The organism is Stenotrophomonas terrae, from assembly GCF_039674165.1.
Taxonomy (GTDB): Bacteria; Pseudomonadota; Gammaproteobacteria; order Xanthomonadales; family Xanthomonadaceae; genus Stenotrophomonas; species Stenotrophomonas terrae_A.
Genome location: NZ_JBDJMY010000002.1, coordinates 115,344 through 173,014 on the forward strand (window position 1 = coordinate 115,344; position 57,671 = coordinate 173,014).

Genomic DNA, 57,671 nt, shown 5'->3' on the forward strand with positions numbered 1-57,671 from the left:
TGCGGGTGTTGCCGGTCTTGAACTGGCTGATCTCGTCGCTGAGGTCGCGCTCCAGCGACTCCGGCGAAATGCCGCAGCGCTGGGCAATCAGCACGAAGTCGCTCTTGGGCTGCTCGAGCAGGGCCAGGAACAGATGCTCCAGGTCCACCTCGTAGTTGCCGCGCGCCATGCACAGATTGGCTGCGCGCTGGGTAGCCTGGCGGCAGGTGTCGTCCAACTTGCTGATAAGTGTTTTGAGGTTGATGCTCATGCGGAACCACGCACTCCCTGCTGAAACCGTTCAATTACCATCGGCGTTGCCGCCAACGGCGCGTTGTCATTGCAATGTATGGATGCCATAGGTGGTGTCATCCCGCGCGCCGGCTTGGCCGCGTGTGCACATATAGCTGTCCCATCCCAGGCGCGCACCATTTCCCAGTGCGCTGCCTTGGACATCCTCTGCGCGCAGTACCAGCCGCACTTCGTACTCCAGCGTCCCGCCGGTCAGCAGCGACAGCCACTTGGCCAACGCCAAGGCCGCGTTGCCGCCGGGCAGGAAATCATCAAACGCCTTCTTTGAAAGCGGGCCGATGCGCAGGCGCAGGCGCAGGTCGCGCTGCCATACACGGTCACCGGCCAGCGCGCTCGCACCCAGAACGGCATTGGCCTGGCCAAGCCGCGTCGCCTGCCCCACCGGCACTCGATACCAGGCGCCTACAAACTGCTCGACATCGAGCGGCACTTGGAAGTAATCGGACAGCACGCGCTGCATCAGCGCCGCCGAAACCGGCCGCTGGCGGATGGCGCCAGCGTAATAGGCCACGGCCTGATCGAAAATATCGCCTTCGCCATCGTGCAGGCGGTCGCGCAGCTCGAGCATGCCCATGCCAAGCAGCGACAACACCAAAGGCAGGAAGCGTTCGCGGCGGTCAAGCTCATACTGCAGCGCCAACCGGTGCTTCTTCCAGGCTGCATAGTGCAAAGCAACCGCACGCGTGGAGAAAATATCCAGGAAGGCACGCGCGGTGCGATCGCGCTCGTACAACTCGCGGATCTGCAAGGTCTCGGTGTAATGCAGCGGCAGCGCACCCGCCGTCCCCAGCAAGCCCATGAATTGCGGCGTCAGGTGAACCTCGCCCAGGGTTTCGCTGGCAAGCGCCTGCTCGATGGCATCGCGCTCCTGCAGGCGGTCACCGGCCAGCGAATACACCTCTCCATCGGCCGACAACTCGGTCGCCGGGAAGCCCAGCGACAGGTTGTTGCGGAAACGCACCCGCATCGGAATGGCCTGGCCAGACTTCACGCCCTGCCGCTCGAAAATCTGCTCAAGCAACCGCACCGCCTGGAAGAACTCGAAGCGGTGTGGCTCGGCCAGCAGCTGCTGGGCTACGCCAGGATCGATTCGCCGCTGCGCGCTTGGCATCGGACGATCTCCTCCCCGCTGTCGCCGGAAATCAGCACCAGTCGGGTGAAACTGTTGGCATGCACATACAGTGCGAAGAAGTGATCCATCACCTGCGCGAATGCAGCCACGCCGGTGCCGACAAAATGAGCCTCATTGATGGTCAAACGAATTTCCAGGCCGCGCACCACCGATGCGAACTGGCGCCCGGACATCCAGGTGGTTGCAGGCACCTGCTCCAGCGCCAGAATCCCGTCCACCTGGCGCGCGGAAACATTGCTGCCGGACATGTCGTACAGCCGCAGCATCTCCTTCAACGCAGCCAAACCGCTACCGCTCAGCGACAGCTGGTTCAGCGACAGATGCGAAATCAGACGCCATTGCGCGCTGCGCCCATGACGGAAGCGCAGCGGCCGCGACGGTTTGCGCAGCAGGGTAATTGCGCGTGCAGGGCTGCCGCCTTCGATGCTCAGATCGCCACCGGCCACGCCGTGGGCAAGCTGATGCGGTAGATCGCGGTTGCTGCAGGTCAGCTCAAGGCTGACCGTATCGGTCTGCGGCAGCACCGGGTTGAACGAGAGGTCGACGAAGCTGATTTCCATCTCGAAACCCGGGCTCTGCCGTGCAATGTCTTCATCGTGACGGGCAACCCAGTACTGCCCGGTCCGATCCGGGTCTTCACCGTGATGCAGCGAATAGAACGGCCGGAACTCGTGGATCGCCTCGCCCTGCGGCGTCTGCCGGATGCGGTGCACCGAATCGATGGAATGCACTTCATAGGCAAACGCGCGGCGGGCATCCGCCAGCACCGGATAGTTCACGGTGCGATGGGTCACCCGGATCGGCTCACCGTTGATCCTGAAAAGATTGACGATGGGCGTGCACCCGAGCCGCACGTTATGCGTTCCGATATCCTCCAGCACCATCGCGTTGCTGCGCTCCTGCTGACCGGCAGGCAGGATCAGGTGCAAGGTGAAACGGCGGCTGGCACCGGCACTGGTTGCGGCCAGGTCAAGATCAACGAAGCCGAACTTCTCCGGGTAGGCAAACAGTTCGGTCAACAGACGATAGGCAGGATGCGAGCGTGCCGGGAAGTCGATCAGCGCCTCATTGTCGGCAAAGCCTACCGGCGTGATCGGTACTGAATCCAGTCGCCGCCAGCGGCCGTCACCATCGGATTCAACATAGGCCGCCTTCACCCCCAGCAGCAGCGCGTCGCGCAGCGCTGCACGAACCGAAGGCTCGCCGTCCAGGAAAAGCCGCAGCTTGTCGGTGCCCAGCTGGCCAAAACCAAGCTGATCGGACAACAGCTGGAAACCCAGGGAAATCTGCGCGCCACTGCCGGCCGGCAGTGCTGTCGCCATCGGCGCATCAGCGACGGCACGATAAGCCACCGATGCAATGCTGATCGGCGCCAACACCACGTCATAGCTGGTACGGAAATCACAGGGAACGCCGCGTACCGCCCGGCTCTGCAGCGAGGTACCGCGCGGCACCCGCACCGGGGCACTCAGCTTGGAGGCCACGCCATCCATGTCGAAATAGGCAATGGCGCACGAAGGAAATGGGCGCAGGTAGTGCGGGTAAAGCACATCCAGCAGTGCATCGGTAAATTCGGGGTAATCATCATCGATGCGTTTTGACACGCGTGCAGTCAGCAGCGCGAATGCCTCGATCAAACGCTCGACATGCGGGTCCTGGCTGCCATCAGCAGACAGCTGCAGGCGGCCGGCAATCTTGGGGTAACGCTCGGCGAACTCGCGGCCGTAACGGCGCAGGTAGGCAAGTTCACGCTCGTAGAAGGGCAGCAGATCCTGCATCAGAGCGCCTGTTGGGTGCGCCGGGCGCGGGTGACCTGGTACTGCAGCGTCGATGGCTGCAACATTGCATCGAAACTCACCGGCTCACGTGCAGGCTCCAGATCCAGCAGCGCGTGGATGGTGAAATGCAGCCCGCCGGCGAACTGATTGCCCGCGTCAAGCTGCACACTGACGTTCTTCAAACGGCGCTCGTGGCGGCCAACAGCCTGCTCCAGCGAGCGGCAAATGGCGGAACGGTCATAGGCATTGGCCAGGCTCATCGCCGAGAAATCGGCAAGCCCATAGGTCAACAGGGACTGGCGGCAGTTCGGGAACTCCGCCATATCGCTTTCCTGGAATGCGGCGCGCGAGTTCAGCAGCCCCTCCAGGTCGCGGGCGATGGATTCCTTGTATTGCTCAAGCGATACGGACTTGAATATCGGCCCGGCACCCGCACTGCGCGGGTTATCGTCAAACAGTTTTTCCAGCAGGCTGGGTTCGAGTCCCTTCATCGTTGTTTCCGGTAGCTAGGCATCCGTGCGTAAAGGCAGCGATGCAACTGCAGGGCCTTTCCTGGCCATGCCGGGATTGAGACTGCGATGGCGCTTAACGCGCCATCGCAGAACACATCATCAAACGGTGTAGTTCGGGATGTTCTTGGTTGCGCTCCACTGCGCCACGGTCTTGCCACCAACGCCGCCTTCCGGCTTCTGCTGCTGGTAAGTCCACTTGATGGCACCGAAGCTCAACTGAACCACTTCCTGCGGCATACCTTCCTTGTCAACCGTGGTGGTGACGCGGTGTACCAGCACGTTCAGCAGCTCGACCAGGTAGTAATTGATCGCGTTGCCGTCCTTGTCAGCGCGCATGAATTCAACGCGTGCCTTCGGGAAGGTGGTGCCGTTTGCGGCGGCCTGGTTAAGGGCCGTGGAAGCGAGGTCGATCGACTTGATGATTTCGATCGGCGACAGATTCACGCGGGCTGCCGTGGTACCACCGGAGGTGGAGGCAGTGGCCGAGCGAGGCTGCAGCAGATCCTGCGAGAAGGACTGGATCTCGATCCAATCCTTGTGCTTGTCGTCGTGCGACTCACCCTTGATGGTGTCAATGGAAAGAAAAGCATGTTGCATATCTGGTCTCCTAAATTCCGTTCTTCCGTGAGATTGTTTGCCGAGCGGGGGCTCGGCGGTTGAGGGGGGCTTCGCCCTCTAGAAATATGCGCCACTGCGGGGTGGGGACCGAGGTCCCCTCCCGACGCTACAGCAACATCAAAACGTTACGACTTCTTCGCGGATGCCGGCAATTCGGCAACCAGACGCAACGAAACAGACAGCTCATCGAGCTGGAAATGCGGCCTGATAAAGGCCACCGCGCGGTAGACACCGGGCTTGCCCGGCACTTCCGAAACCTGCACAGACGCTTCACGCAACGGGAACTGCGCCTTGGCTTCCTGGCTGGCGTTGTCGTCCAACAATACGTATTGGGCGATCCACCGGTTCAGGAATTCCTCGACGTTGCCCGCAGATGCGAAGCTGCCGATCTTTTCGCGCATCATCGCCTTCAAGTAGTGAGCGATGCGCGAAACCGCGAAAATGTACTGCAGCTGCGCAGACAGGATCGCGTTGGCATTGGCCGAATCGGTGTTGTACTTCTTCGGCTTCTGTGCCGACTGCGCACCAAAGAAGGCGGCGTAGTCGGTGTTCTTGCAGTGCACCAGCGGCATGAAGCCGAGGTCACTGAGTTCTTTTTCACGACGGTCGGTGATGGCCACTTCGGTCGGGCACTTCAGTGCCACTTCGCCGTCATCGGTACGGAAGGTATGGGTGGGCAGGTCTTCGACCAGGCCGCCACCTTCAACACCGCGAATGGCCGCACACCAGCCGTAGCTTTCAAATGCCTGGGTCAAACGCGCGCCAGCTGCATAGGCGGTGTTGCACCACAGGAACTTGCTGTGATCGGCCGCTTCGATTTCCTCAACGAAATTGAAGCCTTCAACCGTGGTGCCATCCTTGGGGTTGTACGGCAACCGGCCGAGGAAGCGCGGCAGCGTCAGGCCAACGTAACGGCTGTCCTCGCTCTCGCGGAAGGACTTCCATTTGGCGTATTCGACGGTGTCGAACACCTTGGCCAGATCGCGCGGCTTGCCCATGTCGGTGAAGGTTTCCAGGCCGAACATGCCTTCACTGGCAGCGGACAGGAACGGTGCGTGCGCTGCGGCAGCCACATGCGACATCTGCTCGATGAAGTACATGTCTTCCGGCTGGCGGCCCAGGTAGTAGTCACCGATCAGCGCGCCGAACGGTGCACCACCGAAGGTACCGAATTCTTCTTCGTAGACCTTCTTGAACAATGCGCTCTGATCGAAATCGATAGCGGACTTGAAGTCCTTGACTAGGTCCTTCTTCGGCGAATTGAAGACCTTGATCTTCATGTTCGGGCCGGTAGAGGTCTGCGAGCACAGGTAGTGCAGGCCGCGCCAGCTGCCTTCCAGCTGCTGGAATTCCGGCGCATGCATCACCGCACTGAGCTGCTCGGAAATAATCCGGTCAATCTCGGCGATACGCGCGTCCAGGGTCAGATTGAGGTTGTCGGACACCACCACGGTGCCGTCCATGACCTCCTGCGCCAACGCGGAGATGATGTCCTTGGCACGCTCGTGCTCGGTGCGCGACTTGGCAACCTTGCTCTTCTCGACGATCTGATCAAGCAGATCGACTTCTTCGGTAGCCGCGGCAGGCGCGGACAGTTGTGTGGCTTCAGCTGCCATCGCTTACTCCTCCTTTGCCGCGCCGAGCTTCTTCAGCTGCTCGGTGTTGTTGAGCACATCGGTCAACAGGTCTTCGAGCTTTTCATTGCCCGCCAGCTTGTTGCGAAGATCGGCCAGTTTCGTGCGCGACTCGAGCAGGCGACGCAATGGATCGATCTGCTGGACCACCGACTCCGGGCGGAAGTCTTCGATCGAGTTGAACTTCAACTCGACGCCGAACTCGCCACCACTTTCGCTGACCTTGTTGGGCACGCGGTAGACCGCGCGTGGGCCGGCCGCTTCCATCACTTCGTCGAAATTATCCAGATCGACGTTGACGAACTTGCGGTCCTTGACCTTGGGCAGCGGATTCTCCGGCGTACCGCTGAAGTCACCCATCACACCAACCACAAACGGCAGCTCTTTCTGCTCGATCGCGTCGCCCTTCTCTACGTCATAAGTAAGCTGCACGCGCGGCGGCCGGATCTTCTGTAGCCGCTTTTGAACGCTGTCCTTCTTGGCCATGGGTGTCTCCTGACTGGTCCTGTTGATCCGGCTTAGTTGCCAATGTTCTGGAAGGGATCGGCGCCCGTGGCGCGCGGCTGACGCGCAGCCGGCGGCGTAACCGTTGCCGGTGCTGCGACACGCCGGCCACCTGATGTGGAACGCGACGGCTGACGCACAACACGCGTCGCCTTCGGCTTACCGGTTTCTAGAATTGCGTCACCCATGGTGGAACGCAGCGTGGTCACCAGCGTCTGCGCTTCGCGCTGTGCGGTTTCAGATGCCAGCGCACCGCGCCCATCCAGGCGCTGCAGCGATTCATTGGCAATACGAAAACCGGCGACAGTGAGTACACCATCGGCAACAAGGTCATCAGGATCGCGCTGCAGCACTTCTTCCGCTGCAACGATGGCGCGTGCATAGCGGTTCTGATCGAATTGCAACTGTGCAATGCGCACCCACGGCTCTTTGCGCGTGGGGTCAGCCTTGGCCGCAACCTCGAATGCACTGATCGCTGCATCGGCGCCTGCCGTAGAGACCTGTGCCTCGGCATTTGCCAAGCTTACGTCGAAAGGAATTGCTTCTTTCTTGGCCGTTGTTTCGCATGCGGCCAACCCCGACAACATCGCCAACGCCAACACCGAACGACACGCTGCCGCCCCAAACATCTTCACATCCATAGTGATTCCTTCGTCGAAATAAGTTCCTAAAGGGAGCCGCATTTCCGCCGATACAACTCGCGGGAATCCAGTCCCAGCGGCGGCAGTGTACATTCGGGAATGCGCGCCGGTATAGTCATTTTCGAAATCGCGATTTGTTTGCTCTGAACATTTCCTTCACATCGACGTGCTGCACTTGCATCCCGATGTAGTCATTCGACCGCTGTTTTTATGGCGCCCATCACTAAATGAATGCGTACATGAGCAAACTTCTGCGTGTTGTTTCAATCACAACTTTTTCCCTTATTACTACCTTCGCGTTAGGCGGTTGTGCGTCGGGCAGCAAACTGGGCAAGGCCGTGGACAGTACACTGCAGGCCGTTGGTCTGCGTGAAGCCAAGCCTGAGAAACCTCCTGTAATTCCGTTACAGATCTACGCCGGGACAAATCTCAATGCCGGCAATGACAAGCGTGCGAGCGCTGCGGTATTGAAGATCTACCACCTGCGCAGCGGGCAGCGTTTTGAACAGGCTCCGTTCAATGCCTTCCTTGATCAGGCCGGGGAACAAGCGGCACTGGGCGCGGACCTGCTGTCGGTCAATGAAGTGGTCCTGACACCGGGTGTACGCCAGCAATTGTCCGAACAACTTAGTGACGGCACCGCAGTAATCGGCGTGGTTGCACTGTTCCGTTCACCGGCTGAAGGGCGCTGGCGCGTGGCCTTTGATGCACGCACCAAGAATCTTCCCAATGACGGCATAACCCTCGGCGTGCACGCCTGCGCATTGACTACCGACAGTACCGCGCTGAGCAGCCGCATCTCTGGCGACTCGGGCAGCCTGGCGTCGGTCCGCTGCGCCGGAGCACGTTGAACGTGCGATGGTTTTCGCACGCTCTTCAACATTGCCAGCCAAGCATGCGCTAGTATCTTTCGCGTTGAAACCGCATGAGGCGGTGGCAAACGGGATGTGAATGGAGTTTTCACATCGGCTGCCAGCGCAGCGATTATGTGACTTGAGCGCCATGCTCGATGCAACGCGCCAACGGAATTTCCAAGGATTGAAATGTGGCTTACGTAAGCAGGATGTCGAAGGTTTTATGGGGTGAAGGCTTGTTCCTTCGCCCGCAGCACTTCCAGCGTCAAGACGCCTATCACGAGGCGCGCCTGCAGGATCTGTCGCAGACTTTGCACCCCTATGCGTGGGGCGCACGGCGTGTGCGCTTCGACCCGCATGCACTGGCCGGCGGCACCTTGCGGCCACTCGATCTGTCCGCTGTTTTTCCGGATGGTGAAAGCTACGACGCGCCGGTGCACGACAGCCTTCCCGATGCCGTATCGCTGCAGGACCTTCCTCCGGGGGTACAGGCAACAATCGTGTATCTCGCATTACCGCTATTGCGTGATGACGGTCGCAATTGTGCAGATGCCGAAGGCAGCGTGCTTGCGCGTTATCGCCAGGCCAATCGGGTTTCGGATGATTTGTTCACCGATGCCGCCGAAGCTGAATTGGCATATCTCAGCAAGGCAGTGAAGCTGCTGACCGATGACCAGCCCAAGGATGCCTACGCAATCGTGCCGGTTGCACGCGTGCGCAGAACGTCCAGTGGTGGTTTCGAACTGGACGATGAATTCATTCCGCCCTGCGCGCAGTTGCAGGCATCGCCGTTCCTGCATCGCGAGTTGCGCGCCGTCCTGGATGCGCTGCAGGCCAAGGTAGATGCGCTGTACGGGCTGCACCGGCAAACCTCGCAGAACATCATCGAGTTCCGCTCGGGCGATATCGCATCGTTCTGGCTGCTGCACACCATCAATTCCTCCTTCAGCGCCCTCGCCCACCTGCTGCATCATCCGCAGCTGCATCCCGAGCGCCTGCACCAGGAATTGCTGCGCATGGCCGGCGCCCTGCTCACGTTTTCCAATACCTATCAACTCAACGACCTGCCGGTGTATCGCCACGATCAACCGGAGGCTTCGTTCCGCAAGTTGCTGGAAATCGTGCGTGCATTGCTGGAAACCGTGATCTCCACACGCTACTTCAAGATCGCCTTGAACGAGATCAAACCGTCCTACCATCTGGGTCGGCTGGATTCGCAGCGCATCGATGGCGAAGCGTCGTTCTACCTTTCCGTTTCGGCCTCCATGCCAGCGCAGGACCTGATCCAGACAGTGCCTATCCGCTTCAAGATCGGCGCGCCGGATGACGTTGAGAAGTGCGTACTTTCCGCGCTGCCAGGGGTAAAGCTCACCCACGCGGCACAGGTGCCGGCTGCAATTCCGGTACGCCCCGGCAGCCATTACTTCGAGATAGATGCACGCGGCGCGCTGTATGAACGCATGCTCAAATCGCAGTCGCTGATGATCTATGTACCCTCCGGCATTGCCGACCTCAAGCTCGAACTCGTTGCGGTGACCACCTGATGAACTCCCATCTGCCTCCGACCCCGGGCCCGATGCCGTCACTGACCGGCAATGCCGCCATGGCCAACAATGCACAGATCTCCGCAGCGCCGCAAAGCCTGCAGGATCTGATGTCAGACGGTTTCTACCTGTTGCTGCTGCTCAAGCGCGGGCAACTGCCCAACGATGCCGAAGGTTTCGTGCAGACGGTGCAGAAGTTCCTCGACAGCGTCGAACGCAATGCGATGCGCCTTGGCATTGCCGCTGAAGATGTCTACGCCTCCAAGTACGCCTTCTGCGCAGCCGTTGATGAGGCCATCCTCTCGCAGCCGTCCGCATTGCACGAAGTGTGGGAACGCAATCCGCTGCAGCTGCGCATGTTCGGCGAGCACCTTGCTGGCGAGCACTTCTTCGACAAACTCGAAGAACTTCGCCGTCAGGGCGCACCGCGCTTGCCGTCGCTGGAGGTTTACCACTACTGCCTGCTGATGGGGTTCGAGGGCAAGTACCGCCTCGAAGGCACCGAAAAACTGGGCTATCTCACCGCGCGCCTGGGCGACGAAATCGTCTACCTGAAGGGCAAGCGGCATGGCTTCGCGCCCCACGCGCTGCCGCCGGACAACATCCGCAACCAGCTGCGCCGGGTAATTCCGTTGTGGCTGCCGGCCGCCGTAGTTGGCTGCTTCGGTGTACTGGCCTTCATCGGCCTGCGCACCTATATGGGCCACGATACGCGCCAGCAGCTGGCTGCCTACAACAACGTCGTGCAGATGCCCGAACGCACTGCGCACATCACGATCACCTTGCCATGAGCCTGTCGATATGGACGTCCCGAGCTCCTCGTTGTCTGTCGCACTCGCCGCGCTTTCACATCACGACCGCCTGATCAAACTGCAGGCCCCACATGAGGGCCTGGTGGTTGAGCGCTTCGAGGGCCAGGAAGCCCTGTGCGGCGAGATGCGGCTGCAGATCGACTGCCTCTGCACGGATGCCTACCTGCAGACTGACAGCTGGCTGGAGCAGCCGCTGACGCTGCAACTGCAGCTTGCCGACGGCTCCCATCGTCAATGGCATGGCCTGTGTACCGACGTCGCACAGTTGGGCAGCGATGGCGGCTTGGCGCGCTACCAGCTGGCACTGGAACCCTGGACCGCACTGCTGCGCCTGCGCCGCAATGCGGTGATCTTCCAGGATCTGGATATACGTGCCATCTGCACGCAGGTCTTTGATGACTACCCGCAGGCGGACTACCGCTTCGATGTTGAAGCTGTGCTGCCGCAACGCGAGATCACCACCCAGTACCGCGAGACAGACTGGGAATTCGTCAGTCGGCTGCTGGCCGAAAGCGGCCTTGCCTGGCGCATCGAGCAGGCCCAGGACGGCGACGGCGCGCATACCTTGGTGGTGTTTGAACCGCAGGCCGAGCTTCCCGACATCGGCAACATCCGCTTCCATCGTGTTGCCGCCAGCGAATCCAGCGATGGCATCACCCGCTTCGCTGAGCAGCGCCAGCTGGTCCCCAACAACAGCACGGTCGCCAGCTGGCACAGTGACAAACTCAACGCCATCGCAGCACAGGCCAGTGCGGACGGCGGCGACGTTCCGCCATTGGAAGTTTATGTACAACCCCGCGCGGGCCGCTTCAACGACTCCAGCTGGGCGCAGAGTGAAGCACAGGCGCGACTGGATGCGTTGCAGGTCGCGCAGCTTCTGCACAACGGCAGCAGCAGCGAACGACGCATGTCCGCAGGCACCCGCTTCACGCTGAGCCAACATCCACAACACGAAGGCCCCCAGTTCCAGATCCTGGTGGTCGCCCACGCGGCGGTCAACAACCTCGACAGTGGCATTGCCGAGCTGCTCGGCAACAGCGAGCTGGAACGCGGCAGCTACCGCAACCAGTTTCTGGCTACAGACGCCAGCGTTCCCGTCCGCGCACTACCGCACGACCGCCCTGCCCTGCACGGCCCGCAAACCGCACGGGTAGTCGGCGTGGCCGACGCCGCACTCAGCCCAAACCGCGAGCATCAGGTTCGCGTCCAGTTCGGCTGGCAGCGTGGCAGCACGCCCAATCCCGGCGGCTTGAGCGAAACCGGCTGCGCGCAGGCCGGGCACGCGCCGGGTGATCACACCAGCGGCAGCTGGGTATCGGTTGCCGAATGGGTGGCAGGCCCCAACTGGGGAACCGCCTTCCTGCCGCGCATCGGCAGCGAGGTGCTGGTCGAGTTCCTGCACGGTGATATCGATCAACCGCGCATCACCGGCCAGCTCTACAACGGCAATGTCGCGCCGCCGTTTGGTGGCGGCATCGATGAAGATGCCAAGCACCCCGGTGTGCTCAGCGGCCTGCATACACAGGCCCACGACGGCAGTGGCACCCAGCAATGGGTAATCGACGACACGCCGGGCCAGCTGCGCACGCGCCTGCACAGTTCATTGGCTGACAGCCGCCTCGAGCTCGGCTACCTGATCCAGCACCAGGACACCGCACGCGGCGCGCTACGCGGCGAAGGCTTCGAACTGGCCACCCAGGGCTGGAGCAATGTGCACGCCGCCGAAGGTCTGCTGCTGTCGGCCAGTACACAGGAGCGTGCCGCCTCTACGGTGATGGACAATGCCGAGGTGGTTGCACAGCTCAAGGGCGCCGAGCGCAGCCTGGAGCAGATGCAACAGACCCTGCAGCAACAGCAGGTGCCCGGCCTCAAGGCGTGGCAACAGACCGGTCAATTGCGTCAGCAGATCGACCCGGCCGCCGACGGCCGCTTCCAGGCGGTGGTCAACGGCCAATCCCAGTTCAAGCCCAACGATGGCCGCACACCCGGCGATCAGCCGGTTGAGCGCTTCGCCAAGCCGGTGCTGCTGGCCGAGGCGCCAAACCATATTGCCTGGACCACGCCCGCAAGCGCGATTGCCTTCGCCGGGCAGAACCTGCAACTGACCGTACAACAGGACCTGCACGCCAGCAGCGGCGAAACCATTGCTGCCGTTTCCGGCGGCCAGGTTTCACTGTTCGCGCAGGGCGGCCCGGTGCGGTTGATTGCTGCCAACGGCCCCGTCAGCCTGCAGGCCAACGACGGCGAACTGGAACTGCTGGCCGACCAGGCCATTACCGTCACCGCCACCGATGCACGCATTGATGTGCTGGCCAAGAGCAAGATCGTGCTGCAGGCAGGCAGCAGCGCGATCACACTGGAGGGTGGCGATATCACCTTCAGCTGCCCGGGCGAGTTCAAGGTCAGGGCCGGCGAACATCCGTTCATGGCTGGCAGCAGCGATGCACCGGCCTTGCCGGCACTTCCCGCCGGCCTTTTCTCGTTCAAGGAAAGCCTACGTTTCGCTCTGGAGGGCAGTGATGCGTTGGCCGCGGACCTGGGCTGGAAAGGCAAACCGTTCCGCATCAACGATGCCGATGGCAAAGAAATTACCAGCGGCACCCTTGGCGAGGATGGCCGCCTGCCACGCGTCATGGCCGACGGTCTGGGTCGCCCTTTGACATTGCAGGTTGGCGAGGATACTTGGGACAAAATTGTCCCCAGTGCAGGATTGCCGCCAGAGAATGACGGGGACAACCCTGACTTCGAAGGCGTAGATCCATTCCTTGGCCAGCCAAGCGACCCACCCATCGGCTCGCTCACTTCTGAGCAGATCCTCGAACTCCTCAACGAATCTCCGGCATCCACATGAAGATATCTTCGCTCCTCATGCTTCTGTGCCTGAGCTGGGTACCGGCCGCCCAAGCGCAACAGTACGCCTCCGGCAACACCGACATCAGAACCTCCCAAGGCACCCTGCGCGTCAACTCAGGCTACGTCAGCCATTTCAATTCCCACAGCTTTCACGTCTACACTTTCCAGTATCACCCTGCGTCCGATGGTGCGACGTGGAATCAGCTGCCACTACTACCAAGCTCCGAAGCGCCCCCTACCGAATTCCTTGTCAAAGCCACGGCTACCGCAGACCTTCCGTTGCGCGACGCCCGCGTAGTCGTTGAGTCAAATGACGTTGCCTTGTACGTCGCACAATTGAAGTTCAAGACAACTCCGTACGACGAAGACAGCACTGTTGAAATGTACCGTTATCTCCTGAAGCAGCAAACAGATGAAGAACGCTGGGTGTGGGTGCTCGACACCACCCGGCTGCTTCCAAAGGGCGTGAATGTCACGCAGGCGTTGACAAGAATTTCCAATCGATAGGCGGATACCGGATGACCACCTATATCAGCGCAGCTTTCGACAAGGACACCAGGACCGTGGAGTTCACCGCCGACACGGGCGACAAGCTCATCCGCAGTGGCGGCACGCTTGCTTGGCTACTGAACAATCCAGGCAATCTGCGGCCCGGCGGCAAGTACCAGAAAATGATCGGCGAGGCCGACACCAAAAGTGGGAAATTCGCCATCTTTCCGACTGCTGAAGACGGATGCGAAGAGAAGCGAGCCCTGCTGCGACGCAAGTACAATGAAATGACATTGCACGATGCCATGCATGTCTACGCACCAGAGGAAGAGAACGATACTGCTGCCTACCTCGCGTTTGTCCGGAACCGCTCTGGTGCTACTGACGACACCGTCATCAAAGACATGACACCGGCGCAGTTCAACGGCATGGTCGGCGCCATGGAGCAGTATGAGGGCTTCAATGCCAATGCAGATTCGCGCAAAGAACGCATCGTTCACGCTACTCAAGTCACGTTGTCAGACGGTGCCAGGCCATTGCCTGCCACCCCCGTTATCGTCCGCAGCAGCGCCACGGGTGAGAGGAAGGCTTCTACCAACCAGAATGGTGTACTCCCGACTTTCGTTACCCGCCAACCAGGCGAATTGATCGAACTGTTCCTGGACGAATCCGGCAAGCTCGGCACAAAAATTGGCGAATTTGCTTTGCAAAAAGCCTCTTCCTCGCTGATTTTTGCTCGCCAGCTGATGACCATTGGTGGCAACTCACAACCCCATAACCCTGTCCGTACTGCCGATGGCAAACGTGCTCCCCTGCGCTACGTGGTGCAGCCGGGCGACACGCTCGCTTCAATCGCGGCGCGATTCAAGACATCCGTCGGCGAGCTGACAGCAAACAACCAGATCCGCAATCCCAACCGCATCTATCCAGGCCACGTTGTTTGGATCTACGGCAAGCCGCAGACCACAGCTGCCAATGACCCCGGACCGGCGGCCCCACCCAAGCCACAGCCCATCGTGTACAGCGTCCGGTCTGGCGACACGATGGGCAAGATCGCCGATCAACATGGCACCAGCGTGCAGGCTTTGATGGCAGCCAACCCCTCCATCACCAACGCCAACCGGATCAGTCCCGGACAGAAGCTGACGCTACCGGCAGGCGCGAAGCCCACTTCCAGCGGAACACGTGCTGCGGATAATGCGACTGGCGCCCGAGCCACACCCCGTCCTTCGTTGATCAGAACCAACCCCCGCACACCGCCGTCAGCGATCAGCCGCAGCGCGTCGGCACCTGCCTTGCAAGCGCGCGATACCCGTAGCCGGGAAGGCCAAGGCCATCCCATTGCGATCATTCCTTTTTCGCAAACGCGTGCGCCGTGGATCGAACACGCCTACACCCAGGCGAGCAAGTGGGCGGGAAAGAAAGAAGCCGTGATCAGCCAGACTGTGAACTTCCATTCCGAACTTGGCTACGGTCGGCAATTCACTAGTCTGGCAGGTAGCTCCAACGCTTGGTGCGCCTCGTTCGTGAACTGGTGCCTACGCAGCGCGGGTTATCCCATTTCTTCGCCGCACCCATACCGTGCGCGGTCCTTCGCCGCGGATACTATCAATTTTAGCCAGATCGCCGAACCCGTGTATGGCGCCATAGGTCTGGTAGGAACTTCGCACGTCGGTTTCGTCTATTCGATAGAGCGCGAGCGGCCTGTTCTACTGGGCGGGAACCAGAGCGATCAGATCAACTTCGTCCGATTCAACCCTGCGACCCTGCGCTATTACGTACCGACAAGCTATCTGCCCTTCGCTCAGAAGGAACTAAAGGAATCCAAGCTCGATGAACTGGCTGCTGCTGATCTCAACACCGCCCTCGGCATCGTCGTCGCCAAAAAAACCGGGGGCAATACGCGCTGACACAGTTCTGTTAGCGCCGGCAGTGGCGCTTCTATCGGTATTCGCCACATTAGGCTGTAGTTCACCCACGTCATTTGACACAGCCGAAGTCTCACAAGCAAAGGCAATAGCTGCGGTGGAGCCGGAGCGCATGGTTAGCGTGCAGGTACGCCCCGATCTTCCTCTAGACCAACTGAAAAGCATGTTCAAAGGCACGCTTGTAAAGCAGCTCGCATTCGACGACAAAGATGGTCACGGACTACTTCTGCTTTCACACAGTGAGGAAACACTGCAAGAGGACGCCACTGAAGAGTACGTCGACCGTATTACCTTGATTGCGGAACAGTTCATTCGCATTACCCCTGACGCACCATGGACCTCGCGCTGGCAGGTTGAGCAGCCCACCTCATGCGAAGGCCTTGATCTGGAAGCCGACTATTTCCTGGAGCAGACGCAGGCAACAGACCTGGATGAAGATGGCCGCGCAGAGCTGACTTTCGCCAGCCACAGTTTCTGCGGCGGAGGCATCGACTCCCAGCACCTGCGTATCGATGTACGCCAAGGTGATCAGCAACACTTTGTGGTGAACGGCGACTCACTCGTGGAGATTGAAGGCGACCCACCATTCGGTGGCGAACGCCGTGATGATCCGAACGTAGCCAAAGCATCGACGCCACTTCGGGCACACCTGGACAACGTCTGGACGGCGATCAAACGCGGATCCACTTATTGAACAGAGCTCACCCAGACCAGGCAGTCGTTCACCACCAAAGTTCTTGCCAGGCGCATGCGCATAGTTGCGCCAGCGACCGGCAGCCGGGACAACATCGCACACGTCTACAAAGACATTTTCAGCAAGGACAACAAGGCCAAGTGACACAGCAAGACGTCAGCAGACGCCTACTCACAGCCGCCATGCTTGGTATCGCACTCGTCGGCTGCGATGCGAGATCTTCCCGTTCTCAGCCTCCCGCGGCAGCAACTACCGCCGCAGCTGCCAGCGCAGGACCTGTGATCGAAACCACGCCCACTGGTTTGATCTATCAAGGCAACGCATTGAATCTCGGCGCACCGATGAGCGAATGGATACAAGCGCTGGGCCAAGACTATCGAAGCACCCAGCCTAGCCCCGGCCTTACCGTTCTGGTTTGGGACAAGCTTGGCATCCGTGTCTATCCCGACAACGGCAAAAGCCCCAATGCCAGCATCGTCACCATTGTCCTGAACCATATGGACCGCGAAGCTGCTGGCTTTGAAGTCGCTGCGCCCGGCACCGAGCTGGAACCACTAAGCGTCTTCATTCAGCCGCTGTCCTTGCAAGGGTTGGTAATCACGAACCGAACGACACTGCGCGATCTGCGAACTGCAGGTGGTCAAGCTTGGGATTTCAGTTGCACCAAAGGTGTAGCCACGTGCTTCACTCACCGCACCGATCTTGCGCCGGACCAGCTATCCATCGCCTTCGCCGTCGATGGGCGCATCGAAGACAGCGTGATTTATGCGGTGGAGTTACAGAGGGTTGCGGAGTAGTCCGGCCCATCAGCACGAATCATATGCCACCAGCGGCGTTCTGGGTGGAAACAGCCTGGCCTGCCGCTGCGGCAAATTGGGATTGTCTTCGGCTCCGAAGAATCAACCGCGTAGACGCAGGTAGCCCCTGATGAGCCAGCATCCAATTCATGATCTGACCAAACGGCTAATCTAGATTGGTAAACAATCAACCCCAGAAGTCACTCTTCTTATAGCTCGTGATGTCTTCGAACTGGATGCCCGCAAGCCCCGCCTGTTCGCAAGCCTCGCGGAACGCGTCATTGCAGACTAGTACGTGACCAAGGTCCAAACACTTGAACGCGGCACTGTCAGGAATTTTGCCTTCATCTACAACGAAATTTTCAACGGTTTCGATTACGGGCACATCCGGAAAGTACTTGTAGTGCACAACCTCTCCGGTCTCCAAGTCCTTCTCAAGTTCGTAGTCGGAGCGCTCCCAATCAATCACCGACGCCCACGCGGACCAACGCAGATAGAAGTATTTCTTTTTCGACTTTTTCCTATCTGACAGCAGCACATCCACCGCAACAAATTCAACTCCGATGCCGAAATTACGACATATTTCCATAAATCGTTCGGACGCCATCCCGCACGTACCCCAGTAATCGAAATCCAAGAAATCATGCTTGGCTTGGTAAACGTAGCCGGTTCCTGGATCAACCGCGGAAGTATGCGGATTGAACGCATTCCATGACCAGCCCTTGTTCAACCTCCCCTTCAGAACAATGGGGCATCCCGGCGCACCCGATACATAATTCAAAATATATAGAGACATTGCTCATCCCATCCAAAAAATCACGTTGTCTGCGTTGCGCTTGAATACTTGCGCCGACTTGTAATGACCCGCTGAGAACCAGCTCAGGCGTTAGTTTCCCCCAAATGACGGCCTCCAAAATCTTGAACCGGTCTAAGGTAGAAAAATCGGCGCGCGGCACCACCTGGTGGACGCGGCCCGCTCATATGAATTTCTTCCGGATAGTGCTTCGTGAAAACGCCTAGTCTTCGTCGCATATCTATGCACAAATCCAACGAAAAATTCGTCCAGGCGTCAGTCCTCAGAATCTTCCGCAGCTTCATCAAACCAGCTCAAATACCCTGAAGAATGAACATCATTAAGCATTTCAACAAAGCTTATATTGTCTGAAATCGGCGGCATGATCTCCACAGCTAGCAATAACTGTTCCCTAGACTGGTTTTTTGAAAAAAATCCTTCTTGATCCAATCGCTGCAAAGCAGTCTCGAACACACCTAGGCGAAAGCTCAGCTCAGCTTGCCATTTCGCGAGCCCAAGCTGCTGAATTGATGGCCGTAAATTAAAAATATCACGAAGCGGAGAGAATAATTCACCGTGATAATCACAATAAGGTGAATCAGCATAAGACCACTTGACTGCACGCGCAAAACCGATATCTCGCGACCGAAGTTCTGCCTCTCTTTGCAAAGCCTCCCGCGACCACGCCGACAACGTTGGGCCGAAGCCTTCTTCGGTAAAAAAAATAGTTACATAATAAAAGGATTCATTACTGGAGAACAGGTCATTACACACACCTCGAACTGCCCAATGAGCAAGATCATACAGATCGCTGTCATTCATGAGATCACTAAATATTTAGCCTCTACACCCGGCGATAATTCGACTCCCGTAGCTCGAAGCTCACGCCTTTCAGCGGTTGCATCAAGCTCGACAAGGCAGATAAGGCAACCACTCTGAGTCCATACCGTCGAGACAACAAACTGGAAGGCCCTAAACGCCTCTATCGTAGACACCCCCAACGGCTGGCGTCGGTGTTGAAGGCCATCTTTTGGCCGAGCGGATCAACCGTGGTGGTCAAGCGCTCGGCCGCGTCATAGCTACAACGCCTTGCCTGGTCCAATAGTCGACTTCCTCGACGACGCAATCAAGAGGGTCGCGGAGTAGCTAATAGGTCTCACCACACTGGTTGATAACACCGATCAGCTGCTCTTCGCTGTCATAGCGGTGCTCCACCGCGTAGCCAGATTGGCCTGCTGGCGGCGACCAATCTGGCCTATGCTCACGTATTCCAGCCTGGCCCGCGCGCCAGCTTCGTCGGTGTAGCGTACAAGCTAATCTTCCGCACTGTATGTGAAGCGCACACCGGCGCCGTCGAGCGTCGAGGTAGCCAGCAAGCATCCATCGCGCCCTTGCCCTCGTAGCTATGAACGGCTGCGACCGCAGAACCTTGGTAACATCCAGGAAACCAAAAAAATCATTTCGTCGCAGCGTTTAGCGCGCCGACAACAAGCTTCAAATCAAGATTTGCGACACTTTTAGGAAAGGCCGATAACTCGAGACCCCTAATCAGCCACCCAAAAATCGTCTCTTCTGCCGAAGCCTCACCAACCGATTCCATATCCTTTTGTGGGACGCATATCTTAACCCAAAGCACTTCGCCCTTCTTCGTATACCTTATCGTCGCCTCAAACGCCTCTGGACAGTAGTCTGTAACCGCACCGCCAATATACAATTCAAAATCCAACTCAGCCACAGCGTCTAGCATAATTTCCGACAATGTGGCTTTTACAATGGGGCGAAGCTTCACAACTACAGCATGGAACTTGGCGGCCGCATCAGGCCCGCCCATCCGAGCCCCCAATGTCACATTCATAACGTCTCCAAAAAACTAGCTCCTTGACAGCGGCCCTGCGTCGGCGCGATTGCTTTGAGCGCAGATTCGGCCCCGCCAGTTTGTACAGCCTATGCACGCGCTTGCGATTGATCAGCCAGCCTTCACGACGCAGCAGGATGTGGATGCATTGGTAGCCGTAACGCACCCGCGTCCGGGCAATTTCCGCGATGCGCCGCGCCAATGGCGCACCCAGAATTTTACGCACCTGCTTGTACGCCAGCCCAAAGCGGGCCTGGCGCATCACGCCACAGCCCCGCCACTGGCTGACCGCGTAAGCACGCTGCAGAAAGTCGATGAGCGTATGTCGCTGCACCGGCCTCAGGGCTTTTTTGAATGACGTCCTGCAGCATCACTTTGCCCAAGCCAAAATCCGCAACCAGCTGCTTGAGCTTGCGATTCTTTCCCTCCAGTTTGCCGCAGCCGGCACAGCTCGGACAAGCTCAAACCGCCGCACTTCTTCTTCCAGTTGTAGAACGTGGCCCCGGAAATGCCCAATCACCTTTCTGCGCGGGGTAAGTTTCGCCGAATTCCTCTACTTTTGAATGGCTCAAAAAGCTGGGAGGTGGTCAGCGTCAACATCAAGTTGAACAACAGACGCTGGCAGCTTCCCGGTTACCGTGCGAATCGTAAATATTATCGAAATATCTTCAGTTTTTTTAGGCTATAGCCGCTTTTTTCGCTACCCGCACAACCTTTTTCTTGGAGATAGTCAGCAAGCCGGCCAATCACCATCTTCTTGTATGACTACTTATCCACCAGCTCTCCTACGGCAGCTCCTGGCCGAAACAAGCAATCAAATCAAACCGGAACATAATTCGCACTCACCCTAAAAACACCACGATCACGACATAATGTGCAAAATAAACTCCTTGATATTCTTATACTTATTTTCACGCTGCCCCTGATACGTCCAAACCTCAGGCTCATCACCCTTATTCCAAACCAGCCAGGCAACATCACCGTCATCCAAATTAGTATATGCAAATAACGAGATACTGGATTCATCGAAAGCATCCGGGGCAGAACCATCCCAATTCTTTCGCTGAGCTGCTGCGATCGCCTTGAGCTTCTTTGAAGCCAATAATTTAGCCAGTTCTTTCATCGATGGGAATCGCCAAGCGACGTCCACGATAGAAGAAGCAAAGCTATATCGCGCCCGCAACATTGGAGTGGCAGGACGAAAGCTAGCATCCAACATGGGATACTCGCGCGGCAGTGCATTGTCAGGCCGACCAACTTTCATTTTCAGAGAAGCGTCGATTTCTTTCTCCGTCATTCCCGCGTTCCGCAGAATTACTTTCACCTCCTCTGCCCTGTCTGGGTAAGACTTCCGCAACGCTTCAAAAGTCAAAACCACCTCATTGTCAACCGACTCTATTTTCTGCATTTCAATGTCACCTTGTGATAAACCGTTCCGGCAGGAACTCCCTTTGCTATTCCGCCAAGATAAGAGTTTACAGATCTGAGAAGCGCCATAGCTCTCCCGCCTGCTATCCGCCCACCCATGATCGCATCTGGAGTATGCCCGACAACCTTGTTAAGAAAACGGCGCGGATACTTCCTCCTTAAGTTTCGTTTCCACGTGGCAGACGCCGCCTCCTCAACTGCAGATATCGAACTCCGCTTGGTCAATGATCCTCCAGCCTTCTGAATCTCACTATTCCAAGCTCGGACGAACCGCTGAAGCTGCCGGTGCTCGGGCGTTCCAGCAGCGTACTTGCTACTGTCTATTTCGAGAATAGTCTGTCCATTCGGGTCCTGAATGATCTTTATCCGCTTAAGACCCAGAGGGTCGATATCCATCAGCGGAGAATCCCCATATAGGTAAAGATTATCCCCACCATCCAAGCCCAACGGGTCCTGGCTGATGAACGAACCTATATCGGAATCAAAAAAACGATTGCGATTGTATGCAAATCCAGTTTCACCATCAAAGTACTGCCCCTGATAACGCAGAGCGCAATCAAGAACATTATTGAATCCCGAAATGCCGTTTTGGCCGCGCCATAGCGGCGAGTCCAGACACCAGATAACGGAGCCTTCGGCATCCGTCACCCGCAAAGGGCAGCCATTAGGATCCACCTCATAAAAATAAGAAACTTGCTTACCAGCATCCACGCACTCGACCAAGGCTCTTTCGCCGAAGTTTGACTCAGGCAACCCCTCCACCTTGTGCTTCCGGGTGTACAGGCTGTTGCCGGCACTTTCCCCGCCGAGAACCGCACTTCCAAGCACCCCTAATCCAGTCACACTTAAGTGCGATGGCGCGTAGTTTCGCTCCAATACGCGAGAGCTGAGTGCTGTATTTCCATTTGACCCAATCTTTCCACCAGATGGATCTCGACTTCTCTCTCGTTCCAAAAAGAGTAAAGGCACAAAGGTTTCCGGGTAATACACATGCTCCCGCAGCCGCCCATACAGCGCCGCCAACTTTTTTTGCCGCGCCTTGACCTCAACCAAGTTCGCAACATTCCCCACCCAAACCGGCGCCGCTTCATCAGCGTCATTCGCCTGCTGCACTTCACCCAGCAACGCATCGCCGTCCCAGAAGAACCACGTCGTCTGCGTCGGGTTGCGCTTGAACACTCTTCGGCCTAGCGGGTCGTAGCCGTAGTGCGTGGTTTGCCCATTTCGCCGGCTTTCCGCCAAGCGATGATTAGCATCCCAGATCAGGGTCAGATCATCAGGAGCGTCGCCGTGCGGTGCGCCTTTGCGTATCAGGTCGCCTGCCCGGTCAAAGACGTAGTGCACGCCTTGATAGGTACCTTCGCGCGTCCAGGTGACCAGCTCATCGTTGTCGCCGCCCACCACCTTGCGTGCCTGCACCTGCTTGATCTCGGTGCGTAGGCGGTCGCCCGCAGGGTCATTGAAGAATCGCTCTATCTTGCCCTTCGGGTCGGTGTGCTGCAGCAGGCGGCCAATGGCGTCGTAGCGGTACTCGTCCACGCCCTGGCCGCTGTCACTGCGCCGGGTCAGGTTGCCGCTACGGTCGTAGTCATAGCGTGTTTCAAACAGCGGTGCCGCGTCCTTCAGGATGGACTGCGAGGTCAGCAAGTTGCGGCTGTCATAGCTGAAATTACGCTGCAGATGCGGGCTCAGGGTTTCCTGCGTGGTCCGCCCCAGCGCATCGCGCTGCATCAGGATGGGCGACTCATCGTTGATCGCTATCGACACTGCCTGATCACGCAGGTCGTAACCGATGGCCAGATGATTGCCGGCAGAAGTTTCGCGGGACACCCGGTTGCCCACCTCGTCGTAGCCGTAGCCGACGCGGAAGCCGTCCTGCAGCTCTTCCAACAGCTGTCCAACCGGGTCGTAGCGGCGCTTTACCGTACGCGAGGGATTGCGCAGCTCGACCAACTGGCCGAGCTTGTCGTAGACAAAATGCTCCTGCAGCTGCTGCCCGGCATGGCGCACGTCCGGCAAGGTCTTGCGGGTGATCCGCCCCATCTTGTCGGTGTTGAAAGCCACCTTCTGGCCGAGCGGATCGACTGTGGCGGTCAAGCGCCCGGCTGCGTCATAGCTATAGCGTCTTGCCTGGCCCCAATAGTCGACTTCCTTGATGATCCGACCAAGTGGGTCACGCAGCAGCTGATAGGTCTCACCGCGCTGATTGATGACGGCGATCAGCTGCTCTTCGCTGTCATAGCGGTATTCCACCGCATGGCCATCGGCCTGAAGCCGGCGGCCGATCTGGCCAATGCCGACATACTCCAGCCGGGTCTGCGCGCCGGCCTCGTCGGTGTAGCGGACAAGCTGATCTTCCGCGTCGTACTCGCAGCGCACGCCTGCACCATCGGGCGTCACCGTTGCCAGCAAGCGGCCCTTGGCGTCGTATTCATAGCGACTGACCTGCCCCAGCGGATCTACCTGCCGCAGCAGATTGCCCAGCGCATCCTGCTCGTAGCGACTCTCATGCCCCAGCGCATCAATCACTGCTGCGACAAGACCGTGACGGTCGTAGCGCAGCTGCGTGACTGCCTGCCGCGCATTGGTCTGCGCAAGCAACTGCCCGCTGGCGTCATAGTCATAACGCGTTCTTGCTGCCAATGGGTCGGTCTGCACGACCATCAATCCGCGCCCGTCGTAGGCCTGCTGCCACGTGGCGCCATCCGGCGAGCGCAGTGCGACCATGTTGTCGTGGTCGTCGTATTCCATCTGCAAGCTGCTGCCATCTGCCCGCGTCAGGCAGCACAGGTTGCCGTGTGCGTCATACGCAAAGCCCGTGCGCAGGCCCTCCGGATCCGTTACCGCAACCGTGCGACCGAAGTCGTCGTACTCAAAGAAGGTAACGCCGTCGAGCGGATCGATCTCGCACAGCGGCAGCTGGTTCTCGTCGAACTTGATCACGCTCAGATGACCGAGCGAATCGATCACACGGGTCTCGCGCAGCAGCGCGTCGTACTCGAAGTGGTAGTTGTACAGGCCACCGTCGCCCCAGGAGTGCACTACCCTCCCCTGCGCATCGAACGTGTAGTAGAACGACAAACCCACCCGGTCCGTATGCTGTACCAATCGGTGCTGCGCGTAGGCAAATGTGCGCGCAGCACCGAGCGGATCCACCGCGGCAGCCAGATCTCCTTCGGCGGTGTAACGATAGCTCACCAGCGGATGCACCAGGCCAGTTGCCGGGTCATGCAGGGCCATGCGCTCCACGCGGCCGTGGCGCGCATCCACGTCGATGAAACGACCTTGCAGGCCGTCGACACCGCTTTCTACGATACGTACCAGATGCCCTTCGTTGCGCTCGAAGCGCCAGTAGTTGCCACTGGCATCTTCGATGCGCTGCAGGGCCAGACTGCCATGTGCCGGCAACGGTGCGACACCTGCCGGTAGATCGTTGCCGAACACGTACTGCAGGCCGCCCTTGAAGCGCACGCGCAATTGTCCGTGCTGGCGCAGCAAGCGTGCGCCATCGACGAAATCCAGTATCGCGGCTGCTTCACCATCTACCGGCGGCAGCTCGGGAAAGAACGCAACCTGCCCCGGCCCGGACATCCACACAGAGCCGTCGTCCAGCACTTCCAGTGTGATGTCAGCAGGTGTCTGCCAGCCGACACCGCAAGCACCACCGCGCCCGATCTGTGCGGAGCTATAGCTGCGCTGCCATATAAACGGCAGGCGGCCGGGAATATCAAAGTCCTGATGGCTGACCACCACGCTGCCGTCACGGGTATCCACCGGCTCGGCACGCAGGATCCTGCACTTGAGCGTACCCGACGGAAGATGCCCCCATTTGCCTTGACGCCACGTCTTGAAGGCATCCATCTTGCCCTGAAAAAACTTGCTCTTGCGCAGCTTGCCCAACCCGGCAAAGGCAGCACGGAACGCCATCGCCGTCCAAGAGATCGTCGGTGGTCCGCCCACCGTCACGCTACTCGGAATGGCGACATTCAGACCGGTCGGCAGCGACAGTGCCCGCAACGGCTTCTTGGGCTTCTTCATCCGGAACGGATTGATCATGCCGGCCAGATTGCAATCCAGCACCGGCATCGCCAGCCGCGAGAACGGTTCGCCATCAGCCGATACCGTGCGGCTGCCCATGAAGATCTCTTCGCCGTCGAACTGCGGGCCCATCGGCGCGGCCAACGGTGGCGCCCAAACGCCCAAAGGAATATGCACATCCAGGCCGCCGGTACCGGCGGTGGCGCGATGCACGCCATTGACCTTGATCGTCGAACCGATGAACGGGATGTAGTCGAACGGATCCAGCACCAGCCCGATATGCGGCGTCGGCAGCGGGCTTGGCGGCACCGCATACATATGGATATCGATACCCAACTGCGGATCAAGATGCTTGGCAGCGATGCTCATGGCAACACTCCTTGTTGCTCAGATGGCGCGCAACAGCGCACGCAGGAAGGCTTTGACCTCGTCGCGGTAGTCCGCGCTGATCCAGGCCACCACGATGATTCCAATCGCGATGGCCACGGCCATCACCGCTGTTTTCCTGCTCGGCGTCATGCCAGTGCCGCTCCTGCTGTAGTTGGGGATGTAGTTCGCGCAGAGCTCGCTGCCTGCAGCAGTTCGGATGGATCCGGCAAGGGCTGCATTGCCGGCGGCTCGCTCCATACCGGGATCTCGTGATCCAGAGGATGTTCAATGGCCGGAATGCCGTTCCAGGCCGGATCGAGAAAATCGCGGCCCACGGCGACGATCTTGCGAAAGAACTCATCGCCGGCCTGAATCAGCCGCTCGCGCTCCTGCTGCGCGCGATGGAAACCCTGTTCAAGCGCGACATCCAACTGCCGCTCGATGGCATCAAGTGCCGATCGCGCAGGCCGCGGCCCCAACGCCATGGCGCTACTCTCGGCATCGCCGAATACGCGCGTACTGGCCTGCACATACTCCGCCGCGACGTCCTGCAGCTTCTGGCAGCGGCGCGCGTCCTGCAAGAGCAGCAGATCCCATAGCACCTGCGGGAGTGTTGTGGTTTTGCGGTCCGCCGGCGACAACGGCTTGGCAATACGAATGGCTTCCAGCAACTGCGTGCGCGCCACTTCCCGGTTACCCGCCTGCAGCTGGCACCAACCGGCCATGCGCTGTCCTTCCAACTGGAACATGGGATGCGGGATGCTCGCGGCCGAGGCCGATGCCTGCAGATAGGTCTGCGCGGCGCGCTCAGGCTGTTTGGCCGTAAACCAGCAGCCCGCCTCGCCAAACCAACTCTGCATCACCAAGTCAGCGCCAGCGGCGTTACCACCGAGTCTTGCACTGTCCGCCGCGGTGCGTGCATTGCGGTAGGCGTTGATGGCCTGCGCGTGGTCACCGTGTTTGAGCCACGCGCCTGCAACCATCATCTGCACTACCGATTGCTGGTCGTGCCAACCATTGCGTGTGGCAAGGGCCTGAGCACGTTCGGCGCGTGTCACCACCTGGGCGGGGCTGCCACGTTCGATCAACAGCATCAGGTCGGCCAGCAGCTGCCGGTACAACACCTCCGGCCCGCGCCCCGTGGATTGCGCCGCCGTATCGCGTGCGATCCCGAACATGTCGACGTCTCCACCGATCAACGCGGCTACATCTGCATGTTTTTCCAGCAAGGGCTGCCAGCGTGGATCCTCTTGTGTGTCCACCAGGACCAAACGCAGATGCGCGCCTGGAACCGCATTCAACGCGGCCGAAATCCAACGCTCAAAGCCATCACCAGGTACATGGCGCTCGGGCTCCAGAACTGCCGCCATCAAGCGCAGATGCGCAGCATGGTGTTCGGCGAAACCAGCCAGCACCTCGACAACACCCGCCGCAGAATCCGGATGGGTTTCGTTGGGGCCACGCCAGCCCAGCGTCACGCCCTGCTCGCGCAGTTCATCCTGACTGCCGAGGTAGCGTTCCAGCAGATCCTGCTTTATCTGTCGGCTATAGCGGAAGCCAAGTTCGTAGCGGGTGTCGATACGCAGGAAATAATCCGGCGTATCACGCCCTTCGTCGTGCCGTTGCATCTCGAAAAAAGCCGCCAATAGACGGCTGGCGTTGGCCGGCAGACGCCAAATCAGCAAACGCCGGGAAGGATCGGAACTTGCGTGCAGCCAAGCCTCGCGCAAGGTAGCGAGGCCGCGCAACATGGGGGTGTCCTGCATGCTGAATCTCCGTTCTGCTTAGCAGTTGAGTTTGATCTCGCTGCCGTTGACCGAGACTCCGCTGGCATTGATCACCACTTCCGAGCCCCCGGCGCTGATCTTGATTTCGCCTGCGGTGATTTCGATGGCGGAGGACTCGCCCACAACTGCAATCAGCTTCGCCGCAGAGGCCAACGTCATCTCGCCGGTAGAGAACTGCGAGTGGGTTTCCGTAACACCCTGCTCGAACGCGCCCTCCACGCCGATGGTGCGTGAACCCTTGTTGGCATCCTCGACCGCACCGGTCACGCCGCGCTTGTCCAGGCCGGTGATGGTGGTCTCGCGCCCCGCAAGATACTGCTCGGTCACCTTGCCCTGCACCTGCTCCCACGACGTCGAAGTGATGGTCTGCTTCCACGTACCTGTGCGCTGGCTGATGTAGTTGCCGGTCAACGTCGTGGTGAAGGGGCCAGTGATGGTTTCGGTATAGCCGGCAGCAAGAATGGTCTTGGTCTGACCGGTGTGATACGTCTCGGCGACCGCGCCGGTGACATCGGTGGTGCGCGTCCCGGTCACAGTAGAGGTATCGGTACCGGTGACGGTGATGCCGCGATTGCCGGTAACGCCGATGGTCTGGTTACCACCCACGGTCATGCCGTGGTCAACCGTCACACTGGTGGTCTTGTTGTTGAGGATGCTCGCGGTCTGGTCGTTGAGCACGGTGGTGACCATGTCGCGCTGAGCGCGCATGTTCAGCAGTTCGCCGCCGGCACCATCGTGCATGGTGACTTCATTCCAGCCGCCCCCTTTCACGGTTTTGGATTTCAGGCCGCTGACTTCCATGCCAAACGGCGGCATATTCTGTTCATTGAAAACGCGGCCGGTAATGATCGGCCGGTCCGGATCACCATCGAGGAAATCGACGATGACCTCCTGGCCAACGCGTGGCGGCGACACGCCGCCCATGTCGGCACCGGCCCATGGGCTGGCGCTGCGGATCCAGCACGAGGCGTTCTCACGCCGATCCAGCTTGCGGTCCCAATGGAACTGCACCTTCACCCGGCCGTAGGCATCGGCGTGCAGTTCTTCGCCGGGAGGCCCGACGACAGTCGCTGTCTGCGGCCCTGGCATGCGCGGCCACGGCGTCTGCCGCAATGGGCGGAACGGGATGCGCCGGCGCAATACCTGCGCCTGCATCTCCACGCTGGGCAGCTCGGCACTGGCGAAATCACTGGCGAAATTGTTGTGGCCTTCGCGTTGCATCGATACCACGAAGAACTCGCGGTCCGCTTCGTCACGGCCGATGAAATCCGGATGCCTATCAAGGCTGAAGCACGCGCCGGCCTGCAATTCACCAGCATTGCCGGCGCATTCGAACAACTTGGTCGGCCAGCTGACTTCTTCATTGCGCACTGCTGCCAATGCCTCACCAACTCTGCTATTGGCAAAGCGCGCAGCGCCGTCGTAACGGTACTGCTCCAGCGGCGGCAACAAACCCATCGGCACCTGATTGCCCTGGTTGCCATCCAGCTGCTGCTTGGGCTGCTTGAAGTCGAAGCTGCGCAATGTCTGCGCGCTCGGCCCTACCCTGCGCCGCGCGCCCCAGCGGTGCAGGCCGGTACGTGCCAAGGTGCCTTGATCGGAGACATAGGCAATCGCGCCCGGCTCGCCGTGTACAACACTGAGTGTGGAGTCATCGCTGATGACCAGCGTATGCCCATCCTCGTCATGCACGAAACTGTAATACAGGCCTGCATCTTCCAGCAGGCGGCTGACGAAGGCGAAATCCGATTCGTTGTACTGCACGCAATATGACAGCGGCTGCAGCTTGCCGGCATTGAGATCGTAGCGGTAGCGCGCCAGCTGTTCGTAACCGGCAAATACTTCCTCGACGATCTCCAGAACGTTCTTGTCCTGGAAAATGCGGCAATTGCTGGTGAAGTCGAGGAAAGCAAACCAGGGTGCAATCTCGGCGCGGTAGCTGTTGAACTGCGCTTGTTGCCCCGTGCTGGCGAACTCGCGCACATAGCCATGCACGCTGCGGCCACCAAACTCGTCGCCGAGCAGCAGACGCAGCGGCTGACCAACCAGTTGCTTCAACTCCAGCCGTGGCTGGGTCGACAACAACTCGATGTGATAGAGGAAAGGCGCGGATACCGATTCGTTGCCGTCGAAACGTTTGACCAGGAATGTCTCCGGGGCAAGCGCGGTTTCAACACGAACCAGCCGGCGATCTTGATGCAGGCGTTGCAAGCCGCCTGCTGCTGAAAGTGATTCTGCAAACATCGGGCGTTCCGTCGTCCCATGCGGTATCGAGAACCCGACTGTGCCATTGCTTGATGCAGCGCGCCAGTTTTCTGACGCCGGTATCAGACAATCAAAGGCTGAATTCGTAGGAAAGTATTAGTCGAGGACGAGCTTCATCACGTGGTCCTAACGCAATCACGGCGTGCACATGCAGTGAACTGCGCAAACCCTGTGTGTCGCTGCCTTCCAATCCGTGTTTGTTGTCTGGACATTCGGAACCCGTCTTTAGCGATGTAGATCACACAAAGCTGCGGGTGAAGCCAGCTGGCGAGATCGGTCTCGCGCTGTTGGAAAGTGCGCCGGCTGGACGTGGCGACGCTGTAGCCCGGGTAAGCGCAGCGCACCCGGGAGCAGGAGTCCAGAACGTGGTGATGGATCTGCGGTGAGGCCCCTGCCGAGCGTGGCTCGGCACTACGCCAATGGCCCCGGGTGCGCTTCGCTTACCCGGGCTACGGGCTGCTACGGGTGATGGATCTGCGGTAAGCCCCTGCCGAGCATGGCTCGGCACTACAGGGGATGCGCTCAGCCTCTTCCTGCTCCGGGCCCTCTGCAGGTCAAACGGAGGCGCAGTGCTCGACGATCAGCTGGATGGCCTTGCCGCCGCGGTAGTCATCACTCACCAGGCGGTAAGCGACCTGCACATGTTGCGCCGGTGCCGTGCCGGTCCAGCCACTGAAATGGATTGCATTGATGCGCGCTGCAGCGCCAGATTGACGCAGCACCAGCTTCAGGTGGCGCTCCTTCAGCACTCGCCACTCAAGCACCTCGAACGTACCGTCAAACAGCGGCTCGGCGAAGCCCTGGCCCCAGGGGCCGGCCAAGCGCAGCGCTTCGGCGTGCTGGAAATCCAGCTCGGCGGGCGACAGTTCGCCATCGCTGAGCAACTGTTGTTGCAGCAATGCCGGGTCGAGGCTGCGTTGCACCTGCTGCACGAACGCCGCCTTGAATGCTTCCAGATTTGCCAGAGGCAAACTCAAACCGGCAGCCATCGCGTGGCCGCCGAATTTTTCCATCAAACCGGGATGATTGGCATTGATCGCAGCCAGTGCATCGCGGATGTGGAAACCACTGATGGAGCGCGCCGAACCCCGCAATGCATCGTCGCCCGGCTCAGCCGGCGCAAACGCAATCACCGGCCGATGCAGGCGGTCCTTCATCTTTGAAGCCACCAGGCCAACCACGCCCGGATGCCACTCGGCATCGAACAGGCAGGCCGCCACCGGCCGCTGCATATCGTCATCCAGCAAGGCACGCGCAACCGCCTTCTCGGCATCGTCGGTCATGATCTGCTGCACGGCCCGGCGTTCGGCGTTGATTTCTTCCAGCAAGGTGGCGATATGCCTTGCTTGTGCCGGGTCTTCGGTCAGCAACAGTTCGATGCCCAGCGCCATGTCTTCTAAGCGGCCGGCAGCGTTGAGCCGCGGTGCGACCGCATAACCGATGTCACTGGCACTGAGCCTGCGCGGGTCACGGCCGCTCACCTCGATCAAGGCCTGCAGACCCACACTGGCTTTGCCCGCGCGCAGGCGGCGCAAACCGGCCGAAACCAAGGCGCGGTTGTTGTCATCCAGAGCCACCAGATCGGCCACGGTGCCTACCGCGACCAGGTCCAGCAAACTCAGCAGATCGGGCTCGGCTTGGGTGCCGAATGCCGCCTGTTCACGCAGTTGCCGGCGCAGCGCCATCAACACGTAAAAGATCACACCCACGCCGGCCAATGCCTTGCTCGGGAATGCGTCGCCGTCCACGTTCGGATCAACAATCGCGTCGGCCGGTGGCAGCTGTTCGCCCGGCAAGTGGTGGTCGGTAACCAGTACCTGCCAGCCCAGCGCCTTCGCGGCGCGCACACCCGCATGGCAGGCAATACCGTGATCCACCGTGACCAGCAGATCCGGCTTCAATACGGCCAGCTCTTCCACCAGCGACGGCGACAGACCATAGCCATGCACCATTCTGTTCGGCACCGCATGCACCACATCGCGCGCGCCCAGCATGCGCAGGCCGCGCACGCCGACCGCACATGCGGTGGCCCCGTCACAGTCGAAATCGCCGACGATCAGGATGCGCTTGTCATTGGCGATCGCATCGGCCAACAACGCAACCGCTGCCTGCATGCCACCCAACAACTCCGGCGCATGCAACTGCGCCAGACGCGGCTGGGCCTGCCCGGGCGTGGTTGCGCCGCGTGCGGCATAGATGCGACGCAGCAGCGGCAGGGTTTCATCGCCCCAGCCGTCGCTTGCAACAGCGTCACGGCGAACGACCTTCAGATTCTCACTCATCAGCCAGCGTCGCTATCGGTTTTTTCCAGAAGCACCAACGCTGCCCGCGGGTGAGGCGATACGCCGTGCCATCCTCGAAATCGAGCTGCAGTTCGCTGAGCTCGCCCCGCGACAGGGCAGCAAGCAATGGCGTGATGGCATCGTTGGCCAGTTGCTGCAGCGAGCGCAGCTGGCGCAGATCAACCAGCGCGTCCACGCTCTGCTCACCGCCCAGGCGTACGCCAGCCAGTGCGGCCAGACCTTGCACCAATGCATCGCGGCTGCGCACCTGCGCATGTGCGGTATGCACCGTTTGCGGCAGGCTGCCGGCGCCCCAGAACCACAGGGAATTCACCGCACGTTGACCCTGCGCCACACGTTGCTCGTTCCACGGATGCTGGTGCAATACAACCTGCGCTTCGGTCAACAAACCACGCCAACGGCGCCCGTTCTCACCATCGGGAAGATGCGCGAACAGATCATCGCCAAGCACCGCATCGGGCTCGGCGAACGTGGGCAGCGGTGTGTCTTCCGGCAGGCGCAGATACCAGCGTGCAGGTGTCGGCGCATCCAGTTGATAGCCGAATCCTGCGAACAGCGGCTGCAATGCAGGCAGCAGTGCCTCCACGTCGGCCTGCTCCAGACGCAGGGTTTCCGCTGCAGCCATCAGCCGCGCGCCCTGCATGTCGGGCACGATATTGGCCGGATCGGCGCGCAGCCAGAAGCCGCCGGCGGCATCGCCGGCATCGGTCTGGCGGGTCAGGGCGGCGGCCGACCAATCGGCCGGCTGCACGCTGAAGTGACGGCGCAGCTGCGCCGATTCACCCGCCGTACCGAGCGAACGCTCGGCACGGCCCAGTGCTGCAGCCACCTGCGCCGGCAGTTCGCCTGCCGGGAAACGGCTGCGTGCGGGCAGCAGCAGTGTGGCTTTGGCCATCGTCAGTCGAGGTATTCGACGCTGATGATTTCGTACTCGCGCTGCCCGGCCGGTGCGTCGATGGCGATGGCGTCGCCCTCGTGCTTGCCGATCATCGCGCGCGCCACTGGCGAGGAAATGGCGATCAAGCCCTGCTTGATGTCCGCTTCCAGGTCGCCAACGATCTGGTAACGCTTCTCTTCGTCGTTTTCCACGTCAGCCAGCGTCACCGTCGCGCCAAACACCACCTTGCTACCGGCGTTGAGCTTGCTGATGTCGATGACTTCCGAGTGCGACAGCTCACCTTCCAGCAGCTTGATGCGACCTTCGATGAAGCTCTGCTCTTCGCGTGCAGCGTGGTACTCGGCATTTTCCTTCAGGTCACCGTGCTCGCGCGCTTCGGCGATGGCAGCGATGACCTTGGGGCGCTTTTCCGATTTCAGGTGATCCAGCTCGTCACGCAGGCGCTTGGCGCCCTTCATCGTGATGGGGGCTCTCATGCATTCAACTCCTTGTGCAGTTCCTGCAGCGACAACACCGGACCGGTGCCACGGAACTCCAGCGACTGCACCAGCGCCTTGGCGCCTGCAACCGTGGTGGAGTACGTGATGCGGTTCTGCAGTGCTTCGCGGCGGATCGAGAACGAGTCGTTGATCGCCGCACGGCCTTCGGTCGTGTTGACGATGTAGACGATCTCGCCATTCTTGATGCTGTCCACGATGTGCGGACGGCCTTCAACTACCTTGTTGACCACGTCACAGGTGTAACCATGCTGCTGCAACCACGCGGCGGTGCCGCGGGTAGCCACCAGCGAATAACCACGCTCGACCAGGCCCTGCACCGCCGGCATCACGCGCTGCTTGTCAGCGTCGCGCACCGAGATGAAGACCTTGCCGACCGGCGGGGTCTTGATGCTGCCGGCTTCCTGCGCACGTGCGAACGCGGCGCTGAAGCTGCGGCCCACACCCATCACCTCACCGGTGGAGCGCATTTCTGGCCCAAGGATCGGGTCCACGCCCTGGAACTTGGCGAACGGGAAGATGGCTTCCTTCACCGAGTAATAGCCCGGCACGATTTCCTTGGTTGCGCCCTGCTCGGCCAACGTCTTGCCGGCCATGCAGCGTGCAGCAATCTTGGCCAGCGCCATGCCGGTGGCCTTGGACACGAACGGCACGGTACGCGAGGCGCGCGGGTTCACTTCCAGCAGGAAGATCACATCCTTGCCATCGGCGTCGGTCTGCACGGCGAACTGGGTGTTCATCAGGCCGACAACCTTCAACGCCTTGGCCAGCTCGGTGACCTGGCGACGCAGTTCGGCCTGGGTTTCAGCCGACAGCGAGTACGGCGGCAGCGAGCAGGACGAGTCACCGGAGTGCACACCGGCTTCTTCGATGTGCTCCATCACGCCGCCGATCAGGACGTTGCCATCCTTGTCGCAGATGATGTCCACGTCGGCTTCGACCGCCGCATCCAGGAAGTGGTCCAGCAGCACCGGCGAATCGTTGGACACCTTTACCGCGTCGCGCACATAGCGGGCCAGGTCGGATTCGCTGTACACGATTTCCATCGCACGGCCGCCAAGCACGTAGCTCGGGCGCACCACCAGCGGGTAGCCGATTTCGCGGGCCAGCAGCAGGGCTTCCTGGTCGTTGCGGGCGATGCGGTTCGGCGGCTGCTTCAGGCCGAGCTTGTCGACCAGCTGCTGGAAACGCTCACGGTCTTCGGCCAGGTCGATGGAGTCCGGCGAGGTGCCGATCACCGGCACGCCATTGGCTTCCAGTGCGCGCGCCAGCTTCAGCGGGGTCTGGCCGCCGTACTGCACGATCACGCCCTTGGGCTTTTCGAGCTCGACGATTTCCAGCACGTCTTCCAGCGTCAGCGGCTCGAAGTACAGGCGATCGGAGGTGTCGTAATCGGTGGAGACGGTTTCCGGGTTGCAGTTGACCATGATGGTTTCATAGCCGTCCTCGCGCAGGGCGAGCGCGGCATGCACGCAGCAGTAGTCGAACTCGATGCCCTGACCGATGCGGTTCGGGCCACCACCCAGAATCATGATCTTGTCGCGGTTGCTCGGTGCGGCCTCGCACTCCTCCTCGTAGGTGGAGTACAGATAGGCGGTACCGGTAGCGAATTCGCCCGCGCAGGAATCCACGCGCTTGTACACCGGGCGCACCTTGTGTGCACGACGCAGCGCACGGATGGCGGCTTCGTTGGTGCCGGTCAGCTGGGCCAGGCGCGCATCGGAGAAGCCGGCACGCTTGAGCACACGCAGGCGTGCAGCGTTGAGCGAGTCGATGCCTTCGGCATGGACCTGCTTTTCGTCGGCGATGATTTCCTCGATCTGGTCGAGGAACCACGGGTCGATATGCGACATCGCAAAGATGTCTTCAACGCTCAGGCCGCTGCGGAATGCATCACCCACGTAGAACAGACGCTCCGGGCCCGGGGCCTTGAGCTCGCGCTTCATGGTGGCGATGTCGTCTTCGTTGCTCAGGTCCAGCTCGGTCGGGTCGAGGCCAACCTTGCCGGTTTCAAGGCCACGCAGGGCCTTCTGCAGCGATTCCTTGAAGGTGCGGCCCATCGCCATCACCTCGCCCACCGACTTCATCTGGGTGGTCAGGCGTGCATCGGCAGCCGGGAACTTCTCGAAGGCAAAGCGCGGAATCTTGGTGACGACGTAATCGATCGACGGCTCGAACGAAGCCGGGGTAAGCCCGCCGGTGATTTCGTTCTTCAATTCGTCCAGGGTGTAACCCACGGCCAGCTTGGCGGCGACCTTGGCGATCGGGAAGCCGGTGGCCTTGGAGGCCAGTGCCGAGGAACGCGACACGCGCGGGTTCATCTCGATCACTACCACGCGGCCGGTGGTCGGGCTGATGCCGAACTGCACGTTGGAGCCGCCGGTGTCTACGCCGATCTTGCGCAGCACGGCGATGGAGGCATCGCGCAGGCGCTGGTATTCCTTGTCGGTCAGGGTCTGTGCCGGCGCCACGGTGATCGAGTCACCGGTGTGCACGCCCATCGGGTCGAGGTTCTCGATCGAGCAGACGATGATGCAGTTGTCCGCGGTGTCGCGGACCACTTCCATCTCGAATTCCTTCCAGCCCAGCACCGACTCTTCCACCAGCACTTCGCTGGTCGGCGACAGTTCCAGGCCGCGGCTGACGATCTCGATCAGCTCTTCGCGGTTGTAGGCGATACCGCCGCCGCTGCCGCCCAGGGTGAAGGACGGGCGGATGATGGTCGGGTAGCCAACGCGGGTCTGGATTTCCAGCGCTTCTTCCAGCGTGTGGGCAACGGCTGCGGTCGGGCATTCCAGACCGATTTCGCCCATCGCCACGCGGAACAGCTCGCGGTCTTCGGCCATCATGATCGCTTCGCGCTTGGCGCCGATCAGTTCGACGTTGTACTTCTCCAGCACGCCGTGGTCAGCCAGGTCCAGCGCGCAGTTCAGCGCGGTCTGGCCACCCATGGTCGGCAGCAGCGCGTCGGGGCGCTCCTTCTCGATGATCTTCTCGACCATCTGCCAGGTGATCGGCTCGATGTAGACGGCGTCAGCCATCTCCGGGTCGGTCATGATGGTGGCCGGGTTGGAGTTCACCAACACCACGCGGTAACCCTCGTCACGCAGCGCCTTGCACGCCTGCGCGCCGGAGTAGTCGAACTCACAGGCTTGGCCGATGACGATCGGGCCGGCGCCGATGATCAGGATGGTTTTTAGGTCGGTGCGCTTTGGCATGACAATCCTCAGTAAAGTCGTTCCTGCCACGCCGTCGGGGCGAGCCAGGTTATCTGATCGGTCGAAGCGGCATTGACCGCTCCGTGTTCGACCGCGGCGCGGACATCACGCTGCATCGCGGCCCAGCTGGGAGCAGCCGCGCCCAAGCGCGCGCCGATCCGGTTGTTGTGGGCATCCATCGCCCCGCTTGCATCGTTCAACCCGTCGCTCTCCATCACCCTGGTCACCCAATCGACGCAGCGCGGCGACAAGGTGTAGGCGACGATGGCGCTGGCCAGACTGTGCCGGTATGCATCGGCAGGACCATTACGTCCGCCGGGCAGATCGGCCTGGAAAAACTTCCAGTAGACATTGGCAAGCACGAAGGTCGGATAGGCAGCCAGCACCATTGCAGCCATCACTGGCCATAGCCAGCGACGGAACCCTGAAGCGGCTGCCGTCCGGGGCATCAGGCCTTGGCCTTTTCCATCAAGGTGATGAAGCGGTCAAACAGCGGCGCCACGTCACGCGGGCCGGGCGATGCTTCCGGGTGACCCTGGAAGGAGAACGCCGGCGCATCGGTCAACGCGATGCCCTGGATGGTCTGGTCGAACAGCGAGCGGTGGGTAACCCGGACATTGGCCGGCAGCACGCTTTCGTCGATGGCGAAGCCGTGGTTCTGCGAGGTGATCATCACCCGGCCGTCGTCGATGTCCTGCACCGGATGGTTGGCACCGTGGTGGCCATGGCCCATCTTCATGGTCTTTGCGCCCGAGGCCAGGCCGAGCAGCTGGTGGCCCAGGCAGATACCGAAGGTCGGCACCTTCTTTTCGACAAAGGTCTTGATCGCGCTGATGGCGTAGTCACACGGTTCCGGGTCGCCCGGGCCGTTGGACAGGAACACGCCGTCCGGATTCATCGCCAGCACTTCGGCCGCCGGGGTCTGCGCCGGCACCACGGTCAGCTCGCAACCGCGTTCGGCGAGCATGCGCAGGATGTTGGTCTTCACGCCGAAGTCGTAGGCCACAACCTTGAACTTCGGTTCGGCGCGGACGAATTCATTGCTGTCCAGGTCCAGCTGGCCGTCAGCCCAGCTGTAAGGCTTGTTGGTGCTGACCACCTTGGCCAGATCCATGCCCTTCAGGCCGGGGAACTTGCGTGCTGCTTCCAGTGCCTTCTCGACATCGATGTCGGGGCCGGCCATCAGTGCGCCGTTCTGCGCACCGCGCTCACGCAGGATGCGGGTCAGCTTGCGGGTATCGATGCCGGAGATGGCCACCACGCCGCGCTGGATCAACCAATCCTGCAGCGACACCTGGTTGCGCCAGCTGCTCGGGCGGCGCGGCACATCGCGCACGATCAGGCCCGATGCCCATACCTTGGCGGCTTCATCGTCCTGGTCGTTCATACCGGTGTTGCCGATATGCGGGTAGGTCAGGGTGATCATCTGCCGGGCGTAGGACGGATCGGTCAGCATTTCCTGATAACCGGTCATGGCAGTGTTGAACACCACCTCACCCACGGATAGGCCGGGCGCGCCTACGGATTCGCCCTCGAATACGGTGCCGTCTTCGAGCACGAGAATTGCGGCTTGGGTCACGGGAATCTCACTTTGGCTACCGGGGGACTCCGAAGCCACGCCTGCGTTCGCGGTCAAAAACCGGTTGCAAAAAAGCGCGGACGGCGGTCTGGGAACCGGTCCGGCTAACGTGTTTCGGCGAGCCGGAATTGTAAAGGCAAGGGGGCACCAACGCCAGCGCCCCGTGCGCTTTCCTTCAGCTGTTCAGGCGCAAGCGGATCCTTTTCCGGATGGATCACGCCGCGAATTCAGCTTTCTCAGGCCTCGGTCACGTTTCCGAGCAGATCCCGCACCCGGTACTGGCCGGGGCTGCGCTGGCGCAACTGTTTGGCTGCATGCAGGGCGCCACGCGCAAAAATGTCGCGGTTCGTCGCCCGATGCACCAGTTCAACCCGCTCACCCAGACCGGTGAACTGCACGAAATGCTCGCCGATGATGTCGCCGGCACGCAGGCTGGCATAGCGCGGCTCGGCGCCGCCGTGCACCGCCGATTCGCCCAGCGTCAGCGCGGTGCCCGAGGGCGCGTCCTTCTTGTGGACATGGTGCGACTCGACGATGTCGCAATCCCAGCCCGGCAACGCCGCCGCCGCCCGCTCCACCAGCTCGGCCAGCACCGCCACGCCCAGACTGAAATTGGTTGCCCAGACCAGCGGAATCCTGGCTGCCGCCGTGGCCAGCGCCGCCTGTTGCTGGGCACTGATGCCGGTAGTGCCCGATACCAGGCCCACACCCCGCTCGGCACACAGCGCCAGAACCGGGTCGAAGCCCTCCGGCAGGCTGAAATCAATCGCCACATCGAAAGCCGGCGCGCCGGCCAGCTCACTGGCGGCAAAATGCGGAATGCCATCGATCACGCGCTGGATCGGCGGTTTGCGCACCACCGCAGCAACCACCTGCAACGAGGAATCTTCTGCCGCGAGCCGCAGCAGGGCCTGACCCATGCGCCCGGAGGCACCGTGGATCAACAAACGGGTGGGAGTCGTATTCATGGGCCGAACGCTAACGCCTCAAGCGCCCCGCGCACAAGCGCGCTGCGCGTCATTCCATCCGGCCGACGTGGGTAACCGCTCGGCTGCTGGTCAGATAGGTGCGCCAACGCCTGCGTTCGACGGTATCGCGACCACGGCTGACCATGCGCACACCCGCCATTTCAACAATGGCCGACACCTCGACCTCAGCCGAACGGCCGTCACTGGCAATGCTGATATCGCCGACTGTCTGTTCGTAACGCAGCGGCATGCGCCCGCCGAACATTTCGCGCAACTGACGCAGCTGCTGCATGCTCTGCGCCAGCGCTGCGCAGGATTGCTCGCGGTCATGACTCTGTTCGGCCTGTGCGGTTTCGGTCTTGGTCACCGTGGTCTGCACATAGTCTTTTGACAACATTTCGCACAAGGGCTTGTCATCGCTTGCTGCAATGGCGAGGTCAGTACGCTGGTACAGCGCGCGCACCTGGTCCTGATTGATCTTGTTGCCGCCACGCAGGTACACCGACGCACAAACCGCCAGCACCACGACCAGCACCACAATTCCGATAAACGACCTCATGCCGATACCCCCCGGTTGCTTCCTGCAATCGCCACAGTGTACAGCCGGCGCTTATCGACAGGCACAGCCCAAATCCCGGCACCCGCCCCTGCCCTGCACTGCCCATCCGGGTCGGCCAACGTCGGATCAGCAGGCATTGCCGCAGATACGACAACGCCGGGATAACCCGGCGTCGTCGTATCACTCAATGCTGTTTCGGCTCGCCGGGCCCGCAACTGCTGCACCCACCACATGCACCGCCACTGCTGGCCGCCGGCGGCGCCAGCCGGCGCCCCCAGGCCTGCAGGCGCGGCGAACGCTGCGGGCGCACCAGCCACAACGCCAGCATGCCGCGCAGCTTGCGCAATACCCCCGGGAACTGCTTCTTCAGCACCACCCAGGCACTGACCAGCACCGCCACGGCGATGATCAGGTATTGCAGCAACAGGCTCTTGTCCATCTCAGCCGGCTCCCAACGCCACCGCCACCTGGTAGGTGACGAACGCCGCCAGATACGCCGCACCAAACAGGTACACCGTGGCAAAGGCCATCTGCTTCCACGAGTTGGTCTCGCGCTTGATGGTGGCCAGGGTGGAAATGCACATCGGCGCGTAAATGAACCACACCATCAGCGACAGACCGGTCGCCAGCGTCCACCCATCACTGATCACCGGGGTCAGCGCCTGGATGGCGGCATCGTCATCGGCAGCGGACAGCGCATAGATCGTGGCCAGCGAGGACACCGCCACCTCTCGCGCACCCATGCCGGGAATCAAGGCAATGCAGATCTGCCAGTTGAAGCCCAGCGGGGCGAAGATCACCGCCATCGCATGACCGATCTGGCCGGCAAAGCTGTAATCGATAGCCGGCATGGTCGCGTTCTCCGGCGCACCCGGATACGACAGCAGGAACCACAGCAGGATGGTCAACGACAGGATGATGCCGCCGACGCGCTTGAGGAAGATCATCGCGCGTTCGTACAGGCCTACCAGCAGGTCGCGCGGATTGGGTAGCCGATAGGACGGCAGCTCCAGCATCAAGGGATGCTCGCTCTTGTCGCGACGGAACTTCTTCATCGTCCACGACATCACCAGCGCGCTGAGGATGCCGGCCAGATACAGCGCAAACAGCACCAGACCCTGCTGGTTGAACATGCCCCACACGGTCTTGGCCGGGATGAAGGCGCCGATCAGCAAGGCATAGACCGGCAAGCGCGCCGAGCAGGTCATCAGCGGCGCGACCAGGATGGTGGCCAGACGATCACGCGGATCCTGGATCGATCGGGTCGACATGATGCCCGGCACCGCACAGGCGAAGCTGGACAGCAGCGGGATGAACGAACGCCCCGACAAACCCGCCGCCGCCATCATCCGATCCAGCAGGAACGCAGCGCGCGGCAGATAGCCCGACTCTTCCAAGGCCAGAATGAAGGCGAACAGGATCAGAATCTGCGGCAGAAACACCAGCACGCCGCCAACACCGGCAATGATGCCGTCAACCAGCAGGCTGCTCAGCGGCCCTTCCGGCAACTTGGCTGCTGCCAGCTGGCCGAGCCAGGCGAAACCGGCCTCGATGCCATCCATCAGTGGCGTGGCCCAGGCATACACCGCCTGGAAGATCAGGAACATGACCACCGCCAGGGTCAGCAGGCCGTAAACCGGGTGCAGCAACCAACGGTCCAGCGCGTCGTCCACCTTGGCAGTCGGCGCGGGCATGCGTACGGCCGAGGCCAGAATGTCGCGCACCTGCACGTGGTAGTCAGCACCAGGCTCAACCGGATGCACCGGCATCGCATCCAGATGCGGCATCAGCGCGTCGATGCGTTCCACCAGCGCGCGCGCGCCGTGGTGACGCACCGCCACGGTTTCCACCACCGGCACGCCCAGCGCCTTCTCCAGCGCCGGCACGTCGATTTCGATGCCGCGTTTGCGCGCCGCATCGACCATGTTCAAGGCCACCACCATCGGCTTGCCGAGCTCGCGCACTTCCAGCGCGAAACGCAGGTGCAGGCGCAGGTTGGTCGCATCGATGACGCAGATCAGTGCATCTGGCGCGGCTTCGCCCGGATAGAAACCCCGGCACAGGTCACGGGTGATTGCCTCGTCCAAGCTGGCTGGCTGCAGGCTGTAGGCGCCCGGCAGGTCCAATACCGCGAATTCCTGCCCGGAAGGCCCGCGCATGCGGCCTTCCTTGCGTTCCACGGTGACACCACTGTAATTGGCCACCTTCTGGCGGCTGCCGGTCAACTGGTTGAACAGCGCGGTCTTGCCGCTGTTCGGGTTGCCTACCAGGGCCAACCGTGCAACTGCCGTACTCATGACTGCGCTCCTTCTGCGCTTATCTGGACCCGCGCGGCCTCGCTGCGGCGCAGGGCGAAGCGGGTAAAGCCCACCTGGTACAGCAGCGGCTCGCCGCCCACCGGGCCACGCGCGACCAGACGCACCTCTTCTCCGTTGACGAAACCCAGCTCGCGCAGACGGCGCGCAATGGCGTCATTGGCATGCAGGTCCTGAACGCTTTCCACCCGCGCTGAAGCATGCAGCGGCAAATCTGACAACGTCACTGAATGGGTGCCTATGTAGAGTGGATAAGAATGATTATCGATTGTAGCATCGCCGCGCTGCGTCATGGTGTCCCACCCGTGCACCGCTATGATTCGTCGGATTTCCGTTAAAACAGGCATTACCTATGAGCGATGCACTGCTCGTGCAGCACCAGGGCGCGGTAGCGACCCTTTCGATGAACCGGCCGGACCTGCACAACGCCTTCGACGCCGCCTTGATCGGCGCCCTGACTGAAACCCTGGCCAGCTTGGGCGCCGACCCGGCGGTGCGGGCCGTGGTCCTGGCCGGAACCGGCCCCTCGTTCTCGGCCGGCGCCGACCTGCAGTGGATGCGCGTCATGGCCAGCGCCAGCCAGGAAGAGAACCGCATCGACTCGCTGGCCTTGGCGCGGCTGATGCGCACCCTGGACGAACTGCCCAAGCCGACCATCGCCCGCGTCCACGGCGCCAGCTTTGGTGGCGGCGTCGGCCTGGTGGCCTGCTGCGATATCGCCATCGCTGCCGAGGAGGCACGCTTCGGCCTGACCGAAAGCCGGCTGGGGCTGCTGCCTGCGGTCATTTCCCCCTATGTGATTGCCGCGATCGGCCCCCGTCAGGCGCGCCGCTGGTTCGCTACCGGCGAGCATTTCGACGCCGCCACCGCGCAGCAGATCGGGTTGGTCCACCAGGTAGTGGCTGCCGACGCATTGGATGCCGCCGTGCAGGCCCAGCTCAAACTACTGGGCAAAGCCGGCCCGGTCGCCAGTGCATCGGCCAAGGTGCTGGTACGCGAAGTCCACGCCGCCGTCGGCGACCGCGACGGCCTGGACCGCGCCAATGCCGGCTTGATTGCCGCCCTGCGCGCCTCCGATGAAGGCCGCGAAGGCCTGTCCGCCTTCCTTGAGAAGCGCGCCCCCCGTTGGGCCGCGCACTGATCCGCGCCCTCCTCCAGCCAAAGACCGCTCAATGAATGATTTCGTCCGTATCGTCGAAGTAGGCCCGCGTGATGGCCTGCAGAATGAAAAGCAGCTCATCGCCACCGCCGACAAGATCGCGTTGATCGACCGGCTGTCGGCCACCGGCCTGCGCAGCATCGAGGCCACCAGCTTCGTCAGCCCCAAGTGGGTGCCACAGCTGGCCGACGCCGCCGAGGTGTTTGCCGGCATCCATAAGCAGCCGGGGGTGAGCTACCCGGTGCTGGTACCCAACGAGCAAGGCTATGAACGCGCCTTGGCCGTGGGCGCCACCGAGGTGGCGGTGTTCACTGCCGCCTCCGAGCAGTTCAACCGCACCAACACCAATGCCGGCATCGACGAGTCGCTGCAGCGCTTCGAGCCTATCCTGGCGCGGGCAAAGCAGGACGGCGTGCGGGTACGTGGCTACGTCTCCACCGTGCTCGGTTGCCCGTATCAGGGCGAGGTGCCGCTGGCGGACGTGGTGCGCGTGGCCACCCGCCTGCACGCCATGGGCTGTTACGAGATATCACTGGGCGACACCATCGGCGTCGGCACCCCGCGCAAGGCGCGGGCGATGCTGCAGGCGGTGGCCGCCGAACTACCGGTAGCGGCGCTGGCCGTGCACTTCCACGATACCTATGGGCAGGCGTTGGCCAATATCGCCGCCTGTCTGGAAGAAGGCGTGGCCGTGGTCGACGCCGCCGTCGCCGGTACCGGCGGCTGCCCCTATGCACGTGGTGCAAGTGGTAATGTCGCCAGCGAAGACGTCGTTTACATGTTGCACGGCATGGGGATGAGCACCGGCGTGGACTTGCCGGCGCTGGCCGCTACAGGGAACTGGCTCGCAGAAAGACTGGGCCGGCAGACAGGCAGCAAGACAGGAAAGGCGTTGACAGTGTCATGACCGTATCCGGCCAGCATGTAATTCCTGACGACGGCGCTCACCGCGCCGCGCATGTCGACGCGCTGGCTGGATTGGAACACGCCCTGCAGCAACCGCTGCCACTGAATCTGCAACAGGCCCTGCTGGCCGCCCGCGACGCCCTGTCCGAAGCCATGGCCGAGCGGCGGGCGGCACAACGCCGCTATGCCGCGCTGTTCGATGCGGTACCCGACCCGGTCAGCATTCTCAGCGCAACCGGGGTGGTACTGGACGTCAACAGCGCCGGGGTTCGCGCCTATGGCCGTACCCGTGAGGAGATCGTTGGCCAACCCATCGAGCTGCTCAATCCCGACCTGCCTGCCGACCACCTGGAGCCGGTCTGGGAAACCCTCAACCGCGGCGAAACCTATGTGGTGGAAGTCACCAACATGCGGGGCAACGGCAGTCGCTTCCCGGTGGAAGTGCATTCGGCCGTGGTCGAGCATGACGGCGAGCACTGCATCGTCGCCGTTGCCCGCGACCTGAGCCGGCGCTGGCAGGCCGAAACCCGCTACCGCCTGTTGCTGGAGTCCATCGACAAGGGCGTGATGCTGTTCGACCGCCATCTCGGCATCATTTCCGCCAATCCGGCTGCGCACCGCATCTTCAACCTGGGCAGCGTTGCCCCGGCCAAGGTGCCGCTGCACGGCGACGAGTGGATCAGCGTTGACGAACACGGCCGCCGGCTGCGGCCCGAGCAGTGGCCGGTGACCCGCGCTTTCGCCGAGGGGCGGACCATCCCCAGCACCATCATCGGCCTCTACCACCGCCCGAACGGCCGCATGATCTGGATCTCGATCACCACCGTGCCGGTGTTCTCGGCCGGCTGTGACCTGCCCGACCACGTGTTTTCATTGTTCAGTGACATCACCGAGCTCAAGCGCGACCACGCGCTGTTCGACCGCGCCCAATCGCTGGCGCATATCGGCGGTTGGGAATGGGACCGTGGCCAGCAGCACCTGTACCTGACCGGCGAGGCACAGCGCATTCTCGGCCAACAGTCGGCACCCACCGACCTGGAACAACTTGCGGCCTGCCTCAACAGCCTCTCCCGCCAGCAGCTGCGCGAGGCAATGGACCTGGTGGTCGAACAGCACACCGGCTTCGAGCTGGAACTGCAGGGCCAGCGTGCCAGCGGCCACAGCTTCTGGATACGGATGATCGGCGAGGTGGAGCCCGGCGATGTGGCCTCCACCCGCATTGCCGGCACCTTGCAGGACATCACCGAGCCCAAACATGCCGAGCAGACCCTCAAGAACCAGGCGCGTACCGACCCGCTGACCGGCATCATGAACCGCGATGCCGCGCTCACCGACCTGGAAACCCGGCTCAGCAACCCCTCCCACGCCGGAGTGGCGGTGCTGTACATCGACCTGGACCGGTTCAAGACCGTCAATGACGTACTGGGCCACAACGCCGGCGATCTGCTGCTGATCGAAGCCACCCGCCGCATTGCCGATGCCATTGGTACCGAGGGCCTGCTGGCACGTTTTGGTGGCGATGAGTTCGTGGTCACCTGTGACGCGCGCGACCTGCCCGGGCGCCCGGAGCAATTGGCCGAAGCGATCACCCGCGCCTTCATCCCGCCGTTCCAGTTCGGCAAGGACGAGTTCCCGGTCACCACCAGCATCGGTATTGCCCGCGCGCCGCAGGATGGCCTGCGGCCGCAGCAGCTGATCCAGAATGCCGACCTGGCCATGTACGAATGCAAGCGCCGCGACCGCAATGGCTGGCAGCTGTTCTCACCGGAGCTGGCCCGGCGCCAGCGCGACCGCCTGCAGATTGAACGGCGCCTGCGCAAAGCATTGGACCGCGACGAGTTCCGCCTGGTCTACCAACCGCAGGTGGACCTGCGCAGCGGCCAGACCATCGCCTGCGAAGCGTTGATCCGCTGGCGCAACCGCCAGCTCGGCGAGCTGCGCCCGGACATCTTCATCAGCCATGCCGAGAACACCGGCGACATCGTGCGTATCGGCGAATGGGTATTGCATCAGGCGTGCCGGCAGATCCGTGAATGGCACAACGAAGGCCTGGGCATGATGCGGGTGGCGATCAACGTCTCCTACCGGCAGTTCAGCGGCGACCGCCTGGCCCGGCAGGTACGCGAGGTGCTGGACCATTACGGGCTGCCGGGCAGCTCGCTGGAGCTGGAATTCACCGAGCGGGTATTGATCGAGGATGCACCGGCTACCCTGCGCACCTTTGCCGAGCTGCGCGCCATGGGCGTGGTACTGACCATCGACGACTTCGGCGAGGGCTACAGCGCCCTGAACTACCTGCGCACCCTGCCCATCCACGGCCTCAAGCTCAGCCAGCTGTTCATCAGCGGGGTTCCCGACAATCCCTCCGATGTGGCGGTGTGCGAAGCGGTCTGCGGCATCGCCCGCAGCCTGGGGCTGGGCTTGGTAGCAGAGGGCATCGAGTCGGAGGCACAACGGCAGTTCCTGCTCGGACTGGGTGTTCCGGTTGGACAGGGCTTCCTGTTCGCGCCCGGCCTGTCGCCCACCGATTTCAGCCGGCAGATGACCTGAGCGGAAGCAGCGGGCCAAGTGCATCGCACAGCCATGTAGCCCAGGTAAGCGAAGCGCATCCGGGGCTTTCGGCATAAACGCAAAGTCCTCGAATACCCTCATTCCCCGGGTGCGCTTCGCTTACCCGGGCTACCTTGGCGCTCCGGACACTATGTCCCGGCCTGCCGCGTCACAGGTCTGATCACGCCAACTTGGCAGCGATCGGCATCAGCTAGAATCGGCGGATCACCCAGCAGGATTGTTCCAATGCAGCTGTCTTCCGTTCGTGCCGTCATCACCGGCGGCGTCTCCGGCCTTGGCCTTGGCGTCGCTCAGTTCCTGGTCGCCAATGGTGGCAAAGTCGCCCTGTTCGACCTCAACGATGAAAAGGGCGCCGCAGCGGTCGCCGAGCTGGGCACCGACAATGCCCGTTACTTCACCACCAATGTCACCGATGAAGCCGGCGTTGCCGCCAACCTGGCCGCCGCCAGGGAATTTCTGGGCGGCTTGAACGTGGTGATGAACTGCGCCGGCATCCTCGGCGCCGGCCGCGTACTCGGCCGGGAAGCCGCCATGCCGCTGGCCAACTTCCAGAGCACGGTGATGGTCAACCTGGTCGGCAGCTTCAACGTCGCCAAGGCCGGCGCCGAGCTGATGCAGCACAACGAAGCCAACGCCGACGGCGAGCGCGGCGTGATCATCAACACCGCCTCGGTGGCCGCCTATGAGGGCCAGATCGGTCAGGCCGCCTACTCCGCCTCCAAGGGCGGCGTGGTCGGCATGACCCTGCCGATGGCGCGCGAGCTGTCGCGTTTCGGCATCCGCGTGCTGACCATCGCCCCGGGCGTGTTCTGGACGCCGATGGTCGATGGCATGCCGCAGAACGTGCAGGAATCGCTGGCCGCGTCCATCCCGTTCCCGTCGCGCCTGGGCCAGCCGGCCGATTTCGCCAGCCTGGTCGGCCACATCATTGGCAATACCTACCTCAACGGTGAGACTATTCGCCTTGACGGTGCCGTGCGTCTGGCACCGAAGTGACCCATCCGCGGGCGCCCACACGGCGCCCGCCTCCGTTTACCCCAATAGACTTTCCAAGCATGAAAGCCAACGACATCAAGAAAGGCAACGTCGTCGAGTACAACAACGGCGTCTATCAGATCCGCGACATCGAGCGCAGCTCACCGCAGGGCCGCGGCGGCAACGTCCGCTTCCGTTTCATCATGTACAGCGTGCCGGGCGGCAACAAGCTCGATGCCAGCTTCGATGCCGATGACAACCTGCCCGAAGTCGAGCTGCTGCGCCGGCAGTCCACCTTCTCCTACATGGATGGCGATGCCTTCGTGTTCATGGACGACGAGGACTTCACCCCGTACACGCTGGACGCGGACGTGATCGGCGATGACGCCGGCTACATCACCGAAGGCCTGAACGGCATCTTCGTGCAGGTGATCGACGACCAGCCGGTCGCCATCCAGCTGCCACAGCACGTCACCCTGGAAGTGGTGGAAACCCCGCCGGAGCTGAAGGGCGGCACCGCCACCAAGCGGCCGAAGCCGGCCAAGCTCAGCACCGGCCTGGAAATCATGGTGCCGGAATACATCGTCAACGGCGAACGCATCCTGGTGAACACCACCACCGGTGAGTTTGGCGGCCGCGCCGATTGATTGACCGCAGCCTCCCGCCCAATGGCGGGGGGCTGTAGTGGCTGGTTTGTAGGAGCGGCGTAAGCCGCGAAGCTGTCCAACTGAAACGGCTGAAGGCTTTCAGGACCTGAAACATTGCCAGCTTCGCGGCTTACGCCGCTCCCACAAGCTACAAGCTGCAGACCTGCTTTCAGGCCACTACCGGGAAATACAGCGATACCGCGGCCCCACCCAACGGTGAGGTGCCGATCATCGCGGTGCCACCGGACTGTGCCGCGAACCCATAGACCTGGCTCAAGCCCAGGCCACTGCCATCACCAACGCTTTTGGTGGTGAAGAACGGCTCGAACACGCTTTCCTGGATCTCCGCCTGGATGCCCGGCCCGCTATCGCCCACACAGATGCTGACGAAGGGGCCACGCTCGCCGCCGCCCGAGGGCACGATGATGGTTTCCAGCCGCGCGCACAGCACCACCTTGCCGACACCGTGCATGGCATCGCGGCTATTGCTCAGCAGGTTCAACAGCGCTGCCTCCAGCTGACCCACGTCCACCGAAATCGGTGGCAGGTCCGCCGCCAACTCAATCTCCAGCTCGATGGTCTCGCCGCAGACCCGCCGGTACATCTCCAGCGAGGCCGTGAGCAGGTCGTCGACCCGGCTCAGCTGCGGCACCAGCGTCTGCCCGCGCCCGAAGGCCAGCATCTGCCGTGTCAATTGGGTGCCACGCTCCACCGCGCGATGGGCGATATCCAGGATCCGGCGCACGCTTTCGTCGCCCGAACGCCGCAGCGACAACATGTCCAGGCTGTTGCCGATCACCGACAGCAGATTGTTGAAATCATGCGACAAACCCAGGGTGAGCTTGCCAACCGCATCAAGACGCTGCGCACGCAGGGCGATTTCCTGCGCCTCGCGAACACGCTTCTGGGTCTGGAAGATCTCGGTGATGTCACGGATCAGCACCAGCACGCGTGAGCCCGCCGGGTCGGACACCCGCTCCATCATCACCGAGGCGCGGAAGCGGACGCCATCGTTGCGCACCATCGCCAGGCTGAGTTGCTCGATGCCCTGCTCCAGGGTCCGCGCCACCGCCTGCTCGGCAACCCCGCGCTGCGAATCGGCGGCGCTGAACAACAGCGAGAACGGTTGCGTGCGGAGCTCTTCAGCGGCATAGCCGAGCACCGCCGCAACACCGGCATTGCCGCCGAGCACGCGGCCATCGGAGTCAAGCTGGAGAATGGCGCAGCAGTGCAGCTTCAATACGTCATCGGCCAATACCGCGGCGGCCGTCTGTTCCTGTTCTGTACTGCTCAACCCTGCTCTCCCGAAAACTGAACCAACCGCCGGTGTTCCAGCGTTACCGCCTCTCCTGGCTGCGTACCGTAGCCTAAACGCAGACGTTCCCGCAGGTACAGCAGGTTGGCTTCAATGGCGGCCAGATTGTCGCGCTGGGCCGGAGGCAGCGCCGCCAACGCCGCCGCGCGCAAGGTCTGCCATTGCCGCTGCGCCGTAGCGGCACCGGCGGCGGTGTCGGTCTGCAACCGGGCCTGCTCGTCCGCGCTGGGGATGCCATAGCCCGGGCTGTCGGCCAACAGACTGCCGGGGGCCAACAAGCCCGCAGCGCGCTCCATCAGCGCGTGGAAATCGTCCTGCTCAGGCAGGGTCTTGCCCGCTACCAGCAGCTTGCGTTTGAGCACATCGCCGGCCGCCACCTCGGCCTGCCGCCGGGCCGCCTGTTCGAGCAGCAACATCGCCGCCAGCACCTGCTCGTCGGCCTGCTGCATCCAGGCCCTGCGCTTTGCCGGCGGCAGCGCCAGCCATTGGCTCACGCTGTCGACCGGCAACGGCAATGCCTTGCGCGCGACCTCGAATACCAGCCGGTAATGCTCCGCTGCCGACTCGAAGTAATAACCGCCGCGCAGGGCGGCTGCACGCTCGCGCGGCGGATCGGCCAGCGCCTTGGCGCGCAGCGTCTGCAGCAAGCCGGTCGGGGTGATCGACAGCAGCTGCGCCGCACCCAGCCGCGGCGCGCCATCGCCGAGCAGCTTGCCGGTTTCCACCGCACAGTTGTTGCTGATGAAGTAATAGCGCCCGTCGTAGTCCCAGTGCAGACGCGCGGCCTGCTGCAGCAGGCTGGTGATCTCCTCAGGCTGCAGACGCAGCGGCGTGGAGGAGACCCCGCGCAACTCGACCTTGGTGTATTCCTCGATCACCTGGCTCAGCGGCAATACGAACAAGCGCGAGGGATAGGCGCCGGTAAGCCCGCGCCAACTGGATATCTGCACATCACCGACAAAGGCCCGGAACGACAGCACCAAGTGATGGCGCAAGTCCATCCGGCAGGCCGGCCCGGGCGTACGGCCCGGGGCGCATATCACCAGCCGCAGCATGCTGTGGCCCCAGCGGCTCATCAGCTTCTCGTTGCCTTCGGCCAGCAGGTAATCAACCTGGTAAACCCGCGCCGGGTCCAGCGCCAGCAGTTCGGCCAGACCTTCCTGCTCACCGGCTTGCATGAATGGCAACGCCGGCGGGCATTGCGCGGCTCCCAGCTGGCCGGGCGCGCCCAGATTCTGTGCGAACCACGCATGCAGCAGCGGCCGCCGGCAGGCGTAGTCCGGATCCAGCAGATAGTGTTCGAGGTTTACCGCGAAAAACTCTGCCGGGCTGTCCAGCTCGTAACGGTCGGGGCTGCGCAGACTGAAATTATTGCGTCCGCGCCCGGGCCATAGCGGACGCTGCTGCCAGCCAGCCAGATCCAGAAAACGCGGCTGCGCTGACCAGCCACCATCGGGCGAGCGGTCCAAGGCGTGCGCCAGTTCGTGGATCAAGGCTGCACGGGCCTGCTGCAACGCTTGGGCGGCGGCTACCGAGTCCGCAGGACCCGCCTGCAGCAAGGGCTGCAACAAGCTACGGTCAAGCCCGAGTTCGCGACCATGCGCCCTGCCCTGCACGTGCGCCGGCAGATCGTCGCGCCAGCGCAGCTGCAAAACCAGCGAGCTCTCGGCTGCGATGGCGGGGGGGACACGCGCCAGTACGTCGTCAATCAACTGCTCGCTGGCCCGCACCTGTGCGGCGTCCAGTGCAGGCAGCTGCGCGTGCAGCTCGATGCGTAAAGCCGCCTGCAAGGGGGCGGCAACGCAGAGCAACAGCACCGCCAGCCACCGCGCGGGCGGCAGCCGGCAGCGGTACGTCACAGGGCCAGGATCTTCCGGGCCAGAGCCATGTCGCTGGCATCACGCGCGGCGGCATCACGCTCGCGCAGCTGGATCAGGGCCGCTTCCAACCAGGCACCACGGATGGCGCCATTGCTGGCGACAAAGCCTGCCGCGTCTTCGCGTGCATCCAGCAGCACCTTGTCATCGTCCGAGGAGCTACCCGATGAATTGGACGACGCACCCGACGCGGAGCCGGCCGACGTACCTGCAAAGCTGGAGGCAAAGACCGACATCGGCAGGGCAATCAGAGCGCAGAACAGGATCGGACGGATCATTGGCAGGTCAACATCGGACAAATAAGGATGCCAAGAGTACCCAGCGACGCGGCCGGTTGGAACCTGCGTCTGGCCTGCAGGCCCGATCCATTCATGATCCCCCGCCGGCAGCACCTCCCCGCGCAGCGGGCCGACGCCTACACAACCAGCGCCAACCGGCATCCACCACGACATAGAACACCGGCACGAAGAACACCGCCAGCACCGTTGCCGCCACCATCCCGCCGAACACACCGGTACCGATTGCCTGCTGGGTTTCCCGCGACGCCCCCTGCGCCAGCATCAGCGGCACTACGCCAAGCGCGAACGCCATCGACGTCATCAGGATGGGACGCAAGCGCAGCCGCGCGGCCCGCAATGCGGCCTGCGCTGCGGTCAAGCCCTGCTGCTGCAACTGCCGCGCAAACTCCACGATCAGGATTGCATTCTTCGCCGATAGACCGATCACCGTGATCATGCCCACCTTGAAGAAAACGTCATTGGGCATGCCACGCAACAGCACTGCCGCCACCGCCCCCAACAAGCCCAGCGGCACCACCAACATCACCGCCATCGGTATCGACCAGCTCTCGTACAACGCAGCCAGCACCAGAAATACCACCAACATCGATATCAGCAGCAGCCAAGGGGCTTGTGACCCTGACGTTTTCTCCTGCAGCGACTGGCTGGTCCATTGCAGGGCAAAACCGGGCGACAGCTGCGCCGCAAGCCGCTCCATCTCGGCCATCGCCTGGCCGGTGGAAACACCTTCGGCTGGCGCACCAGACACATTCAGCGCGGGGAAGCCAAGGTAGCGCTGCAGCTGCAACGGCGACTCCTCCCACTGCGGACTGACCAGTTCGGCAAGTGCCACCATGCCACCCTGTGCATTGCGCACGTACAAGCGCAGCACGTCCTCAATCTCCATCCGGAACGGCGCATCTGCCTGCAGGATCACCTGCTGCAGGCGCCCCGCATTGGGGAAGTCGTTGACGTATTGCGAGCCCATCGCCACCGACAAGGTGTTGCTGATGTCGGCAAACCCAACGCCCATCGCCTCGGCCTTGGCACGGTCTATCTGCAGCCGCACGCTGTTGCCCGATGGCAGGCCATCGGCGTGCACCTCACCGAGCAAAGGGCTCGCCTGGGCCAGCGCCAACAGCTGTTTCTGCGCGGCGCGCAGCTGCTGCTGTGTCTGGCCACTGCGCGCCTGCAGCGCCAGGCTGAAGCCGGAGGAATTGCCCAGGCTGTCGATGGCCGGTGGCATCACGCTGATCACCTCCCCCTCGCTGCTGGCGGCCATTGCTTTCAAGGTGGCTGCCACCTCATCTGCAGCGGTTGCCCCGCCGCGTTCGCCCCAATCCTTGAGCACGGTGTAGGCCATGGCTGCACTCGGGCCCGAGCCGGCAAAGCTGTAGCCAGTGATGACCTGGTTGGCGGCGATACCCGGACGTGACGCGATATGCGCCTCGTAGTCCTGGACCACGGCCAGGGTGCGTTCGGCGGTGGCCTCGGCCGGGAGCTGGATCGAGGTCATGAAGTAGCCCTGATCCTCTTCGGGCAGGAAAGCACCTGGCAGCCACTGCAGACCCAGCAACAACAGCAGCACCAAGCCAGCAAACACTCCCATGACCCGTCCGCAGCGCCGCAGCACCGCAGCGACACTGCGGTGGTAGCGCCCGCTCATGCGCGCAAATCCACGATTGAACGCTGCGAACACGCGTCCGCGTGGCCGGTCGTGTGCAACCGGCCGTAGCAGGGTTGCGCACAGCGCAGGCGTCAGGCTCAACGCCAGCAGCGCCGAGATCAGGATCGCCACCGCCATCGATACGGTGAACTGCCGATAGATCGCGCCCACCGAGCCACTGGCAAACGCCATCGGAATGAACACCGCCGTCAGCACCAGAGTGATGCCAACCACGGCGCTGGTCAGCTCACGCATGGCCTTGATCGTGGCTTCGCGCGGCGCCAGGCCCTCTTCGGCCATGATCCGCTCGACCCCTTCCACCACCACGATGGCGTCGTCGACGATGATGCCGATGGCCAGCACCATGCCGAACATGGTCAGCACATTGATCGAAAAACCCAGCGCCAGCATCACCGCAAAGGTGCCCAGCAGGGCAATCGGCGCTACCAGCGCCGGCACCAGGGTGTAGCGCCAGTCCTGCAGGAACAGGAACATCACTGCGAACACCAGCAGCATCGCCTCCAGCAAGGTCTGCAATACCTTCTGGATGGAGATCTTCACGAACGGTGCGGTGTCGAAGGGGATGCTGGCCTGCACGCCCTTGGGCAGCAACGCCTCCAGCTCGACCATGCGCGCACGCACGGCCGATGACGTGCTGACCGCATTTGCGCCCGGACGCAGCTGGATGCCGGCGGCAGTCGCCACCTGCCCGTCCTCGCGGGTACCCCAGGCATAACTCTGCGCTCCTACTTCAACCCGCGCCACGTCGCCGAGCAGCACCCGCGAGCCATCAGCGCCAGCACGCAGCACGATAGCCGCGAACTGCGCCGGCGTCGTCAGCTGCCCGTCAGCCACCAAGGGCACGGTGATGCGCTGCCCCGGCACACTTGGCGAGTCACCGATACGGCCCGGCGCGATGTTCTGGTTCTGCTGCTCGATGGCGGTGACCACATCGCCCACAGTCAGCTCATAGCCTGCCAGTTCGGAGGGATCCAACCAGATCCGCATGGCCTGTTCGGCACCGAACAGCTGCACCCGGCCGACGCCATCGATGCGGCGCAGTTCCTCGATGATGTTGCGCGCCATGAAGTCGCCAAGCTGCGCCTCGGCGACGCTGCCATCGGGTGACCTCAGGCCAACCAGCATCAGGAATCCCGAATCGGCCGCCTCCACGAACAAACCGCTCTGGCGGACGCTGGCCGGCAGCCGCGGTTCGATCGCCTTGATCCTGTTCTGCACATCAACCTGTGCCATTTCCGCATTGGTGCCGGGAGCAAAGGTCGCGGTTATCGAGGCCTCACCGGAGGTATCCACCGAGGATTGGAAGTACAACAGGTGCTTGACGCTGGACAGCTCACGCTCGATCAGCCCGACCACCGAGTCGTCGAGCGTCTGCGGGCTGGCACCGGGATAGCTGGCATAGATGCTGACGCTGGTCGGTGCTACCGCCGGATAGCGCTCCACCGCAAGCTGCGGGATCGCCAACACACCGGCCAGCACGATGAAGATCGCCAGCACCCAGGCGAATACCGGGCGATCAATGAAGAAACGGGCCATGTCCTACCTTCAGTTGTTGCTGGATGCGACGGTGGCCTTGCCCTGCACAGGCACTGGCTGCCAAGGCGAGGTTTCGACCAGAGCCCCTTCCTGCAGGCGCTCCTGGCCTTCCACCACCACCCGCTCACCGACCTTCAGTCCGCTGCGCACGATCCATTGCCTATCGACGCTGCCGTCGACTTCGATGGTGCGGATCACCGCCTTGCCATCGCCGCCAATCACCCAGGCATAAGCCTGTCCACCGGCACTGCGCAGTACCGCCTGCTGCGGCAGCAACGGCAGCTGGCTGGCGCCGCCTCGCGGCACCCGCGCACGCACGAACATGCCCGGCAACAGATCGCGCCCGGGATTGTCGACCAGCACCCGCAGCACCACATCACCGGTGCGCGCGTCGACGTTGATACCGGAGAACAGCAGCTGCCCGGCCTGCTCATGCAGCTGACCATTGGCGCCGATGATCGCCACCGGCACCGCGCCGCCATCAGCCACATCCCGCCGCATCGTCGGCAACTGCGAGGCCGGCTGACGTACGTCCACATAGACCTGATCGATCTGCTGCACCAAGGCCATCGGCTCGCTGTCGGTGGCATTCACCAACGCCCCTTCGGTCACCATCGCCTGATCGATGCGGCCGGCAATGGGCGCGCTGACCGTGGCGTAGCGCAGGTCAAGCTGGCGCCTGGCCAGGATTGCCCTGGCCTCGGCCACCGCGGCCCGTGCCTGCTCGTATTCGAAGGTCGCGTCGTCGCGATGCTGGTGACTGACCGCCTGCGCATCAGCCAGCGCCTGCAGACGCTGCGCCTGCACCCGGCTGCGTGACAACGCCGCCTCGCTGCGCTGCAGGGCGGCCAGCGCGGAATCGACATCGGCACGGAATGCCGCCGGATCAATCTGGAACAGCGCCTGCCCGGCGGTGACCTCCGCCCCCTGCTCGAACAGACGCTTGCGCACGATGCCGCCAACCTGCGCACGGATCTGCGCGGTACGCAACGCCGAAACCCGCCCCTGCAGCTCGTCATCGCGCTGCACACGCTGCTTCGCAACGGTCACGACGCTGACCTTGGGCACCACATCCGGAGGTGTTTCGGGAGAAGAGCAGGCCGTCATGGCCACCATCAGGACCGCGCACAAAGCGGTCGTAATCCGTTGAATGTTCATCACTACACGTGCCGCTGCAAAGCCTGCTGGAACGCAGGCGCGCAGTTTGCCCGGCGATGATGGGGTTTCGATGGAGGGAATGTGGAGATAGCATGGAGGCAAGAACCTTTCGGCCGCACCCGGTAATGACCGCACATCTACCCGCCGCCATGATGGCGCAATGGGACCGCTCCCCTGATGCACTTGTCCTGATCGTCGAGGACGAAGCCGAGATCGCCGACATCATTGCTGCCTATCTGGAGCGGGAGAAACTACGCGTGTTGCGCGCCGCCGACGGCCGGACAGCGCTGGAACTGCACCACAGCGCCCGCCCCGACCTGGTGCTGCTGGATGTACAGCTCCCCGATATCGATGGCTGGGGCGTGCTTTCGCAGCTGCGCCAGCGCAGCGACACGCCGATCATCATGCTCACCGCACTGGATCAGGATCTGGACAAGCTGACCGCATTGCGGATGGGTGCCGATGACTACGTGGTCAAACCGTTCAACCCGGCCGAAGTCGCCGCACGGGTACGTGCGGTACTGCGGCGCACCCTGCGGTCGGCGCCGCGACAGGCCGCCACATCATTGCGAGCGGGGCCGTTGTTGATCGATCCGCAAACCCATTCGGTGCATGTCGAGGGTGAAGGCTACAGCCACGAGTTGCTGCTCACCCTCACCGAGTTCAAGTTGCTGCACTGCATGGCGCTGGCACCCACCCGCATTTTCAGCCGCAGCGAACTGATGTACCAATGCCTGCCCGAAAGTGAAGCACTGGAGCGTACCGTCGACAGCCACGTCAGCAAGCTGCGGCGCAAACTGGATGATGTGGGCGTTGCCAACATGCCGGCCAGTGTGCGCGGTGTCGGCTATCGCCTGGCGGCGGATCGCTGATGCGCCGCCCCGGCCTCAGCCGGCACATCATCATGTCGATGTCGCTGATGGTGATCAGCGTCATCGTAATGATGATCCTGTCCTCCTACCTGCTGTACGCCATCTTGGTCGAGTTCTATCCGGCCAGCACGCTGGAGCCGGAAGGCTGGCTGCCAACGGGCCCAGAGCTGGCGTGGATGGTGGGCGTCACCGTGATCGGGCTGGCGTTGGCACTGACCGCGTCGATTCGGCTGACCCATCGCATCGTCTCGCCGCTCAATACCCTGATGGATTCCATCCGTGCCCTCGCCGACGGCAATCTCGGCGCACGCGCCAAGGCCAGCGATGACGCCCTGGACGAGGTCGCTCTGCTGGTCGAGGACTTCAACACCATGGCCGCCCGCCTGCAGCACATGGACGGCGAGCGCACCCTCTGGCATGCGGCAATCGCGCATGAACTACGCACCCCGCTGACCATTCTGCGCGGGCGCCTGCAGGGCTTGGCCGATGGCGTGTTCCAACCAGATGAAGCGCAGTTCCGCAGCCTGTTGACGCAGGTGGAAGGCCTGTCGCGACTGATCGAGGACCTGCGCGTATTGGGACTGGCCGGCAACGGCAGGCTCGACGTACGCCGCGCGCCAACCGACGTGGTGCAGGAAGTGCATTCGGTGATGACGATGGTCGATCCTGCCTTCCGCAACGCCGGTTCGGTGCTGGAACTGGAAACCCACCGCAACGAGCACGTGGCCTACTGCGAT

At 62.0% G+C, this 57,671-nt stretch carries 48 protein-coding genes (2 of these 48 cut by a window edge); 16 read left to right on the forward strand and 32 right to left on the reverse strand.

Annotation, left to right across the window (positions count from 1 at the left end):
• From tssH to ABE493_RS01670, 8 genes are all read right to left on the reverse strand, one after another.
• On the reverse strand, positions 1-250 hold the start of the coding sequence (gene tssH / locus ABE493_RS01635) for a type VI secretion system ATPase TssH (protein WP_346496646.1). The gene continues 2,501 nt to the left of window position 1, outside the view; only the first 250 of its 2,751 coding nucleotides appear in the window; it begins with the start codon at positions 248-250; its stop codon lies beyond the left edge, outside the window.
• Positions 251-316: 66 nt separating this feature from the next.
• The gene (tssG, locus tag ABE493_RS01640) at positions 317-1,402 is read right to left on the reverse strand and encodes a type VI secretion system baseplate subunit TssG (protein ID WP_346496648.1); all 1,086 of its coding nucleotides are present in this window, start codon (positions 1,400-1,402) and stop codon (positions 317-319) included.
• Positions 1,366-3,201 (reverse strand): type VI secretion system baseplate subunit TssF, encoded by a 1,836-nt coding sequence (tssF, locus tag ABE493_RS01645; RefSeq protein ID WP_346496650.1) that lies wholly within the window; start codon positions 3,199-3,201, stop codon positions 1,366-1,368. Before tssF ends, tssG begins: the two co-directional genes overlap by 37 nt.
• Positions 3,201-3,692: a type VI secretion system baseplate subunit TssE gene (tssE, locus tag ABE493_RS01650; protein WP_057628615.1), complete on the reverse strand. Its 492-nt coding sequence runs from the start codon at positions 3,690-3,692 to the stop codon at positions 3,201-3,203. Before tssE ends, tssF begins: the two co-directional genes overlap by 1 nt.
• A 120-nt stretch (positions 3,693-3,812) precedes the next feature.
• Complete coding sequence (locus ABE493_RS01655) at positions 3,813-4,310, reverse strand: Hcp family type VI secretion system effector (protein WP_057628616.1); 498 nt, start codon at positions 4,308-4,310, stop codon at positions 3,813-3,815.
• Between the two features lie 146 nt (positions 4,311-4,456).
• Positions 4,457-5,947 (reverse strand): type VI secretion system contractile sheath large subunit, encoded by a 1,491-nt coding sequence (gene tssC, locus ABE493_RS01660; RefSeq protein WP_346496653.1) that lies wholly within the window; start codon positions 5,945-5,947, stop codon positions 4,457-4,459.
• 3 nt (positions 5,948-5,950) lie between these two features.
• Positions 5,951-6,451 (reverse strand): type VI secretion system contractile sheath small subunit, encoded by a 501-nt coding sequence (tssB, locus tag ABE493_RS01665; protein ID WP_057628618.1) that lies wholly within the window; start codon positions 6,449-6,451, stop codon positions 5,951-5,953.
• Positions 6,452-6,483: 32 nt separating this feature from the next.
• Positions 6,484-7,203: a tetratricopeptide repeat protein gene (locus tag ABE493_RS01670; RefSeq protein WP_346496655.1), complete on the reverse strand. Its 720-nt coding sequence runs from the start codon at positions 7,201-7,203 to the stop codon at positions 6,484-6,486.
• Positions 7,204-7,349: 146 nt separating this feature from the next.
• Here ABE493_RS01670 and tssJ point away from each other — a divergent pair, with 146 nt between their 5' ends.
• The 8 genes from tssJ to ABE493_RS01710 all read left to right on the forward strand — a co-directional run bounded on the left by tssJ (position 7,350) and on the right by ABE493_RS01710 (position 17,081).
• The gene (gene tssJ / locus ABE493_RS01675) at positions 7,350-7,961 is read left to right on the forward strand and encodes a type VI secretion system lipoprotein TssJ (RefSeq protein WP_346496759.1); all 612 of its coding nucleotides are present in this window, start codon (positions 7,350-7,352) and stop codon (positions 7,959-7,961) included.
• Between the two features lie 212 nt (positions 7,962-8,173).
• Positions 8,174-9,508: a type VI secretion system baseplate subunit TssK gene (gene tssK, locus ABE493_RS01680; RefSeq protein ID WP_346496657.1), complete on the forward strand. Its 1,335-nt coding sequence runs from the start codon at positions 8,174-8,176 to the stop codon at positions 9,506-9,508.
• Positions 9,508-10,299, forward strand: a complete 792-nt coding sequence (gene icmH / locus ABE493_RS01685) for a type IVB secretion system protein IcmH/DotU (RefSeq protein ID WP_062167678.1) — start codon at positions 9,508-9,510, stop codon at positions 10,297-10,299. The genes tssK and icmH overlap by 1 nt, the downstream gene beginning before the upstream one ends.
• A gap of 10 nt (positions 10,300-10,309) precedes the next feature.
• On the forward strand, positions 10,310-13,171 hold the full coding sequence (locus tag ABE493_RS01690) for a type VI secretion system Vgr family protein (RefSeq protein WP_346496659.1): 2,862 nt from the start codon (positions 10,310-10,312) through the stop codon (positions 13,169-13,171).
• Positions 13,168-13,680: a hypothetical protein gene (locus ABE493_RS01695; protein ID WP_346496661.1), complete on the forward strand. Its 513-nt coding sequence runs from the start codon at positions 13,168-13,170 to the stop codon at positions 13,678-13,680. The genes ABE493_RS01690 and ABE493_RS01695 overlap by 4 nt, the downstream gene beginning before the upstream one ends.
• Positions 13,681-13,691: 11 nt before the next feature.
• Positions 13,692-15,572: a LysM peptidoglycan-binding domain-containing protein gene (locus tag ABE493_RS01700; protein ID WP_346496663.1), complete on the forward strand. Its 1,881-nt coding sequence runs from the start codon at positions 13,692-13,694 to the stop codon at positions 15,570-15,572.
• Complete coding sequence (locus ABE493_RS01705) at positions 15,496-16,284, forward strand: M949_RS01915 family surface polysaccharide biosynthesis protein (RefSeq protein ID WP_346496665.1); 789 nt, start codon at positions 15,496-15,498, stop codon at positions 16,282-16,284. The genes ABE493_RS01700 and ABE493_RS01705 overlap by 77 nt, the downstream gene beginning before the upstream one ends.
• 278 nt (positions 16,285-16,562) lie before the next feature.
• On the forward strand, positions 16,563-17,081 hold the full coding sequence (locus tag ABE493_RS01710) for a hypothetical protein (RefSeq protein WP_346496667.1): 519 nt from the start codon (positions 16,563-16,565) through the stop codon (positions 17,079-17,081).
• A 187-nt stretch (positions 17,082-17,268) separates the two neighbouring features.
• Here ABE493_RS01710 and ABE493_RS01715 read toward each other — a convergent pair whose 3' ends face one another.
• The 4 genes from ABE493_RS01715 to ABE493_RS19420 all read right to left on the reverse strand — a co-directional run bounded on the left by ABE493_RS01715 (position 17,269) and on the right by ABE493_RS19420 (position 19,895).
• On the reverse strand, positions 17,269-17,877 hold the full coding sequence (locus tag ABE493_RS01715) for an imm11 family protein (protein WP_346496669.1): 609 nt from the start codon (positions 17,875-17,877) through the stop codon (positions 17,269-17,271).
• Positions 17,878-18,150: 273 nt separating this feature from the next.
• On the reverse strand, positions 18,151-18,696 hold the full coding sequence (locus ABE493_RS01720; RefSeq protein ID WP_346496671.1) for a DUF4303 domain-containing protein: 546 nt from the start codon (positions 18,694-18,696) through the stop codon (positions 18,151-18,153).
• Positions 18,697-19,330: 634 nt separating this feature from the next.
• Positions 19,331-19,729 carry an Imm12 family immunity protein gene (locus ABE493_RS01725; RefSeq protein ID WP_346496673.1) on the reverse strand — a complete coding sequence of 133 codons (399 nt, stop codon included), beginning with the start codon at positions 19,727-19,729 and terminating at the stop codon, positions 19,331-19,333.
• Positions 19,692-19,895 (reverse strand): hypothetical protein, encoded by a 204-nt coding sequence (locus ABE493_RS19420; protein WP_430980691.1) that lies wholly within the window; start codon positions 19,893-19,895, stop codon positions 19,692-19,694. Before ABE493_RS19420 ends, ABE493_RS01725 begins: the two co-directional genes overlap by 38 nt.
• Between ABE493_RS19420 and ABE493_RS01730 the strand changes: the two genes are divergently transcribed.
• Entirely contained in the window at positions 19,821-20,087 is a 267-nt protein-coding gene (locus ABE493_RS01730) for a hypothetical protein (protein WP_346496675.1), read from the forward strand. The genes ABE493_RS19420 and ABE493_RS01730 overlap by 75 nt on opposite strands.
• 504 nt (positions 20,088-20,591) lie before the next feature.
• Here the strand turns inward: ABE493_RS01730 and ABE493_RS01735 are convergent.
• The 15 genes from ABE493_RS01735 to ABE493_RS01805 form a co-directional block, all read right to left on the reverse strand.
• Positions 20,592-21,137 (reverse strand): hypothetical protein, encoded by a 546-nt coding sequence (locus tag ABE493_RS01735; protein WP_346496677.1) that lies wholly within the window; start codon positions 21,135-21,137, stop codon positions 20,592-20,594.
• A complete protein-coding gene (locus ABE493_RS01740) occupies positions 21,125-25,564 on the reverse strand; it encodes an RHS repeat-associated core domain-containing protein (RefSeq protein WP_346496679.1) in 4,440 nt (1,479 codons plus the stop codon). The genes ABE493_RS01735 and ABE493_RS01740 overlap by 13 nt, the downstream gene beginning before the upstream one ends.
• 146 nt (positions 25,565-25,710) lie before the next feature.
• Positions 25,711-27,330 (reverse strand): hypothetical protein, encoded by a 1,620-nt coding sequence (locus ABE493_RS01745; RefSeq protein ID WP_346496681.1) that lies wholly within the window; start codon positions 27,328-27,330, stop codon positions 25,711-25,713.
• An 18-nt stretch (positions 27,331-27,348) separates the two neighbouring features.
• Positions 27,349-29,595 carry a type VI secretion system Vgr family protein gene (locus ABE493_RS01750; RefSeq protein WP_346496683.1) on the reverse strand — a complete coding sequence of 749 codons (2,247 nt, stop codon included), beginning with the start codon at positions 29,593-29,595 and terminating at the stop codon, positions 27,349-27,351.
• A 575-nt stretch (positions 29,596-30,170) separates the two neighbouring features.
• Entirely contained in the window at positions 30,171-31,898 is a 1,728-nt protein-coding gene (recJ, locus tag ABE493_RS01755) for a single-stranded-DNA-specific exonuclease RecJ (protein ID WP_346496685.1), read from the reverse strand.
• Positions 31,891-32,814 (reverse strand): phosphoglycerate mutase, encoded by a 924-nt coding sequence (locus tag ABE493_RS01760; RefSeq protein ID WP_346496687.1) that lies wholly within the window; start codon positions 32,812-32,814, stop codon positions 31,891-31,893. The genes recJ and ABE493_RS01760 overlap by 8 nt, the downstream gene beginning before the upstream one ends.
• A gap of 2 nt (positions 32,815-32,816) precedes the next feature.
• On the reverse strand, positions 32,817-33,293 hold the full coding sequence (gene greA, locus ABE493_RS01765) for a transcription elongation factor GreA (RefSeq protein ID WP_346496689.1): 477 nt from the start codon (positions 33,291-33,293) through the stop codon (positions 32,817-32,819).
• Positions 33,290-36,532 carry a carbamoyl-phosphate synthase large subunit gene (carB, locus tag ABE493_RS01770; protein ID WP_346496691.1) on the reverse strand — a complete coding sequence of 1,081 codons (3,243 nt, stop codon included), beginning with the start codon at positions 36,530-36,532 and terminating at the stop codon, positions 33,290-33,292. Before carB ends, greA begins: the two co-directional genes overlap by 4 nt.
• An 8-nt stretch (positions 36,533-36,540) precedes the next feature.
• The gene (locus tag ABE493_RS01775; RefSeq protein ID WP_430980688.1) at positions 36,541-36,930 is read right to left on the reverse strand and encodes a DUF6973 domain-containing protein; all 390 of its coding nucleotides are present in this window, start codon (positions 36,928-36,930) and stop codon (positions 36,541-36,543) included.
• Between the two features lie 50 nt (positions 36,931-36,980).
• Positions 36,981-38,111: a glutamine-hydrolyzing carbamoyl-phosphate synthase small subunit gene (gene carA / locus ABE493_RS01780; RefSeq protein ID WP_346496695.1), complete on the reverse strand. Its 1,131-nt coding sequence runs from the start codon at positions 38,109-38,111 to the stop codon at positions 36,981-36,983.
• 236 nt (positions 38,112-38,347) lie between these two features.
• Complete coding sequence (dapB, locus tag ABE493_RS01785) at positions 38,348-39,079, reverse strand: 4-hydroxy-tetrahydrodipicolinate reductase (RefSeq protein WP_346496697.1); 732 nt, start codon at positions 39,077-39,079, stop codon at positions 38,348-38,350.
• A gap of 49 nt (positions 39,080-39,128) precedes the next feature.
• Positions 39,129-39,638, reverse strand: coding sequence for a hypothetical protein (locus ABE493_RS01790; protein WP_346496699.1), 510 nt, complete (start codon positions 39,636-39,638; stop codon positions 39,129-39,131).
• A 184-nt stretch (positions 39,639-39,822) separates the two neighbouring features.
• Positions 39,823-40,077 carry a DUF6587 family protein gene (locus ABE493_RS01795; RefSeq protein ID WP_346496701.1) on the reverse strand — a complete coding sequence of 85 codons (255 nt, stop codon included), beginning with the start codon at positions 40,075-40,077 and terminating at the stop codon, positions 39,823-39,825.
• Position 40,078: 1 nt separating this feature from the next.
• The gene (gene feoB, locus ABE493_RS01800) at positions 40,079-41,935 is read right to left on the reverse strand and encodes a ferrous iron transporter B (RefSeq protein ID WP_346496703.1); all 1,857 of its coding nucleotides are present in this window, start codon (positions 41,933-41,935) and stop codon (positions 40,079-40,081) included.
• Positions 41,932-42,180, reverse strand: coding sequence for a FeoA family protein (locus tag ABE493_RS01805; protein WP_346496705.1), 249 nt, complete (start codon positions 42,178-42,180; stop codon positions 41,932-41,934). The genes feoB and ABE493_RS01805 overlap by 4 nt, the downstream gene beginning before the upstream one ends.
• Before the next feature lie 125 nt (positions 42,181-42,305).
• Between ABE493_RS01805 and ABE493_RS01810 the strand changes: the two genes are divergently transcribed.
• The 5 genes from ABE493_RS01810 (at position 42,306) to yeiP (ending at position 48,211) form a co-directional block, all read left to right on the forward strand.
• Positions 42,306-43,094, forward strand: coding sequence for an enoyl-CoA hydratase-related protein (locus ABE493_RS01810; RefSeq protein ID WP_346496707.1), 789 nt, complete (start codon positions 42,306-42,308; stop codon positions 43,092-43,094).
• Positions 43,095-43,125: 31 nt separating this feature from the next.
• Positions 43,126-44,019 carry a hydroxymethylglutaryl-CoA lyase gene (locus tag ABE493_RS01815; protein ID WP_346496709.1) on the forward strand — a complete coding sequence of 298 codons (894 nt, stop codon included), beginning with the start codon at positions 43,126-43,128 and terminating at the stop codon, positions 44,017-44,019.
• A complete protein-coding gene (locus tag ABE493_RS01820; RefSeq protein ID WP_346496710.1) occupies positions 44,016-46,568 on the forward strand; it encodes a sensor domain-containing protein in 2,553 nt (850 codons plus the stop codon). Before ABE493_RS01815 ends, ABE493_RS01820 begins: the two co-directional genes overlap by 4 nt.
• A 246-nt stretch (positions 46,569-46,814) precedes the next feature.
• Positions 46,815-47,585: an SDR family NAD(P)-dependent oxidoreductase gene (locus tag ABE493_RS01825; protein ID WP_346496711.1), complete on the forward strand. Its 771-nt coding sequence runs from the start codon at positions 46,815-46,817 to the stop codon at positions 47,583-47,585.
• Between the two features lie 59 nt (positions 47,586-47,644).
• Entirely contained in the window at positions 47,645-48,211 is a 567-nt protein-coding gene (gene yeiP / locus ABE493_RS01830) for an elongation factor P-like protein YeiP (RefSeq protein WP_346496712.1), read from the forward strand.
• 169 nt (positions 48,212-48,380) lie between these two features.
• On the opposite strand, the gene ABE493_RS01835 is transcribed toward yeiP, so the two are convergent.
• The 5 genes from ABE493_RS01835 to ABE493_RS01855 all read right to left on the reverse strand — a co-directional run bounded on the left by ABE493_RS01835 (position 48,381) and on the right by ABE493_RS01855 (position 56,062).
• Positions 48,381-49,505, reverse strand: coding sequence for a two-component system sensor histidine kinase NtrB (locus tag ABE493_RS01835; RefSeq protein ID WP_346496713.1), 1,125 nt, complete (start codon positions 49,503-49,505; stop codon positions 48,381-48,383).
• Positions 49,502-51,385 carry a DUF4105 domain-containing protein gene (locus ABE493_RS01840; RefSeq protein ID WP_346496714.1) on the reverse strand — a complete coding sequence of 628 codons (1,884 nt, stop codon included), beginning with the start codon at positions 51,383-51,385 and terminating at the stop codon, positions 49,502-49,504. The genes ABE493_RS01835 and ABE493_RS01840 overlap by 4 nt, the downstream gene beginning before the upstream one ends.
• Positions 51,382-51,681, reverse strand: a complete 300-nt coding sequence (locus ABE493_RS01845; protein WP_346496716.1) for a DUF2388 domain-containing protein — start codon at positions 51,679-51,681, stop codon at positions 51,382-51,384. Before ABE493_RS01845 ends, ABE493_RS01840 begins: the two co-directional genes overlap by 4 nt.
• 91 nt (positions 51,682-51,772) lie before the next feature.
• On the reverse strand, positions 51,773-54,904 hold the full coding sequence (locus ABE493_RS01850) for a multidrug efflux RND transporter permease subunit (protein WP_346496718.1): 3,132 nt from the start codon (positions 54,902-54,904) through the stop codon (positions 51,773-51,775).
• A gap of 9 nt (positions 54,905-54,913) precedes the next feature.
• Positions 54,914-56,062, reverse strand: a complete 1,149-nt coding sequence (locus ABE493_RS01855; protein WP_346496720.1) for an efflux RND transporter periplasmic adaptor subunit — start codon at positions 56,060-56,062, stop codon at positions 54,914-54,916.
• A gap of 125 nt (positions 56,063-56,187) precedes the next feature.
• Between ABE493_RS01855 and ABE493_RS01860 the strand changes: the two genes are divergently transcribed.
• A complete protein-coding gene (locus ABE493_RS01860) occupies positions 56,188-56,934 on the forward strand; it encodes a response regulator (RefSeq protein ID WP_346496722.1) in 747 nt (248 codons plus the stop codon).
• Positions 56,934-57,671, forward strand: the 5' portion of a protein-coding gene (locus ABE493_RS01865; RefSeq protein WP_346496724.1) for an ATP-binding protein. The gene runs 330 nt beyond the window's last position; 738 of the gene's 1,068 nt are visible here — the first part of the coding sequence; it begins with the start codon at positions 56,934-56,936; its stop codon lies off the right edge, out of view. The genes ABE493_RS01860 and ABE493_RS01865 overlap by 1 nt, the downstream gene beginning before the upstream one ends.

Coding starts and splice junctions, on each gene's coding strand:
- tssG (WP_346496648.1), bottom strand. CDS start 1,402: ATGCCAAGCGCGCAGCGGCGAATCGATCCTGGCGTAGCCCAGCAGCTG.
- tssF (WP_346496650.1), bottom strand. CDS start 3,201: ATGCAGGATCTGCTGCCCTTCTACGAGCGTGAACTTGCCTACCTGCGC.
- tssE (WP_057628615.1), bottom strand. CDS start 3,692: ATGAAGGGACTCGAACCCAGCCTGCTGGAAAAACTGTTTGACGATAAC.
- ABE493_RS01655 (WP_057628616.1), bottom strand. CDS start 4,310: ATGCAACATGCTTTTCTTTCCATTGACACCATCAAGGGTGAGTCGCAC.
- tssC (WP_346496653.1), bottom strand. CDS start 5,947: ATGGCAGCTGAAGCCACACAACTGTCCGCGCCTGCCGCGGCTACCGAA.
- tssB (WP_057628618.1), bottom strand. CDS start 6,451: ATGGCCAAGAAGGACAGCGTTCAAAAGCGGCTACAGAAGATCCGGCCG.
- ABE493_RS01670 (WP_346496655.1), bottom strand. CDS start 7,203: ATGTACACTGCCGCCGCTGGGACTGGATTCCCGCGAGTTGTATCGGCG.
- tssJ (WP_346496759.1), top strand. CDS start 7,350: ATGAGCAAACTTCTGCGTGTTGTTTCAATCACAACTTTTTCCCTTATT.
- tssK (WP_346496657.1), top strand. CDS start 8,174: ATGTCGAAGGTTTTATGGGGTGAAGGCTTGTTCCTTCGCCCGCAGCAC.
- icmH (WP_062167678.1), top strand. CDS start 9,508: ATGAACTCCCATCTGCCTCCGACCCCGGGCCCGATGCCGTCACTGACC.
- ABE493_RS01690 (WP_346496659.1), top strand. CDS start 10,310: ATGGACGTCCCGAGCTCCTCGTTGTCTGTCGCACTCGCCGCGCTTTCA.
- ABE493_RS01695 (WP_346496661.1), top strand. CDS start 13,168: ATGAAGATATCTTCGCTCCTCATGCTTCTGTGCCTGAGCTGGGTACCG.
- ABE493_RS01700 (WP_346496663.1), top strand. CDS start 13,692: ATGACCACCTATATCAGCGCAGCTTTCGACAAGGACACCAGGACCGTG.
- ABE493_RS01705 (WP_346496665.1), top strand. CDS start 15,496: ATGAACTGGCTGCTGCTGATCTCAACACCGCCCTCGGCATCGTCGTCG.
- ABE493_RS01715 (WP_346496669.1), bottom strand. CDS start 17,877: ATGTCTCTATATATTTTGAATTATGTATCGGGTGCGCCGGGATGCCCC.
- ABE493_RS01720 (WP_346496671.1), bottom strand. CDS start 18,696: ATGAATGACAGCGATCTGTATGATCTTGCTCATTGGGCAGTTCGAGGT.
- ABE493_RS01725 (WP_346496673.1), bottom strand. CDS start 19,729: ATGAATGTGACATTGGGGGCTCGGATGGGCGGGCCTGATGCGGCCGCC.
- ABE493_RS01730 (WP_346496675.1), top strand. CDS start 19,821: ATGCACGCGCTTGCGATTGATCAGCCAGCCTTCACGACGCAGCAGGAT.
- ABE493_RS01735 (WP_346496677.1), bottom strand. CDS start 21,137: ATGCAGAAAATAGAGTCGGTTGACAATGAGGTGGTTTTGACTTTTGAA.
- ABE493_RS01740 (WP_346496679.1), bottom strand. CDS start 25,564: ATGAGCATCGCTGCCAAGCATCTTGATCCGCAGTTGGGTATCGATATC.
- ABE493_RS01745 (WP_346496681.1), bottom strand. CDS start 27,330: ATGCAGGACACCCCCATGTTGCGCGGCCTCGCTACCTTGCGCGAGGCT.
- ABE493_RS01750 (WP_346496683.1), bottom strand. CDS start 29,595: ATGTTTGCAGAATCACTTTCAGCAGCAGGCGGCTTGCAACGCCTGCAT.
- recJ (WP_346496685.1), bottom strand. CDS start 31,898: ATGAGTGAGAATCTGAAGGTCGTTCGCCGTGACGCTGTTGCAAGCGAC.
- ABE493_RS01760 (WP_346496687.1), bottom strand. CDS start 32,814: ATGGCCAAAGCCACACTGCTGCTGCCCGCACGCAGCCGTTTCCCGGCA.
- greA (WP_346496689.1), bottom strand. CDS start 33,293: ATGAGAGCCCCCATCACGATGAAGGGCGCCAAGCGCCTGCGTGACGAG.
- carB (WP_346496691.1), bottom strand. CDS start 36,532: ATGCCAAAGCGCACCGACCTAAAAACCATCCTGATCATCGGCGCCGGC.
- ABE493_RS01775 (WP_430980688.1), bottom strand. CDS start 36,930: ATGGCTGCAATGGTGCTGGCTGCCTATCCGACCTTCGTGCTTGCCAAT.
- dapB (WP_346496697.1), bottom strand. CDS start 39,079: ATGAATACGACTCCCACCCGTTTGTTGATCCACGGTGCCTCCGGGCGC.
- ABE493_RS01790 (WP_346496699.1), bottom strand. CDS start 39,638: ATGAGGTCGTTTATCGGAATTGTGGTGCTGGTCGTGGTGCTGGCGGTT.
- ABE493_RS01795 (WP_346496701.1), bottom strand. CDS start 40,077: ATGGACAAGAGCCTGTTGCTGCAATACCTGATCATCGCCGTGGCGGTG.
- feoB (WP_346496703.1), bottom strand. CDS start 41,935: ATGAGTACGGCAGTTGCACGGTTGGCCCTGGTAGGCAACCCGAACAGC.
- ABE493_RS01810 (WP_346496707.1), top strand. CDS start 42,306: ATGAGCGATGCACTGCTCGTGCAGCACCAGGGCGCGGTAGCGACCCTT.
- ABE493_RS01815 (WP_346496709.1), top strand. CDS start 43,126: ATGAATGATTTCGTCCGTATCGTCGAAGTAGGCCCGCGTGATGGCCTG.
- ABE493_RS01820 (WP_346496710.1), top strand. CDS start 44,016: ATGACCGTATCCGGCCAGCATGTAATTCCTGACGACGGCGCTCACCGC.
- ABE493_RS01825 (WP_346496711.1), top strand. CDS start 46,815: ATGCAGCTGTCTTCCGTTCGTGCCGTCATCACCGGCGGCGTCTCCGGC.
- yeiP (WP_346496712.1), top strand. CDS start 47,645: ATGAAAGCCAACGACATCAAGAAAGGCAACGTCGTCGAGTACAACAAC.
- ABE493_RS01845 (WP_346496716.1), bottom strand. CDS start 51,681: ATGATCCGTCCGATCCTGTTCTGCGCTCTGATTGCCCTGCCGATGTCG.
- ABE493_RS01850 (WP_346496718.1), bottom strand. CDS start 54,904: ATGGCCCGTTTCTTCATTGATCGCCCGGTATTCGCCTGGGTGCTGGCG.
- ABE493_RS01855 (WP_346496720.1), bottom strand. CDS start 56,062: ATGAACATTCAACGGATTACGACCGCTTTGTGCGCGGTCCTGATGGTG.
- ABE493_RS01860 (WP_346496722.1), top strand. CDS start 56,188: ATGACCGCACATCTACCCGCCGCCATGATGGCGCAATGGGACCGCTCC.